Raw genomic sequence first — 57,671 nt, forward strand, 5'->3', positions numbered from 1 at the left:
CGGTTAGGCCCAGCTGGAGCCGACGGCGGAGTCGGTGCTGGCCATGTTGTTGCCGGCGGTTTGCACCTTTTGGCCGTGGGCGTTGGCCTGCTCGTAGATCACCTGGAAGTTGCGGCCCAACTGGGTGATGAACTCCTGGCAGGCCACCGAACCCGCGCCGCCCCAAAAGTCACCGGCAGCAAGCACATCGCGGATGATGGCCTGGTGCTCGGCTTCCAGGGAGGCGGCCTGGGCGCGGATCAGCGCGCCGTGGGCATCCACATCGCCGAACTGGTAATTGATCGTCATGACAAGTGTTCTCCTAACGTGTGAAAGCTTACGCAGCCGCGGCGGTCACCGCAGCGGGTCAACTGCTCAGAATCTGCTGCGACGCCTGCTCTTGCTGCTCGTAGTTGTTGGCGTCGCGGATCAGCCCGTCGCGCACGCCGTGGAGCATGTTGACGATGTTGCGAAACGCGGTGTTCATCTGGCCCATGGTGTCGTAGGAGGTGGCCTGGGCCGTTCCGGTCCAGCCGGCTCCGGCGATGTTTTGGCTCGAGGCCCACATCTTGCGGGCTTCGTCTTCGACGGTTTGGGCGTGCACGTCGAAACGGCCCGCCATGTCCCGCATCGCGTGCGGGTCGGTCATAAAGCGCGTGGTCACCTGAGGGTCTCCTTAGTACGTAGTGAACTGCGATGGACGTTGTGGTAGCCGGGCCGGCTGCGGTGTGGCGCAACCGCCGGCCTGAGACACACGGATCAGCCCCCCTTTCCCGCTAGCCGGCCGCCGGCGAGTGTGGCACTACGACTGGCCGCATATCGAACCGCGGGCTGGCACCCGTGGGGGTTCCGGCCCGCGCCGCATTGGCAAGCATCGGCATCCCACCGAGCATGCTCGGATTACCCGCTGCGGCCGAGGAGGCGCCGAGGCCCGCACCGGGCAACGCGGAGGTGCCCGCGCCGATGTTCGGAGCCGCGGCTGCCCAGGTTTGCGGTACCGACAATGGCCCGATCGTGCCGGCGCGGCCCAACCCGGCCGATACCGCCGAGCCGGCGTTGCCGAGACCGGACAGGCCGCTCAGACCGCTGGTGCCCGAACTGAGCGCCGGCGCCATGGCCGCAGCGGCACCGCTGGCGGCACTGGTCGACCCGGTGAAAGCCTTGGAGAGGCCATTCATCGAATTGCCTAGCGAGAGCAGGTAACTGCCGTTCTGCGGGACCATCGTGGCGTAGCCGAGGACGTCTTTGAGTGACAGCGACGACCCCGATGACGACAGCAGGTGCCCCAGGGTGTTGGTGGGCGTCGTAGCCATCGACGCAACCGTCTGCGCATTGGTGCCGGCCGAGACCGCGGAGGCATTCCCGACCGCCGCGGCTTGAGCAGCGGCCGCCCCCGGGCTGGTGTTCTGTGCCGGCGCGACGAACGGGGTGAACTTCCAGGTCGCCGCCGACGCGCCGGCGTAAACGTGCATGGCGGTGGCGTCCTGGGCCCACATTTCGGCGTAATGCGCTTCGGTCGCCGCGATCGCCGGGGTGTTCTGCCCCAAGATGTTCGTCGCGATCAGCGTCATCAACTGAGCGCGGTTGGCCGCAATGACCGGCGGCGGTACGGTCGCCGCGAAGGCAGCCTCGTAGGCGACCGCTGCCGCCCTGGCCTGGTTGGCGGTCTGCTCAGCCTGGGTGGCGGTGGCCGTCAGCCACGTGACATAGGGTGCGGCAGCCGCGGACATCGACGTCGCGGCCGGACCCGTCCAGGGCCCGGCCGTCAACCCGGAGATCACCGAGCCGTAGGACGCCGCCGTGGAATGCAGCTCGGCGGCCACCCCGTCCCACGCTGACGCAGCGGCCAGCAGCGGTGCAGGACCCGGGCCGGCGTACATCCGTCCGGAATTGATCTCCGGGGGCAGCACCCCGAAATCAAAGAACATTTCGAAACCTCGAAGCGCCTAACCCGCCGCGGCCGCGTTGGCCGCCTCGGTGGCCGCGTACGACCCTGCGCTTGTGCCCAGGGTGTTGACGAACATCTCGTGGATGGCCTGCGCCTGGGCGCTGACCGCCTGGTACATCTGGGCGTGTGCGGCGAACTGCGCAGCTGTCAGCGCCGACACCTCGTCGGCCGCCGCTGGAATCACACCCGTGGTCGGGGCCGCTGCGGCCGCGTTCTGCGCGCTCATGGCCGCGCCGATGCCGGTCAAGTTGCCGGCTGCCGCCGTCAGTGCTTCCGGCTGGGTCGTCACGAACGACATTTCGCTATCTCCTTCTCAGCAAGCGTCAGCAATCGCTTCCGTGCCTGAGCGTAGATGGCCTTAACCCCCGACGCCGCCCGCGACGGCCACTGTCGGCAAGTGTTTACCTGGCAGCACCAAATGTTCATCTTCAGTAACGGTCTAGTAACGGGCTGACCTCGGAAATAGCTGGGTCACCGGCTAAACGGTGGGCCGACCTGCGCGAACGTTTTGACCTCAGTTAGCCAGCAGTTCCGGCGGAGGAGGCGGCGCGTCGGCATGACGGGCCGGCGGGGAGGCGCAGCTGCTCTGCGCGCCAATAAAATCTGGCCGCGAAAAACGCGCCATCGCGAAATTCGTTGTACATGAGCCCAGCAACCAATGCGCTGCGGAAAGCGAGGGCCGGAGTGACGTCAGCAGGCGGCTCATCGGTAGCGTCGTCAGCGGCATGTGATGGGGCTCAGCGATGCCGCGCTCAACACTGGTTCGGTGTGCACCAACGGTGCGAAAAAGGTAGGCGAGAGTTACCCGGCGAACGGCGGACGCGCCATCACCGTGGGGCGAAAACCGTATCGCGGCCCGTTACCGGCCGCGCCGGCTCCTGCACCCGCTAACGGCATGCCGCCCAACAGGTTCCCGGCGCCCGCGGCGTCGGGAGCGGCACTGACGCTGCTTATCGGTAGCGGCGCGGCGGGGGTCACCGGCGCCGCCGGCCCGGCCCACGCGGAAGGCACCGACAACCGGCCGACCGTGGCCGCGTTGCCCAAACCCACTGACACCGGTGCGCCCCCACCCAGCAGGCCTCCCAGACCCGGCAGCCCTGCGGCGGCTTTGGCTCCATCGCTGGCCGCTTTGGCGGCAGCTGGCGTCAGATTCTTGATGACACCTTGCAGACCGTTCCACGCACCGAAGGTGTAATGCGCCAGCGACTCAGTGTTGGCGATAGGGCCGATGTAGGTGGTCCACGGCGCGAGCAGGTTGGCGATAGGCGACCCGGGCGTGTACTTGAGTCCCAGTAACCCGTACAGGGAGCTCAGGGCTTGATCGAGCCCCGACGTCGACGCAGTCGACGATGACGATGCGCCCGCGGTGGGTGTGGCGAGCTGTTGCAACGCATTCTGCGCGGCAGCGATGGCCTTGGATGTCTGGGCGTGGCCGGCGGTGCCCGTGGCCTGCGCAACGGCGGCACCCTGCGCGGCCTGCCCGGCCGGGTTCGTGGTTTGTTGCGGAGGGGCAAACGATGTCACTCTTGCGGCGGCGGCCGAGCGGCCGGCGTAACCGTACATAGCGGCCGCATTTTGCGCCCACATCTCACCGTATTGCGCCTCGGTCACAGCGATTGCCGGCGTGTTTTGGCCTATGAGGTTGGTCGACACCAGCGCCTGCAGCTGAGTCCGGTTGGCGGCGACTTGGGGCGGTGGCACAGTGGCCGCGAGTGCGGCCTCATAGGCGGTGGCAGCCGCCCGGGCGTGGGTCGCTGCCTGCTCTGCCTGTGCGGCGGTGGTATTCATCCATGCCACGTAAGGTGCGGCCGCCTGCGCCATGGACGACGAAGCCGACCCGAGCCATTCTTCGCTGGTCAGTCTTGTGACGACCGAGTCGTAGTCGGCGGCCGCCGAGTGCAGCTCGGCGGCCAGCCCATTCCAGGCGGACGCGGCGGCCACCAACGGTGCTGAACCCGCTCCCGCGTACATGCGCGCCGAGTTGACCTCTGGTGGTAGGGCACCGAAATCCATTGCCGGTAACCGCCTTAGCCGGTTGCGACGGCGTTGGCGGCCTCAGTGGCCGCGTAGGATCCGGCGCTGGTGCCCAAGGTGTGCACGAACATCTCATGGATCGCCGTGGCCTGGGTGCTGACGGCCTGATATGTCTGTGCGTGCGAGACGAACAGTGCTGCGGTCAGCGCCGACACCTCATCGGCGGCCGCCGGGACGATCCCCGTCGTCGGTGCCGCGGCGGCGGCATTCTGGGCCGCTACGGCCGAACCGATGCCTTGTAGGTCGGCGGCCGCGGCGGTCAATGCTTCTGGCTGTGTGTTCACAAACGACACGGTGCTTCCTCCTCAATTGCCCGGCGGGCCAATGACCGTCAAACAAGTCATTCGCTAGCGACGGTAAATCGCTTCGGGGCGAGGGCGTGTCGTTAACGGCCGGTGTCGGGCGGGCGAACTGACGTTCATCTGCAGCTAGGAGCTGTTCACCCGGCTCGGGTCGGCTACCCCGTTTACCGCTGTGACCTGTTGAAACCCGCTGTTGCCCAGGGGTCGTCGGCGCAGACGTGCCAGCGACGCGCAACGCCGGCGGCGGAAAAAATCTGGCTGCGGATAAAGCACTCGCCGCGCAGCGCGTGGTTGCGCGTGCAGCGCATGGCCGGTAGACCCGTCGAGCGGTGCTCGATCGGGCGGTGCCCATTATTCGGTCCCTATCCGGCGGCGGGTGGTCGCGGCATCACGGTGTGGCGCAACCCATATCGGTTGACGAAGCCCTCAGCGCGCCGGCCGGCGCCGCTTAGCGGCATGCCGCGCAGTAGTCCGCCGGGCTGTTCGGGGACCGCACTGATGTCGCTGATGGGCAGCGGTGCGGCGCGCGCAGTAGGCGCCGGACCGGCGGCCCAGCTTGGTGGCACGGACAGCTTGCCGATGGTGCCTGCCTGTCCCACAGCCGCCGATACCGACGTGCCGCCCCGCAGACCGCCCAACCCGGCAAGGCCGGGGAACGCGCCAGCCAGGCCCGGGATCGCTGACGCTGTCGCGCTGCCGCCCGAACCGGTGAGGCTGTTCAGCGCGCCGATAGCGAATTGGAAGGTCGATATCGGGCGGTAGGCGATTTGCAAAGCGCTATTGAGGTTTTTGGAGATGCTCTGCAGATCCGCCTTCAGCTGATCCCATGACGACGACGCCGACGAGGACGATGCCGCGCCTTGCTGCGCGGTAGCTTTGGCGACAGCCGCCCGCTGCCGCCCCTGCCCCGCCGGATCGGTGGCCTGCCGCGGCTCGCTGAACCGGGGCGCGGTCGCGGCGACCAGCGCAGCCTCGGCGTAGCCATACATCGCGGTGGCATCCTGTGCCCACATCCGGTCGTAGTCGGCTTCGGTTGCCGCGATGGCGGGACTGTTTTGGCCGAGAATGTTCGTGACGGCCAGGACCTTCAGCAGGCTGCGATTCGCCGCGACCTGCGGCGGCGGAACCGTTGCCGCGTATGCCGTCTCGTAGGCGTTCGCCGCCGCTCGGGCATTGGCGGCGGTGTGCTCAGCCTGCGCCGCAGTGGTTCTCGTCCACGTCACGTAGGGAGCGGCGGCAACGGCCATCGAGGTGGACGCCGGCCCTAGCCACGGTCCGCACGTCAGCCGCGAAATCACCGACTGGTAGGAAGCCGCGGCGGCATACAGTTCGGCGGCCAGCCCGTCCCATGCTGACGCCGCACTCCACATCGGCACTGAACCGGGTCCGGCATACATCCGTGCCGAGTTGATCTCCGGCGGCAGCACCCCGAAGTCCATGACCACGACTCCTCCTTATGCCGACGAGCACGCAGAGTTCCGTACTTCCTGCTGCCCGACTGCGGACACACTGCGCCTTCATGCTCGGTAGCCCCGAGCGTCACGCTGTGACGTTAATTGGCCGCTGCGGTGGGTGCGCTCGGGCCGAGGCACGCGCCGATCCTCCTGTGCATCGCGTCTTTCGCCACGACGTGGTTGATCGTTGCGTCGCCAACTGCCGCGTCGGACCTGGTCACCTGCAGGGACGTGCCGAAGCCTTGGATCACGGGCGACTGGTCAGCCGTGGCCGGCGGCCACCGCGTGACGCCGTCGGCAGGTAAGAATCTCGCCGCGGAAAACACCTACCGCGTCGCGGACAGGTGTCAGTCGGAGGACCGCTATCCGGCGAAGGGGGGACGCACCATCACCGTAGGGCGGAACCCGTACCGCGGCCCCGCTCCGGCTGCGCCGCCACCGGCGCCTGCTAATGGCATGCCGCCCAACAGGTTACCGGCGCCCGCCATGTCCGGTGCAGCACTGACGCTGCTGAGTGGCAGCGGCGCGGCAGCAGCGCCGTTGAGTGCTGGCGCCGCACCCGCCCACGACGAGGGCACGGACAGGCCGCCGACCGAGGCTGCGTTGCCCAATCCGGCAGATACCGGCGCTCCACCGCCGATGCCGCCCAGCAGGCCGCCCAGGCCCGGGAGCCCCGCCGCTGCCTTGGCACCATCGGTGGCGGCCTTGGCCGCCGATGCGGCCGGCGCAAGTGCCTTCCCCACCGAGAGCATCGAGTTGGCGATACCGGTGCCGAAGTACGGCAAACCCAGCGTGTTGTAGATGGGGCCAATGTATTTCGCCCACAAGTCCAAAATGCTTGTCGATCCGGATCCGCCGAGCAACCCGCCCAGGATTCCACCGGCCCCGGAGGTGGACGAACTCGATGACGCCGCGGACTGCAACGGCGATGCGAGTCCCTGCAGCGCCTTGGGCGTCGTGGAGATCATCTGGGACATCTGAGTTCCGGCCGCGGTGCCGGTGGCATGGGCGACCGCGGCGGCTTGTGTCGCTTGGCCGGCCGGGTTGGCGGTAGGCGGCGGCGCCATGAACGGTGTCACCTTCGCGGCGGCCGCCGAGTGGCCTGCATAGCCGTACATCGCGGCGGCGTCCTGGGCCCACATCTCCCCGTACTGAGCCTCGGTGGCCGCGATGGCGGGCGTGTTCTGGCCCAACAGGTTTGTCGAGACCAGCGACGCCAGCTGAGCGCGGTTGGCGGCGACGACCGGCGGCGGCACCGTCATCGCGTACGCGGTTTCATACGCAGCCGCCGCCGCGCTGGCCTGGGTGGCCGCCTGCTCGGCTTGGACGGCGGTCGCGCTCATCCACTGCACATAGGGAGCGGCCGCCGTTGCCATCGACGTCGATGCCAGACCCGTCCACTCTTCGGTGGACAGTCTGGTGATCACGCTCTCGTATCCGGTGGCGGCCGAGTTCAGTTCAGCGGCAAGTGCGTTCCATGCCGAGGCGGCCGCCACCATCGGCGTCGACCCGGCACCGGCATACATCCGCGCCGAGTTGATTTCTGGCGGTAAGGCCCCAAAATCCATGTCTGTACCCCTCAGCCCGCCGCGACGGCGTTGGCGGCCTCGGTCGCCGCATAGGACCCGGCGCTGACGCCCAGCGTGTTGACGAACATCTCGTGGATCGCCTGTGCCTGGGTGCTGACGGCCTGGTACATCTGAGCGTGCGTTGCGAACTGCGCCGCCGTCAGCGCTGACACCTCGTCGGCGGCGGCGGGAATCACTCCGGTCGTGGGCGTCGCCGCGGCGGCATTCTGGGCGGCCAACGCCGAGCCGATGCCCTGCAAGTTGCCGGCCGCCGCCGACAGCATTTCGGGCTGAGTCGTCACGAACGACATGGTGGCGTCCTCCTCAAATAGCCTTCTGCATCAACGGGCTTCATCGCTCGCTACTCGAGATTATGTGGTTGACACCAGCGGCGTCCGCGCCGACGCGAAGTATTCATTCCTCGACAGCCACTGTTCATCGGCGGGCACTACGAGTTCACCCACCGGTCGAATTCGCGACGCATAACAGCCATCTGACCCATCGCCGTGCTATCCGGCCGCCGGTGGTCGCGGCACGACGGGGTAGCGGAAGCCGTATCGGTGAATGAAACCTTCGGTCCGCCGGCCGGTACCGCTCAGCGGCAACCCGCGCAGGAGACCGGCCGGTGTGGTGTCCGGCCTCGCGGCGAGGCTGCTGATCGGCGTTGCCGCGCCGGCCGGGCTGGTACCGGGCGCCGCCGCGGCCCACGCCGGTGGCACCGACAACTTTCCGATCGAGCCGGCCTGACCGACGCTGGCCGACACCCGAGCGCCACCACCCAGGCCGGCGAAGCCCCCGAAGCTCGAGAACCCCGGAGATCCCAACGACGTCGCCGCGGCGCTGGCAGCTTGAGCGACGGGTGTCATCCCCTTCGCCAGGCCGCTGAGCTTTTCTCCCAGCCCGCCAAAGAAATACGGGGTGCTGATGGTGCGGAGAAACGCGTCTTGATACTTGCTCCCCTGGCCGGCCAGCACTGGCGCGGTCGAGGAGGATGACGAGGTCGTCGCGGTCATGCTCTGCAGCGTCTGCGGCACCGACGCCGTCGCCTGCGCTGTCGGTTCGCCGCTGGCAGACGTGCTGGTGGCCTTCGCGACCGCGGCAGCTTGACCCGCGACCCCGGCCGGCTTGGTCGTCGACGGCGGCTGGGTGAACGGGTTCACCTTCGCTGCGGCGGCCGATGAACCGGCGTAGCCATACATCGCCGTCGCATCCTGGGCCCACATTTCGGCGTAGTGCGCCTCGTTGGCGGCGATCGCGGGGGTGTTCTGACCGAGAAAGTTGGTGGCGATCAGGACCAGCAACTCAGCGCGGTTGGCCGCGATCACCGGCGGCGGCACCGTCATCGCAAACGCTGTTTCGTAGGCGGCCACGGCCGCCTTCGCCTGCGCCGCAGCCTGTTCGGCTTGGATGGCCGTCGCACTGAGCCATGCCACGTAGGGGGCGGCCGCCGCCGACATCGAGATCGACGTCGGGCCGCGCCACACCTGGCTGGCCAGCTCAGAGACCACTGACCCGTAGCCGCTGGCTGCCGAACCCAACCCGGCGGCCAGTTCGTCCCAGGCCACCGCGGCGGCCAGCAACGGACCCGCTCCGGGCCCGGCGTACATTCGGCCCGAGTTGATTTCGGGTGGTAAGGCCCCGAAGTCAATCACTAAACCGATCGCTTCCTCGTCGATAGTGCTCGGCGTCAACGACTTTGAGCGTTCGTTCACGATCGAACAGCCGCTCGGAAGCGAGATTAGGCGGCTATGGCGAGGTTCGCCGTCTGGGACGCGAAATATTCACGACCCGACAGCTGATGTTCACTCTCGACCGACAGCTGTTAATTCGCAGTTGGGTTAGACGCCAGTTATCCGCCGGCCGGCGAGCGCGGAATCACGCTGGCGCGCAGCTCGAAGCAGCGGGCGCAACCGCGCCAGGTTGAAAGGTGCTAGCGGGTCAAGTCGGTGGCGGCGACTTGAACGAAGACACCGGTGTCTTCGGCCATCAGCAGCCCGCGACCGCGCGGCAGCGGACCGCCCTTCATCTTGCCGCGGATGAAGCCCTCGTCAGGGTCGGCGTCCATCACCAGCAACGGCGCATTGGCCTGGTGTAGCGCCCGCAGCATCGGGTCGCTGCCCGCCGAGGACCAGCCGCCGAAGGTGCGGGTGACGATGACGTGCAAGCCGACGTCGGCTGCCCGGGTCACCCACGGCGCGGCTTTGTGCAGCGGCGAATCGAACCCGGGTGGCAGCTGCTGCACGTCGTCGATGATCAAGAAGATCTCCGGACCGCTCCACCACGAGTGCGACAGCAGTTCTTCGGCCGACAGGCCCGGCGGCGGTTCCCGGCGGGCCAGTGCGGCGGCCAGTTGGTCCATCATCGCCGCGACGCCGTCGAGGTTGTAGGCGAAGTTCTCCACATAGTCGGAACCCAGCGTGGTCAGCAGCTGACGGCGCGGGTCCACCAGCCACACCTGGGCGGAAGGCTCTGTCGTCGGCGGCGCGGTGCTGGCGCCCGGCGCGTAGACCCGTCCGATCTCGCGCATGATGGTGGCCAATGTCGTGGTGCGGCCACATTCGCGTCGGCCGGTCACCATCAGATGGGCGTTCTCGGCAAAGTTGAGGTAAACCGGCTGCAAGTCCATTTCCGAGATGGCCCAAGCGATTCCACCCGCGCCGACCCCACCGCGGCGGTCGGCTGCCGCCAGGGCCTGTACCTGCTCCAGCCCGAACTTGGCCGGCAGCCTGCGTACCGGACGGGCCCGGCCGACGGCCACCTGACTGACCGCCGCGGCCACCGTGTCGGACTCGAATACCGTGGCCGGCGTGGTCTCCATCGCAGGTCGGGCCACCAGGGTATGCAGTCCCGACTGGGGGTCGCTGTCGAGGCGCACGTAGTTGACTGCCAGCATGCCGCGGCCCGGCTTCACCGGAACATCCTTGGCAAAGCGGGAACGCACCAGTTTGGCGTCCTCCACCGCAGCCAGTCGCAGCTCCACCCGAGACCCGAAGCCACTGCGCACCGGTGGCCGCAGCTCCGACTCGCGGTCGGCGGTCACCACTACGTGCACGCCGAACGAGGGGCCCTGGTTGATGATTTGGTTGACCTGCTCGATGAGGACCTCGTTCTCCTCGCCCAGCGCGCGGTAGTTGTCGATCACCAGATAGACATCGCCGAAACCATCGTCGGGCACACCGCCGGGCTCGCCGCCGAACTTGCGCCGCCGGAACATCTCCATCGACGCGATCTCGTACTCCAGGAAACTGCGCTTCCGATCACGCACCAATGCCAACAACTCGGCCACCGTCCGACGCACGCCGTAGGGATCGGTGGGGCCGGCGACCTCGCCAACGTGCGGCAGGTGGGCCACCGTCGTCAACGCGGTGCTGCTGTAGGCCAGGCAGTAGAACTGAACCTGCTCGGGGGTGTGCGTCAACGCCGCCGAGCAGATCAACGTCTGCAGCGCAGTCGTCTTGCCCGACCCACCCGCACCGAGAATCAGCACGTTGGAGCCTGCCCCGGACGTATCCACCGTCCACGGTGGCTGGTCGTGCTTGTACGGACGGTCGATGATCCCGATCGGGAACACCAGATTCCTGGCGGTGCCGTAGTCCTGCTGCCAGGGCCGGCCCAGGAAGCGGTTCACCAACTCGTCGATCGCCACGGGTTCGCCCAGCGGCGGTTGCCACAGCCGGTAGGGCTCGAAGGGGATCTGCCGCAGCTGATCGATGATTACCGTGCCGACTTTCGGCGTCCGGATCGCTTCCTCTTCTTCTTCCTCGTCCTCGACGAGCTCGACGTCGTCGCTGTCGCTGATCACCTCACCGTTGGCGATCTCGGGCAGCGCGTCGATGTCCGTGCCGCCGATACTGACCTCGACCGGCGTGAAGGACGTGGAAAACAGTTGCGGGCGAATGAAATCGACGGAGTGCACCAGCGGCGTCTGCCCATCCTCGTCGAGTGAGACGCCGCGGCGGTAGTCGCGCCACAAGAACTCCGCCTGGAAGCGGATGATCTCCTCGAGGCTCTTGCGGAAATACCCCAGCCCGGCTTGCGCCGGCAGGTTCACCGCGTTGGGCACCCCGGCGGCCTGTGCCGCACCGGCAGTTCGGGCTTTCAGCACCAAGCGGTAACCCATGTTCTCCATGAGCTTTTCGGCTCGGCTCTCGATGGTCTGCGACGCCATCATCAAGTGGATCCAGTAGGCGCGGCCCTGCCGGCCGATCGAGTCGAGAACGTCGACCGCGGTGGGCATGATGCGGAACCATTCGTAGAACTCGTCGATGACGACCACCAGCATGGGCAGTGGCGGCATGTCCTGGCCGCGGGCGCGCATCCGAGAGCGCATCTCGTTGTATTCCTTGGCGTCGTCCACACCGGCGTTGTCGCAGAACGCCTTTCGGCGGGCGATCTCGCCCCACAGCGCATCCAGGAAGCGCTCCATCAGCGCTTGGTCTTCTTCGAGGTCGGTGATGATGCGGGACACGTGCGGTACCCCGGCGAACGGTTTGACCGCCGAACCACCTTTGAGGTCTGCCAGCACGAACTGCAGCTCATCGGGCGGATGTCCGAGCATCAGCGACTCCAGCACGGTCCGCACCAGCGTCGACTTACCCGAACCGGTCGTTCCCGACATCACGCCGTGCGGGCCGTCGCCGCCCTCGTCGAGCGACTTCATGTCCAAGAACAGCAACTCGCCGTTGTCGGAGCGGTTACCGAACGGCACCCGCAACCGCGACCGGCGCTGCGAGTCACCGCGCCCGTTCCACAACGCTTGAAAGTCGATCGCGGCCGGATTCTCGATCCCGTAGTAGGACAGGATGTCTCGGGCACCGATGTGCGCCACCCGCTGCCCGATTTCCTCGTAGGCCTCGGCGAGACGCCACTGCGCCATGCGCTGCGCGAACTGTTCGGCCTCGAGCTCGGTCAGCTGATCGGCCAGCGCGAAGAACCACTTGTTGTCGTCGATCACCATCCAGGTGTCGCGGTCGCGGGGCAGCGCCTCGATCACGCCTGCGCTGTCGAACTGCAGCATCCGCTCGGGAGACGCGGTCCACAGCGGCGACCCGGTCAAATCGAAGAATGTGACCCCGTCGACGCCTTCGGTGCTGATCACGTATTCCCATTGCGGGTCATCGATGTCGACGATGATCACGCGATGCGGCGTCGGCGTCTCCGCCGAGGAACTGGCATGCCGAGGCGTGAATGAGCCACGGCCGGCGAACAAGTCGGCCTGATCAGCGGCGAAGTCACGCACCGACGAATAGACCATCCGTGCATTGCCTGCGGCGTCGCGGCGGCGTGGATCGCCGAAGTGTGGCAACCATTTGACCCAATCCCACTGCGCCGCATCGGAAGTCACGACGACCATCTGGACGTGGTCCGGACCGTGTGAGAACGCCAGCTGGCAGATGATCGCCCGCATCAGGCCCAGTACCTGTTCGCGGTCCCCCACCAGCGCGTACCACGGCTCGACCAGTAGCGACACCATCTTGGGCAGGTTGTAGACGACGCTTTGATAGCGCCCGAATTCCTGAAGTGCCTTACCGGTGACCGGCTCCAGCTCGATATCGGTCGGCATGTTCTGCGGCTCGCCCCATGTCACCTCGGGCCGCGTCATGCCTACCCCGACTCTGGCCACGCCGAAGTTGAAGTCCTTGCCGTCGGGCTTGCGCTCCCACATCCGGGCCGATCCCACCGCGGCCGACAGCGTGCCGGGATCCGGGTGGAACCACCGGTAATTGGCGTCCATGCTGTCGGCGGACTCCTGCGCGGTTTCGCGCAGCATGTCCAGCATCAACATGAACTGGGCGCGCATCGCGTCCAACTTCGGCCGGCTCATTTGTTGCTGGCCGCCGAAGCGGCCGCCGAACATCATCATCGCGACGCCGCCGATCATGAAGATCGGGAAGATCGCGCCGGCGCCAAGGAACATGCGTGAACCGTTGGCAACGGTCATCCCGACCATGCCGACCAACAGGCCGACCACCAGCACGCCGACCACCACCAGCCACCACGGCTTGCCTTCGGGCGGCGGGACGCTCAACGGCGTCGGTAGGACGATGTTTTCCGGCTTGACTACCGGCGCGCGCTGCGGCGTGGGCCGCGCAAAGCCACGTTTCACTTCGGTACCACCAACTCTGCAGGGTTCATATCGGTCGGGAGCGTGTCGTGACGCACCAGCGCATCGGCTCGCGACAGCGTCGGGCCGGACGCCAACAGCCGCAACGCCACCCACGGTGCTGGACTGGGCGACGACGTCAACCCGAGCGCGGTGCGCGCGTCGCGGGTGTTGTCGACGCCGAACCGCACGCCGGATTTGGTCAGCCACCACAAGGATTCGGCGGTGGCAGAGCCGGGATGGTTGCCCGTGACGACGATGAAGTTCGCGTAGTCGGGACCGAAGTAGACCTTGTCGGCTTCCAGCCCGGAGTTGTCGGCCTTCACCAGCGACACCACCCGGTTGGTATCGGAGGCGGCCACCGGAATCGTCGGCCCGGACACCACCTGGACGCGGGCGCGCTCCTCGCCGACGGTCTTCTCCCACCACCAGCAGGTGGCCGGGTTCTCGCGGATGTCTACGACCTGCAGTGGACCCTCGGGATAAGCCGACAGATCCAGCCCCTTGACGACCGGCATTTTCGCCAGCGCTGCGGGCGCCACCGTCACGAGCTGAGCGCCCGGCGTGCTGCCGGCGTTTTGCAGGATTTGGGCAACCACCGCCGTTACGGTCTGCACACCGTCGGGCAGCACCACCGAATACTGTTGCGGGCCACTGATTTGCGGCGTGACGAACACCGTGCCCACCGGACCCGGCGCGCCCGGGAACCGTGCCGGGCTACCCGATTCGGGCACCGTGGGCACCGACAGTTCGGGGCCGACGGGCAGTGCGTCATACAGTGCCCGGCTCATCGGCCGCGCTTGGGTGACTTCTTCGGGGGTAAGGCCCAGCGGCAGCAGCACCGAGCGATTGGCAGCGTCGATGCGTGACCGCCGGCCCTGCCGGATCACCCAGGTGTCGTTTTCGTAGCGCAGCACCACCGCGTCCGGTCCGCTCAGCACCCGGCGGCGACCTGACAGGTCGGGGGTGCCGTCGATCACCGTCACCGTCACCGACGACGGCGCCCCCACACCGGCCGTCGACGTGACCGCATCACAGACCAGCCACGACGACGTCGCCGGCGACGTCGGCGAGAACTCCGACGGCGCGCCGGGGATTCCGACCAGCGGGCCGTGCGGTTGCTCGGCGATCTGACTCCCCCGCACCTTGTGCGGGTTGTCGGCCCGGCCGGTGATCAGCCGAGCCGACGCGAGATTCAGGGCCGGATACAGCGTGTCGCCGACCCGGACGTACAGCGCGCCGGAATCACGGTCGGCGATGATCGGTGACTCGTTCATCTGACCGGACGGGTTGATGAACGACCACAGCAGCGCGCCCAGGCAAATCACCATCGCCGCCGACACCGATGCCACCACCGCGAGGGTTTGGCGCCGACCGGGCTCGATCTCCATCCGGACCCGCCAACGGGTCAGCGCCATCGCCGTCCGGCGCGCCAGAAACTGGTAGCCGGTTACCTGAGTTCGTGTCGACAGCCCGAGGCCGTATCCGGAACCTCGCTGGCCGCCGCCCTGGTCAGCCGGCATGGTGGACCACGCCCCGAGTCGACGGAACGCGCAAATACTGCCGGTCGCCGCTATTCACACCGATAACCGTAGGGCACCCCGACCGGCCTCGCCACGCGAGAAGCGCTGTCGTGACCTGCCCGGATAGTGGTGCGCACCACAGTGTCATCACTTGCCATCTGTCCTGCTGGAATCGTGAAGTCTTCACTGGCATCGTAGCGAGGCAGAGCAAAGTCGGCTCGTCAACAAGACGCCAGGTCGCAGCCGCGCCGGGCTACCAAGCAAGATTGGCCGCATGACACAGACCGCGCCCTCGTTGGTTGAGCTCGCCCGACGGTTAGGGGTTGCGACCGAATACGAGGACTGGACCGGCCGGCAGGTGCCGGTGCCGGAGTCCACCGTGGTGGCCGTGCTGGCCGCCTGCGGCCTGGCCGCCGGTACCGAGGCCGAGCGTGCGGCGGCGCTGGACGCCCAGGACCGCGCGTATTGGTCCCGTCCGCTGCCGCCGACGATCGTCGAACGCGCCGGTGCCCAGACGTCGTTCTGGGTGCATGTTCCCCATGGCCATCCGGCCGAGGTGTGGCTGCAGTTGGAAGACGGCACCATCCGCGACGGTCTGCGGCAGGTCGACAATTTCACCCCACCGTTTGAGCTCGACGGCGGCCTGGTCGGTGAAGCCAGCTTCGAGTTGCCGTCCGACCTGCCGTTGGGCTATCACCGGGTGCACCTGCGGTCGGGTGCTGACGAGGCCACCGCTGCGCTGATCGTCACCCCGGATTGGCTGGGCCTACCCGAGCGGCTCGGCGCTCGCCGTGCCTGGGGGTTGGCCGTCCAGTTGTACAGCGTGCGGTCCCGGCGGTCGTGGGGCATCGGCGACCTGACCGATCTCACCGACCTCGCGGTGTGGTCGGCTTCGATCCACGGCGCCGATTACCTACTGGTCAACCCCCTGCATGCGGCTGCCCCGACCGCACCAATGGAGCCCTCGCCCTACCTGCCGACGTCGCGACGCTTCGCCAATCCGGTCTACCTTCGGGTCGAGGCCATCCCGGAATTCGCCTACCTGCGCAAGCGGGGCCGGGTGCGGCGGTTGCACGATCATGTCCAAGACCGTTGCGCCCGAGCCGATTCCATCGACCGCGACGCCGCGTGGGCGGCCAAGCGGGCAGCGCTGCACTTGGTTTACCGCGTTCGGCGTTCGGCGGGCCGGGAACTGGCCTATGCGGCGTTTCGCGCCCGGGAAGGGTCCGCGCTCGACGACTTCGCCACCTGGTGCGCGCTGGCCGAGGAGTACGGCGCCGACTGGCATGACTGGCCCGAATCGCTGCAGCACCCCGCCGCCGACGGCGTGGCCGATTTCGTCGCCCGGAATGCGGCGGCGGTGGACTTCCACCGCTGGCTGCAATGGCAACTCGACGAGCAATTGGCTGCGGCTCAGTCGCAGGCGCTGGGCGCCGGGATGTCGCTGGGTGTCATGGCGGACCTGGCGGTCGGCGTGCATCCCACCGGCGCGGACGCGTGGGCGCTGCAGGATGTGCTGGCGCTTGGCGTGACGGCGGGCGCACCACCGGACGAGTTCAACCAGCTCGGCCAGGACTGGTCGCAGCCGCCGTGGCGCCCGGATCGACTCGAAGAGCAGGAGTACCAGCCGTTCCGGGCGCTGATCCGCACCGTGCTGCGGCATGCCGGCGGCGTCCGCATCGACCACATCATCGGCTTGTTTCGGTTGTGGTGGATTCCCGACGGTGCTCCGCCCACCGACGGCACCTACGTGCGCTATGACCACGAGGCGATGATCGGCATCGTGGCGTTGGAGGCGCACCGCGCCGGCGCGGTGGTGGTCGGCGAGGACCTGGGCACCGTGCAGCCGTGGGTACGTGACTATCTGCGGGCCCGCGGTGTGCTGGGCACCTCGATTTTGTGGTTCGAACTCGACCGCGACGGTGATGGCGGTCCGCTGCCGGCGGAGCGCTGGCGGGAATACTGCCTGTCGTCGGTCACCACGCACGATTTGCCGCCGACGGCCGGGTATCTGGCCGGTGAGCATGTGCGGTTGCGGGATTCGTTGGGGCTGTTGACACGTCCGGTTGAGGAGGAACTCGCCGCCGCCAAAACCGAACGCGCAGCGTGGATGGACGAACTGCGCCGGGCCGGGCTCTTGGGCAAGCATGCCGACCTCGACGCGACGGTGCTGGCGCTCCACCAGTACCTGGGCCGGACCCCCTCGCGGCTGTTGGGTCTTGCGCTGACCGACGCCGTCGGCGACCGGCGCACCCAGAACCAGCCCGGCACCACCGATGAATACCCCAACTGGCGTGTTCCGCTGTCCGGCCCCGACGGTCACCCGATCCTGTTGGAGGACGTGTTCAGCGATGTTCGGGCACACCGATTGGCCGAGGCGATGCATGAACACACCAGCCAGCCGCTGTCATGACACTCTCACCGACCGACCGGGCAGCTCTTGCCGACTTGGTACACCGATACGCAGCCGGTGTCGATGATCGCCAATTCGATTCGGTGACAGCGCTTTTCACTGATGATGCCGAGCTCGCGGTGCCCGACCCGCCCGCCGAGATGACACCGGTCCGCCGGCATCGGGGCCGGGTGGCCATCGGCGCGGCCCTGGCAACCGTCGCCACTGCCGCACGCACCGAGCACGCCATCGTCGGCGAGGTCTACCAGCAGGGCCCCGGAGAGGGCAGCGCGCACGGTCGTATTGCCTGCGTCGCGCATCACTGGCTGCAGCGCGACGAGAAGATCACCGACCTGGTTTGGCATCTGCGGTATGACGACGACTATCAACGCACCGACGCAGGATGGCGGATCAGCCGGCGGCAGCTGACCATCAACGCGATCGAACACCGCTCCATGCGCAGCGTCCGGCCCGCCGATCCGGCCATTTGATCGAACCGGCCAACCGGCCCGCCTTTTCCGTAGACTTCCTCCCAATCCCCCGGGCCACGATGGGGTCAGCGCGAACGGGAGGGGTTCCCATGCTGCGACCGCGCCGGTTCGACCACGAATGTGACCCGGGCCCAGTGCAGATACAGGCGCGCAAAGTCCACTTCGACGTCACCGAGGTTCCGCTGCACTGGATCCCGGGGCATCCGGTGGCCTCGAATTTCGCGAGCCTGCTCAACGTCGTGCTGCCTCCGGTCGAACGTTGGTTCGTCGCGGTGTTCAACGAGGCGCTGCCGCTGGTCAAAGACGCGAAACTGGCCGACGATATGCGGGGATTCATCGGCCAGGAGGCCACTCACGCCGACATCCACGACCAGGTCCTGCGCGACTTGATGGTGTCCCACGGTATCGATCCTCAGCCGCTACTCGATCAGGTCGACTTCGTCTTCTCCCGCACCCTGGCGCCCTCGACGTCATCGGACCCCAAGCGCCGGCTCAACCACCTTTGTGACCGGCTGTGGCTCATCGCCGCGATCGAGCACTACACCGCGGTGCTCGGCGACTTCGCCCTCAACTGCAACTGGGACGACTACGACGCCGACCCCACGATCGTCGATCTGTTCCGCTGGCATGGCAGCGAGGAAGTCGAGCACCGCAACGTCGCCCACGACGTCGCGGTGTACTTCCATGACAGCTACCTCGACCGAATCCGTTCGATGGTGATGGCGGTGGCGATGGTCTTCGTCTTCTTTCAGCGGGGTACGTGGTACCTGACCAAGACCGACCCGAAACTCGACATGGGCTGGTGGAAGATGCAGTGGCTTCGGGCCCGCGACTCCAGTAAGGGATTGTTGCCGACCTACCGAAAGTTGTTTGGCTCCAACACGTTAACCTACTTCCGGCCCGGCTTTTCGCCTGAGGAGATGGGCTCGACGGCGCAGGCCGTGGCCTATCTGGCGAGTTCGGCGGCCGCCCGCGCGGCGCACTTGTGAAGGCGGTGCTCGAGCGGATCCGGCAGACGCCGCCAAGCGCGTCGGGCCGGTCCCGCCATGACCTGCTGATCGGACTCGCCGATGCGGCGATCTCCGGGCTGTGGGCGCTGTCGGGGTCGATCCGCCGTATCGCTGCACCCGTGGAAAACGACCAGCGCATCGCGTTGACCGTGGTGGAGCGCCGGGTGGTCGCGCGCGACCAGGATGTGGTCGCGCTGACGTTGGCGGCTGCCGACGGCGCACACCTGCCGCCGTGGCGTCCGGGTGCGCACCTCGACATTCAGCTGCCCAGCGGACGGCTGCGGCAGTATTCGCTGTGCGGCGACCCCGACCGTCGCGACGTCTACCGCATCGCGGTGCGGCGCATCCCCGACGGCGGCGGCGGTTCGCTCGAGGTGCACGACACCCTGCAGCTCGGCGCTGCTGCCCACACGCATGGGCCGCGGAACGCCTTCCCGCTGACCGTGCCCGGCTATGGCTCTCCTACCCGGCGCGTCCGCTTCATCGCCGGCGGTATCGGCATCACTCCGATCCTGCCGATGCTTGGCTACGCCGAACGGCTCGGCGTCGACTGGTCGATGGTCTATGCCGGTCGCAGCCGCGACAGCCTGCCGTTTCTCGACGAATTGGCGGTGTTCGGTGATCGGGTCGAGGTCCATACTGACGATGTCCACGGCGTGCCGACGGCGGCCCGGCTGCTTGGGGACTGCGCCGACGGGACAGCGGTCTATGCGTGCGGTCCGGCACCGATGCTGACCATGATCCGAGCCCGGCTGGCCGGTCGCGACAACGTGGAGTTGCACTTCGAGCGGTTCGCCGCACCGCCGGTGGTCGACGGAGACGAGTTCACCGCCCGCATCGCCTCGACGGGCGCCACGGTGTGCGTCGGCGCCGAGGAGACGCTGTTGACGGCGTTGCGGCGAAGTGGGATCGCAGCGCCGTATTCCTGCCAGCAGGGTTTCTGCGGAACCTGCCGCACCCGCGTCCTCGAAGGGCGTGTCGAGCATCGCGACATGCTGCTGACCGATCCGGAACGCGCCGACGGCATGATGCTGGTGTGCATCTCGCGGGCGCCGAAAAGCGAACAGCTTCTGCTCGACTTGTAACGCGGCTGCCGCCGTGTGACCAATCTCACGTCGTGACTTTGATGCTCCAAGGGAACTCACAGGCCGACGCCGGCGTTCGTGGCTGCGATGCGCAAACCCGCAGCGCCTGAAGGGTTTTGGGCGGCGGGCGAGTGTATTTGGACCGGTTGGCAAGCGGGTACGCCACAGCCCGTACTGACTGCCGCAGACGCGTCTTAATATCGCGGCGGCTAACCGCAGGTGCGGAATCGCGTCTGCGCTTGCTCAGACGTATCCAGGCGCGGTCGTGTCGCCGGCCGACAAGCCGGCCGCGAGGGCGCACGTGCAGTGGACGGCCGAGAGGCACTACCGGGCCCGTCATCCCCGCGGTGAGCTGCACAATTCGTGTATCTTCAGGGCCGTGACGACCACCGACAGGAACAAGCCTGACAGGGACGTCGATTCGGCCGGGACCGGCGGCGCCGCGACAGATACCACACACCAGGTCGGCTACCCCGCTGACGTGGTGGACGTCGAGATGGAGCTCGAACAGGGTTACCGCACCGAGGTGCACGAGGCCCATGACGTCGTCGACGTGGAAACCTACGGCGGCGGGTTCGACCTCACCCGGCGGGCGACGGCTCCGCGGTTGCGGGTAGGCCGCGACAAGTGGTTCAACCTGCTGTGGTTGATCCCGATCGGCTTCGCCGGGCTGGTCGCCGCGGTGGCGATCGGCAAAGGCCTGCGCAATATGCCGGGTATCGAGGAGTTCATCACCCGCTACCCCGGCGCTGAAGAGGCGACCGGCAACGCCGTCGGCATCCCGTGGTGGGCGAACTGGACCCACTTTTTCAACCTGTTCTTGATGATGTTCATCATCCGGTCGGGCATCCAGATCTTGTGTGACCACCCGCGGTTGTACTTCAGTCGCAACTCCACGCCCGGGAAGGACGAGTGGTTGCGGGTTGGTCCGCCGGTTCCCGACGACGAGCTGTGGACCGCCAACTCCGATACCGTCGCGCTGCCCCCGCAGTTCGGGCTGCCGGGCTTCCGGCACTCCATCGGCCTGGCCCGCTGGTGGCATCTGGGCGTCGACGTCTTGTGGCTGCTGAATGGCGCGGTGTTCTACGTGCTGCTGTTCACCACCGGGCACTGGAGGCACATCGTGCCGACCAGCTGGAGAGTCTTTCCCGACGCCGCGTCGGTGGCAATCCAGTACTTGTCGCTGGATTGGCCGAAGGACAACGGCTGGGTGGGCTACAACGGGATGCAGTTGATGGCCTACTTCACCACGGTCTTCATCGCCGCTCCGGCCGCGCTGATCACCGGGCTGGGGATGTCGCCGGCGCTGTCGCAGCGGATCACGGTGATCAGCAAGCGGTTGAACATCCAGGTCGCGCGGTCCTTGCACTTCCTGGTGCTGGTCTACTTCCTGTTCTTCATCCTGGTGCACGTCACGCTGGTCTTTGCCACCGACGCGCTGCGAAACCTCAACCACATGTTCGCCGCCCGCGACGACAACAGCTGGCTGGGTTTCTGGTTCTTCGCCGCGGCGATGGTGGTGACCGCCGTCGCGTGGGTGTGGGCCACCCCGTTCACCATCCGGCACCCGCGGGTGGTGCAGCGGGTCGGTTACGCGCTGATCGGCCCCTTCCAACGGGCGCTGGAGAACTTCGACCCCAAGCCGGGCGCCTTTACCGAGAAGGACATCTCACCGCACCACTGGCGCAATGGTCGTCTGCCCGAGACCGTCGAATACAAAGAGCTGGAAAAAAACGACTTCGTCGACTGGCGGCTGAAGGTTTACGGCCTGGTCGAAAACCCGACCGAATTCTCGCTCGACGACTTGAAGGCGCTGCCGTACCACGACCAGATCACGCAGCACTTCTGTATCCAGGCCTGGTCGGGCGTCGCGAAATGGGGCGGCGTGCAGCTGAAGACGATCATGGACATCGTCAAACCGCTGCCCGAGGCCAAATGGGTGGTGTTCTATTCGATGGGCTTGGGCGCCACCGGCGGGATCTACTACAACGCGCATCCCATCGAGCAGATGCGCCACCACATGAGCATGCTGGCCTACAACATGAACGACCAGCCGCTGCCGTACATGCACGGCAAGCCGCTGCGGCTGCGTAACGAACTGCAGCACGGCTTCAAGCAGGTGAAGTGGATCAAAGGTATCGAGTTCGTCGCCCACTACTCCGAGATCGGTAGTGGTTACGGCGGATACAGCGAAGACCACAAGTACTTCGGGCGCCACCAGACGCTGTAGGCAGCATCAGCCACTCTTCGGCAGCGGAATGCCTTCGCTGGTGGAGAATTCGGCGTCGCGTTGTGTGGCCAGCCCCATCGACACCAGTGTGCGCGGGAACAGCGCATCGGTCAGGTAAGCCAGCGACACCGCCCACCGGTTGACGAACCGCGGTATCGCGTAGAGGTGATAGCCGCGGGTGACGAACTTCGCCGGATACCCCGACAGCGGCACGTTCAGCGGATTGGCGACTGCTGCGCGGGGCCCCAGATCGACGACCAGGCCCATGTTTCGGTGCTTGTACTGTTTGGTCTTACCGTGGCCGAGGCTCGCGGCGACATTCTTGGCCAGCACCTTGCCCTGCCGGATCGCGTGCTGAGCCGTCGGCGGGGTGATTTTGCCCGGCTGGGTCACGTCCGGCACCGCAGCCGCGTCACCGGCGGCGAACACATCCGGATGATCGGGAACCTGGAAATCGGTCTGCACTTTCAACCGGCCCTTTTCGGTTGGCAGCCCGAGCTTGTCGATCAGCGGCGCAGCAGTCACGCCGGTCACCCAGGCGACTGTGCGGGTGTTGACTCGCGAGCCGTCGGTCAGCACCACATGGTCGGGATGTACTTCCCGCAGTGTCAGGCCGAGACGGACATCGACCCCACGGCGTCGCAGCACCCGCATCGCTTTGTCGCCCAACCTTTTTCCGACTTCGGGCATCACCTGCTCGGCGAGGTCGAGTAGCAAGAACTTCACATCGCCCTTGCCGAAGTCCATGTGTTTCGCAGCAGCGTCGGTGAGCGCGCGCAGCTGAGCGGTGAGTTCGGTGCCCGAGTAGGAGGCCCCCACGACGACGATCGTGCGCCGCGCCTGGGCGCTTTCGGGGTCGGGATCCAAACATGACAGCTCAAGCTGCTCGAGCACATGATCGCGCAAATAGAGCGCTTCGGCCACCGACTTCAAACCCCTTGCGTGGGTGGCTAATCCGGGGATATCGAAGAGTCGGGTCACCGATCCGGGCGTCAGCACCAGCCGATCCCAGGACAGACTGCAGGAGCGCTGTTCGAGGTCGGTGAACGTCAGGGTGTGCTCGTGCAGGTCGACGGTGTCCACGCGTCCCCGCACCTTGCGCACCCCGTGCAACATTCCCGCCAGCGGGATCGTGACGAACCGTCCGTCGACCACCCCGCCCGCTACGTCCGGAAGCAGCGGTGTGTAGAGCATGTAGTCGACCGGCGAGATGATCGTGACGTCGAAATTGCGTTTGCGAAGTCGGCGCGCGCACTCGAAGCCGGTAAATCCGCTGCCCACGATCACGACCGACGTCACCGTTCCCACTGTAGCGACGGCCGGAGCGTGCGCGGCGCCGCTACGGGCTGGCCAGCAATGTCCCGAATTTGGCCGCCAGCCACGGCTTGCGTCCCCCGGCCCTAAGCCTGCCGCGGAGGATCTGCGGCCACTGTGCGACGCGCCCATAGCCCAGGAGCAGGAACGTCACCGGGTCGGCGGTGATCACACAGTCCGCTCGTCCGCCGGCCGGCTGGTCGGCTGAGGTGACGACGGCGGTGCCGTGGTCCACCGTCAGCCGGTAGCGGCCACCACCGCGGATCCGCAGTTCGAACGTGATGTGCAAGTCGTTGGCGCGCGATGCCCGCAGATAGTTCGGCGCCAACGCCAGTGCGGCGGGTACGACGAGCAGCGCGTCGTCGCGGTCGATGGTCCACGGCCGGCCGGCGGCGCGCGCAACGTCTAACCCGTGGAGCAACTGCTCCCCCAGCAGCAAGCAAGTCATCACCGCCGGTTCGAGGACCAGGCTGTCGGCGGTGGGGATCGTCACGTGTTCGGTGGAGTCGACCGCCGCGGCAGCGGCGAGATAGTGGCTGGCGGTCTCCTCCAGCATGTTCGCCAGCCGATGCGGGTCACGCTCACAGACGTCGGTGAGGTGGCGGTCATTGACCGCCGTCCGCAGCCGGGCCGGTGATCCGTCCGGCATCTTCGGGGCGGCACGGTCGCCGTTCAGGTGGCGGGTCAGCGCCTCGGTGTATTCGCGCAAGTCGGCAACCACATGAGCCGCGGTTTGGCCGATTGACCAGGACAGCCCGGGCACGGGTGCACCGGGATCGTCGACAGCCCGCCACAATGCAGCGCTGCGAGTGACTGCGTTGGCCAGCGCTGTCCGGGTTTCAGGGTCAGCGCGCCGGAGTTGGTCGAGGGGGCCGGCGGCCACTGGTGGGACGGTGTGCATGGGCGACAACCTCCATCGCTGAGGGCGGATCTTGGATAGCATCACTATTTCACATAACGCTACTATGTCAATAGGCTGGTGCGGTTCGTCCGCACGGGAGTGAAACCATGGCCGAGTCCACGCCGCAGCCGTCGTCGCTGCGCGCCCAGCAGGTGGCGCAGACGCGCGACTCTCTGGTGCAGGCGGGTCGGGAGTTGTTCGGCCAGAACGGCTTTCGCGGCACGTCCGTCGACGATTTGGCCCGTGCTGCCAGGGTCACAACCGGTGCCCTCTATCACCACTTCCCCACCAAGACGGCGCTTTTCGAGGCCGTTTTCGAACAGGCGCACACCGAGTTGATGGCGGCATCCATGGCGGCCGCGCAAGGCGCTACTGACGACATTGACGAGTTTGCGCGGGGCTTCGACGCGTTCCTCGACGCCGTTCTGGAGCCGCACTTGCAGCGCATTTTGATCCTGGACGGGCCGGCCGTGCTGGGCCTGGCGCGCTACACCGAGCTCGACGAACGGTATGCCTTCGCGGTCATCGTCGAGGCGCTTCGGGCTGCTGTCGAGTCCGGCACGCTACAGGTCGACGATCCCGAGACGGTCACTCGACTGCTGCTGGGTGCGCTCACGCGCGGCGCGATGTTGATCGCGAATTCATCGGACCCGGTGCAGACCAGGCATGCGGTGGCGCGATCCATGCGTGCGCTGCTCAACGGCTTTCGGCCGCTCGCCTGACCGCCGCACACGTTTTTTCCGGCCCTAGTTCGGGTAGCCGTCGGCATGCGTCGAAACGCAAGCCACACCAGAGGAGTGACCCATGGGTGACACCGCCCACGACCCGGTTGATCACCACCGGACCACCCGAACCCATGCCGGTGAAACGATGAAAAACACCGCTAAAGCGCCCGGGGTGCTGCTGCTCGCGGTCGGCGTTGTGGCGTTCGTGGTCTGTCTGGCCGGATTTGCGCTCGGTCAGATCGGTGTCGGCGTCGCGAGTCTTGTCGTCGCACTGCTCGCTGCGGGTGCCGGGCTGGCCTGGCTGGCCATGGAAGGCCGGCGAGTGCGTGACGTCGAAAGGGAATGGCTCGCACAGCATCCCGAAGCGCGATAACGCGGGTGGCGTTGGTCGATTACTCGACTACGCGGATGTGCTCCAACTGAGGATCGGCGGCATCAGGCAACGGCATGCCCGCCGCCAGGCCTGATCGCAGGAATTCGATGACCGCGTCGTTGAGTTTTTCACCTGGCACCACGGCCGGTGTGCCGGGCGGGTACGGTGTGATCTGCTCTGCTGCGATGCGGCCGGCGGCCTTGTCGGCGGGGACCAGTTCGGTGGCGCCGAAAAACGCGTCCCGCGGCAGCATCACCGTCTCCAACTGAAGTTCATCAGGCGACGGCAACCGGATTGCCGGCGGCCGATCCAGCGAGTCGGCAATGTTGCGCCACGCCGTTAATCCTTCAACGAGGCGCTCGGTGGTGTGCTCGTCGTCGGCAAATGACAGCGTCACGAGGATGCGAGCGTGATCCGCGAGCCCGATATCGAGCCGGCGGTTTTCGCGCAGCCAGTCCCGGGCCTGGTATCCCGTTGCGCCGGTGCCCGACACGTCCACCAGCACCTGCAGGCGGTCCAGATCATGGGACGCCTCGACGCCGAGCAGTTGATCCTCGAGCACGACGACGTCGGGGATCTGATTGATCCGCTCGCGCACCGTGCGCGCGAGAGTGAGTGCAGCGCCGAGCAATTCGTGGCCGTGCTGCACCATTTGGCGCCGCCACCCATCCATCGCGGCGTAGATCAGCACATTCGGGCTGGTCGTCATCAACAGATCCGCGTTGGCTTCCAGTCGATCCTGGTCCACCAGGTCACCCTGTACGTGGTACACCGAACCCTGCTCGAAGCCGGCGCCCATCTTGTGCACGCTGACCACGCACACGTCGGCGCCGGCGTCCATCGCCCATGCGGGAAGGTCGGAGTGGAACGGCAGATGCGCACCCCAGGCCTCGTCGACGATCAATGGCTTGTCGCGTTCGTGGCAGATGTCGGCGATCTGCGCAAGGTCCGCGCAGGTGCCGTAGGGCGTCGGGCTGACGATCAATGCTCCGGCGGCATCGGGGTTCGCGTCCCATGCGTCGCGTACCTGTTGCGGGGATGGCGGATGCGATAGGTGACGATCGGCGTCCCAGCGTGGGGTGATCCAGTGCGGCTGGATGCCGGAAAAGATCAACCCGCCCACTATCGACTTGTGGCTGTCGCGTGGCACCAAAAGGCCACCCGACGCCGCTCCGGCAACCACCATCATCGCTGCCCGCACCGACAAGGAGCTGCCGCACGTCGAGAAGAACGCCGAGGACGCCCCGACTGCGTCGGCCATCAGCTCCTGGGCATCTGAGAGGTACTGGCCCGTCGAGCGCCAGTCGTCCAGACCTCCGCTGGCCAGGATGTCGTCGTGAAACGGCTCGCGCCCCAGCACCGCCAAGACCCGCTCGTCGGCGCCGCGCCCCTGCCGATGTCCGGGCGGGCTGAACCCGTACCGCTCCAACCGGTGGTAGTCGGCCAGTGCGTCTAACAGCGGCGCTCGGCGATGGTCCATATCGTGTGTGGTTACTGCAACGCAGCCAAGTTGTCCACCGACTTGCGCACGTCGGACTTCAGCACGCGGGCGACCAGTCCGCCGATCGGGCCGTTGAGTAGGCCGCCCTTGAGCTCGGCGGTCATCCGGAAAGTCGACCCTGGGTCGTCATCGGTGACGTTCATGGTGACTGCGATCCGGATTCCGCCGCGGCCACGGCCCTCCAGCTCAATGGTGTGCGGCTCGTCGTACCGGGTGACCGTCCAGTGGATGACGTTGCGGAAGCCTTTCACCTTGACGCACGACGACACGCGCGTGCCCTTCTCGAGGTGCGATGGGACCTCGCTTCGCCAGCCGGCGAAGATGGTCATCCACTCCTGGAACCGGCTCAGGTCAGAGGCCAGTTTCCATGCCGCCGCTGGTTCGAGCTCGGATGACGTCGAAACATCTACTCGTGCCACATCTCTGTCCATACCCGGGCGCGACGGCCCGATAAACAAAGGGTCAGATACCCGTCCAGGCCTCGCCGACTTGGGCCGCCACATCGATGACTTGCGCGGCTTGCGATTTCGGCGAATCGATTTCGTCGCCGACGTACTGCGCTATGAATCGCCGGATCTCACCGTCAACGCCGGCCACGATGCGTAGCACCTCACCGCGGATGGATTTCGAGGACACGTGGACGGTGATATCCGACGCCCGCGGTTTGGCGACGTCGATGATCAACAGCAGCGGTTCGGCAGCGCGCGCGGTCGCGCGCAGCGCGATGTCGCCGTCGACCAGGAACCGTTGCTTATCCAGGCGCAGGTCCACAAGCAAGTCGATGGCCAGCGGGATGTGGATGTTGAAGGTGATCGCGTCGTCGACGTTTCGGTGGACCTGCGGCTCCTGGATGCGGACCTTGGCGCTGATCTTGGCGATTTTGCCTGGTCCCTGAGCAATCGGCGCCATCTCGAACTCCTCGCCGGCAATCTCGGCGAAGGCGGCGCCTACGCGGTCCTCGGTGACGGCTATCTCGAAGAACCGCCGGCCGAAGTCCTCGTAGGTCATGTAGTCGAAGGTCTGCATAAGTTGATACCGTCTCACGTCCTGTTTGGGCCCGACGGTTGATCCGACTGTGTCGGCTCAATCCGAATGTGGTGGTGGTGTCACCCGATACCGCCGCGGGTAAACCAATGCGGTGATCACGCGCATCATTCCTATCCTCGGGCTGGCCGCGGCATGAGGTTGCGCCGAAGCACCGTCGGTGGCCCCGGAATTCGTCGCATCGGTCGGGGCCGGGGATTTTCGTACCTCGACAGCCGGCGCGACTGCGTCGACGACCCCGAGGTCTTGGCGCGGATCGAGGCGCTGGTGATACCGCCGGCGTGGAAGAACGTCTGGATCTGTCCGCATCCGAACGGCCACATCCAGGCCGTTGGCACCGACGCCGCCGGGCGGCGCCAGTACCTCTATCACGAGCGATGGCAAGCCGAGCGGGCTGAGGAGAAGTACGACCGTGCGCTCAGCCTGGCCAAGCGGTTGCCCGACTGGCGTGAGCGGGTGCTGACCGATCTGCGGGGACGCGGTCTGGGGCGTGATCGGGTGCTGGCCATCGGCCAGCAGTTGATTGATCGCGGCTACTTTCGGGCCGGCGGAGAGGAGTACGCGCAGGAGAACGGAAGTTTCGGGCTGGCGACTCTGCTGCGCGACCACGTCCGGTTGTGCCGCGACAGCGTCGAGTTCGACTACCCGGCCAAAAGCGGAGTGCGCCGGACCGTTTCGTTGGAGGACCCGTTGGTGATCCGGGCAGTGCGCTCATTGATGCGCGCCGATACCAAGATCCCCCGCCTGTTGGCCTACCGGACGTCCGACGGTTGGTGCGAGGTGCATGCTGACGACCTCAACTCCCGGTTCCGCGAGCTTGTCGGCGAGGAATTCAGTGTCAAAGACCTGCGAACCTGGCACGGTACGGTGCTGGCCGCCGAGGCGTTCGCGACCGCGCGGGAGCCGACATCAAAAACCGCACGCCGTCGCGAAGAAGCCGCCGTGATGCGGGCAGTTGCCGATGAATTGGGCAACACGCCCGCGGTCGCGCGTGGCTCCTACGTGGATCCGCGCGTCGTGACGGCGTATGAACAGGGCATCACGATCGGCCCGGCGCTGCGCCGCGCCAAGCGGGAGCGCACACCGCTCGGCCGACAGCATGTGCTGGAGCGGGCAACTGCGCGCATCATCAAACGCATCGAACGCAGTTGATCGCCGAAACACGCACTGTCCGAACCGGTGTGGCGTCAGACATTCGGTGATCTGCCACCGCGCACGAACAGCGCTGCGATCACAGCGATCGCGCCGATCACCGCCACCGGGACGGCCCAGGACCGCCGGCTGGACAGCGCCGACTGGCATTCGGCCACGAAGTCGGTGTGCGGCACGATCTGATTGAGAATCGGAATGCTGGCCACCGACTTGTTGTTGGCGGACTCGGCGCTCTTGGTGTCACTGATCACGGCGTTTCCGCAGCCGATCTTGCCGCCGTTCTCGTCCGATATCGACACCGGCACCAGTAGCCCGATGATCCCGACAAGCAGAATCACTGCCCCGATCGCCAGAGCCATCCGCCGCACCGTCATGTCGCCGCCCCCTTGCTCAGCTGTGTTGTCGGGATGCTACCGACACCGGAAGCGCGCATGTGAGAGAATTCGTGCCATCGCACTGCAGCGATTTAGGGCCTGCGCGATTCCGGATGCGTTGTGAACCGCACCACATGTCAACTCTGCTGGAGGTGTTCTCAGTCCATGTGCGCCCATAAAGCAGCCGAACCGCGCCGGGCCGGTTCGCGGATTAACACCGTATTGTCCTGGCTCGGCGGTGGAGAGTGGCAGGAACTCAGTGAGCGCCACGAGCGGTCGGCTCACGCGATCACCGGCGTAGTCGTGGTGCTTACTGCTGCGTTGGCCGGACTGGTTACGGCGCTAACCATGTCGGAATCGGTGCGCTGGCCGGTTTCGGCCATTGCCGTGCTGGCCCTGACGTTCGGCGCGCTGGTCGGCGCGGTCGCCCGCGCCATCGTCAGCGGACCCGTGAGCGGCTGGCGCGGCATTGCCGGACGAGCAGCGGTTGCCGTTGTTCTCGGCGTCGTGGTCGGTGAACTTGCTGCGATGACCGTCTTCGCCGGCTCGATCGACCACCGGCTCGACGCCGTTGCGTCGCGCACCGCCGACTCGTCGGCCGCCGTCGCGCAGGCCACCTCCGATCTGGAGCAGACGCGCAACGAGCGCAACGCGCTTGACGCCGCTGTCGACAAGGCCCGCGCAAACCGCGACCAAGCGCTGGTCGTGGCCCGCTGCGAATATCACCCCACGCCGGCGTGCCCGCAGACCAATATCACCGGCGTTCCCGGCACCGGGCCCGAGACACTAACGGCCAACGAACGTCTCGCCGCCACGCAGCAGGAACTGGATAACGCCATCGGCGTCCGTGATCGGCATGCCGACGAGTTGCGTGCCGAACTTGACGCCGGCACCGCCCAACTCGCACAGGCGCGGCACACGGTGGTCGCCGAGGCTGACCGCGGGCTGGCCGCACGGTGGACGGCCATGCACGACATCACGACGGCTAACGCAGGTGCGCTGCTGCTGCGGCTCGTCACCGTCGGCTTCTTCATCCTGCTGAGCCTGCTGCCGTTGATCCTGAAACTGTTGCGCGGTACGACGACTCACGACCGACGCGCAGTGGCCCACGCCGAACGCGATCACGCCGAGGTTGCGGCCGACACTGCGATCGCGGTCAAGCGAGCTGAAGTCCGCGCGGCGGCCGAAATACTCTGGGCAGAACAGCAACTCGCACAGGCACGGCTTGCGGTCGAGGCGCAGCTGGAAATCGACCGGGCCAATCATCAGCGTCGAGTGATCGAGGCGCTCGAGGACCCGCCGGCCTCAGATCCTGTCGAAGAAGACATGTACTTGCCCATCGCCGCCGAAGCCGAGGCCGCAAGCTTGGCCGCAGCCGAACAGCCTGTCCCCGAACAGACCGTCGCCGAGCCGGAGAACCTGCCGGCAGCAACGCGGGCTACCCCGCTGTTGCCGACTATTCCTGAGGTCACCAAGACCGCGGCGCGCTGGATTCGGCCGTTGGTTCCGACGTTCGTCGCCCGCGCCATCGACACCACCACCCAGCCGTTGCGCACCGCGCGCCAGGTGTTCGAAGAGGTCGAAGAGATCACGTTCTCGTTCAAACGCACCCGCAAGGTCACCGTCGACACCGAAGAAGTCGTTCGTCCAGCACGACACGGGTCGGCGCCAGAACACTGGGCCGGTGACGATGCCGATCCGCGAGGCCCACGGGTGCCGTTAGGCGCTGTACAACGCCACGGCGGGCCGTCACTGGCGCCGAGTACGCATCAGGGCGAGCTCACCGAGCGGGTCGGGCCGCGGGAGTTGCCGCCGGCTGAATAAGTCGGGATTGCATTGCATCGCAATTGCTTTCCCGGGTAATTCGACGCGAATGGGTCTTGCGTTATCGAAACGTTAGAACTAGCGTGGATTTTCACCAGAATTCGTGAAAAAGACCGTGGTGCAGCGTCTTTTCGTGTCATATGTAATGCACGTCATCTTTTGGCGCCAAACGTGAGGGCCACCACAAATTTTGGTTGTCTATCGATCTTGTTGTTAATGTCCCGGCGCATGTTTGTTTTAGCAACGGTAATGGCGTTGATCCAACAGGTTTCGGGGACGCCGTACGTCACAGGTGGGGATTCCCCTGCGGGAACGGATTGTTCGGGCCTGGCATCCTGGGTGGCCAATGCTGCAACCGACCGACCGGTTTTCGGCGACAGATTCCATACCGCCAATGAAGAATCAGCACTTCTGGCCCGCGGTTTCCAGTATGGAACTGCGCCTGGCGCTTTGGTGATCGGCTGGAACGGCAGCCACACCGCGGTGACACTGCCCGACGGGACCGCGGTATCCAGCGGTGAAGGCGGCGGCGTGAGAATCGGTGGCGGCGGCGCGTATCAGCCCCAGTTCACCCACCACATGTTCCTGCCGGTGGACCCGGAGGCAATCGACGATGCGCCGCCGCCACCGGACGGCGTCGTTCTCGTCGATGCCGTCGAACCGGAAGCACCCGCGCCGGATCCGGCTCCGGCCGAAGAGGTGGACGCGGAAATGCCTGAGCCCGAACCAATCCCGGCTGGTGATGAAGTCGGCGCAGGCGTCTAAGCAACGTCATTGCAAGAAGCGCTGAACATACGGTGTGAAACGGGCGGTCAGGTCGTCCTCGTCGAGTCCGAACATCTCGGCCGATGTGGCGACCTGACCGAGCCGGCCACGCTGGTGACCCGCCAAATACTCGGCCATCCCAGCGCGCGCATTGTCGGTCAGCGGCTCGCCGGCTAGCGCGAAGAGTTGTTCGGTGAGGCCGAGCTCGTCGGCCAAAAAGTCGTCGAAGCGGACGTCGATCGAACGCTCGGGTCCGATGACGTCCCGATCACGTATGAGCGCGGCCAGCATCAGTTCCAGCCGGTCGATCCACGACGCCGCGATATCGGTGACCGGCACCGGTGAACGGTGCATCCGCGCCGTGTACGTGATCATCGCGATCATCGACAGCGCCACCGGCACCGGATCGCGGTGGGTACACACGACAACCACGCCGGGAAAGACCTTGTCGAGCACGGGCAGTTGCTCGAGGTGTTGGGGCGACTTGAGCAACCAGCGACGGCCGCCGCGGAGAAACTGCAGCGCCTTCAATTGCAGGGCCAGGTACTCGTAGGCCGACGTCTGATCATGGGCCAGGTAGTAGTCGCGCCATCGCGGTACGTGGGCCAAGGTTTCGAACAGCATCGAGGAGAAGTCGTTGGCCAGCAGCTGAATCTCCTCGTGGACATGGTCGGTCGTCATCTCGTGCATGAGGCGAAAGTGCGGCATCACCGCGTTCATGAACTCGACGGCCGCGTCCATCCGCATACGGCGCGGATCCGGTTCCAGGCCGATCTCGGCGGGCAGCGGAAACGGCTCGACACTCTCCCAATACGGCAGGGTGCGAAACGTCGACGCGGCCGCGAGGAGATTGTGCAGATGCGTGGTACCGGTTCGCGGCAGACCGGCGATGACGATCGGCGGCTGCAACTCGATGTCCTGAATCTCGCGGTGCTGCTTCAGCAGTGCGGTCAGCAGTAGCCGGTTTTTCAGCCAGCCCGCCAGTTGGGCGTGAAAGTTGACGATGCCCGGTCCGTGCATGCCGCTGACCTCGTGCAGCGCGGCGAGGTACACGTCGAGGCGTTCGCGGTAGTCGTCGGGCCCGAAGTCGCTCAGGCCGGTGTCGGCGGTGGCCCTGGCATGGAGCGCATCGGCGTCCAGGGGGCACTCGGGAGCCATCGCCGCCATCAGTTCGCGGATCTGCTGGACCTCGGGGCTGAAGTGCGGTTCGACGAGGTCGTCAAGGTGAGTGATGTCGGTCACGCCGACTTAAGTTACTATGAGTTTCGTAATGACGACGGAGATTGGCCGCCCCCGCGACAAACGCATCGACAGCGCGGTGCTGCGCGCGGCTGTCGAGCTGCTCGCCGAGACCGGCTACGCCGAGCTGTCGGTCGACACCATCGCCCGGCGGGCCGGCACCAGCAAGCCGGCGATCTACCGGCGCTGGCCCAGCAAGGCACACCTCGTCCACGAGGCGGTGTTCCCGATCAGCGACGCGACCGCACTACCCGACACCGGGTCGCTGGCCGCCGACGTGCGGGAAATGGTGCGTCGCACCGCGGCGGTCCTGACCACGCCGGCCGCCCGGGCGGCACTGCCCGGCCTGGTCGGCGAGATGGCTGCGGATCTCACCTTGCATTCGGCGCTGCTGGAACGTTTCGGCGGCATCCTCTCGCGCGGTCTGTCCGAGCGCCTGGATGCCGCCGTCGAACGCGGCGAGGCGCGGCCCGACGTGACCGCCGCCGAGGTGGTCGAGGCCGTCGCCGGCACCACTTTTTTGGCGCTGCTCACCCGAGGGGACGCGCTCGACGACACCTGGGTGGACCGCACTGCCGCCCTGATCACGAGAGGAATCAGCGTATGACCCACCAGTCGACGGCCGCGTGGCACGAGTTGCTGGAGACCTTGGGCAGTCTTGACCGCGCATTTCTCGAAGGCGAGCGCGCGGTCACCGATGACCGGCACATCGCCGACGGCTACCGCATGCTGGCGACGACGCTGGGGGTGGCGTTCGACACCTATCTTTTCGCCGAGCCCAGCAGGCCGGCGTTCGTGGAAGTCAACACACCGTTTCGGCGCGACCGGCGTTGGGGCGGTGACAACACTGACGCCTACTACTACATCTGCCCGGTGGATCCCGCACGGCGCTACCGCATCAGCGGCAATCGCGGTGACAGCGTTTACTTTTCGCTGACTGCCTACAACGAGCCGGCGCCGGGCGCCTGGTCGGACCGGATCGTGGCGATCGTGCGCGACGACGACCTCGACATCGACGCGGACGGCGACTTCTCGTTCGAGCTCGGGCCCACACCGGATGCGGCGGTGCTGATGACCCGGGACTACCAGGCTGACCCGCTCACCGGCCGGCCCGTCACCTGGCAGATCGAGGCGTTGGATGAGCCGGAGCCGGTGCGGCACGGTGACGCCGAAACCGCTGCGGCGCTGCGGGCCAGCGCCGCCTGGCTGCGCACGATGTTCGCCATTGTGCCGGTTGCCGTCGGCGTGCGATCCGACGACGCGCATACCCTTGGACACGAAATCTCCCAGACCGCAAACCAATTCGCGGACCCCTATCAGGTGCCCGACGCCAACTTCGGCTGGTCGGCCCGCGACGCCTGCTATGCCTATGGCAGTTTTGTGCTCGGCGACGACGAGGCGCTGGTGATCACTCACCGCCCACCGACGTGCCGGTTCTGGAATTTGGTGGTGTGGAATCAGTTCATGGCCACCCACAGCGTCACGGACGCGCGTAGTTCCATCAACGGTCACAGCGCGGTGCTCAACGCGGACGGCACGGTGACGATCGTCATCTCCCGGGGCATGACGGCGCACCCGAATTCGCTCACGACACTGGACTACCCGCGCGGCAACCTCGCCTTCCGGTGGTTTCTCGCCGACGCGGTCCCGGCTCGCCCGGAGGTGCGGTTGGTCAAGGCCGCTGATGCTCCGACGGCTACTCAGTGAACGTGCGTTTTACCTAGCAACCGCTTCAAGAACACTGCTGAGCTGCGTAGTTCTTGCCACAGCTTGAACTCGGTGGACAGCTGTGTACCATCGCGATCATGGCGGAACGCGGCGCCCAGCCCCCGGTTCCACGCGGTCGGCGGTTGTTTCTGAGAGCAGTGCGGCAACTGTTCAGTCCGTTACGCCCAGACGATTACCTCGAGATGATCAACCCGCTGTGGACGACGAAGGAACTGCGCGGAAAAGTCGAGCGCGTCGAGCCGCAGGGCTCAGACGCGGCGAGTGTGCTGATTCGGCCGGGCTACGAATGGCGAGGCCACCAACCGGGCCAATACGTACGGCTCGGCGTGATCATCGACGGCCGCTACCACTGGCGGGCCTATTCGCTGACCTCGGATCCGCAGCCGGAGGACGGCCTGATCAGCGTCACTCCCAAAAAGGTGGACAGCGGTGTGGTGTCGCCGTATCTCGTCGAACGGGTCAAGCCCGGCGACATCATTCGGCTCGGTGAGATCGAGGGAGTCTTCACACTGCCCGAGCCGGCGCCGTCGAAAATGCTCTTCATCAGCGCCGGTAGCGGCATCACACCGATTATGAGCATGCTGCGTAGCCTCGATCGCCGCGGCGAGCTAGGCGATGTCGTGGTCATTCACTCCGCGCGCAACCGCGAACAAGTCATGTTTTTGCCCTTTCTAGAAGACCTCGACCGCCGCTGCGACGGGATGCGGCTCGATGTACGGCTCACTTCCGAACGGGGCCGCATGTCACCGGGCGACCTGGACGAGTTGGTTCCCGACTGGCGTGAACGCGAGGCCTTCTGTTCCGGACCCAGCGAGCTGCTCGATGCGCTGATCGAGCACTGGGAGCAAAACGGCGATGCAGATCGCCTCCACTTCGAGCGGTTCCAGCCGAAGATCGGCGGCGATGCAGGGGAAGGGCAAGGCGGTTGCGTCCGCTTCCTGGACAGCGACACCACCGTCGAATGCGACGGCGGCACACCGATTCTGGAAGCCGGCGAGCAGGCCGGCCTCAATCTCGCGTACGGCTGTCGGATCGGTATTTGCCATACCTGTGTCGGGACGCTGAAGTCGGGCAAGCTGCGCGATCTGCGCTCCGGCGACGTCACGGAACCCATCGGAGCGGACGTGCGCATCTGCATCAACACCGCCGAAGGTGACGTCGAACTCGAACTGTGATCGGAAGGAGCCATAGTGACGACTGCTGTGGAGAGCCCGCTTGCCCGTCTGAGCGAACAAGAGCTGGAAAAGCTTGCTAAGGAATTCGACGCGATTCACGACGAGGTGTTTGCCGATCTCGGTGAGCGCGACCGGCGCTACATCAAGACGGTGATCTCGGTACAGCGCCAGATCGTGGTCGTCGGACGGGTGCTGCTGCTGGCGTCGCGGTCCAAAACCGCCTGGGTGCTCGGCACCGCGTGTCTGGGCATGGCCAAGATCTTGGAGAACATGGAGATCGGCCACAATGTGATGCACGGTCAATGGGATTGGATGAACGATCCCGATATTCATTCCTCGGTGTGGGATTGGGATACCGCGTCAACCGCCGAGGCGTGGAAGCACTCGCACAATTACATCCATCACACCTTCACCAATATCCGGGGCAAGGACAAGGATCTCGGCTACGAGATCATGCGCATCGATCCTGCTCAGAAATGGCACCCGGTCTATCTGGCGCAACCGTTCTACAACATACTGCTTACCTTGCTCTTTGAGTGGGGCGTTGCCGTGCACGACACCGACCTCAGAGCCTTGTGGGCGGGCGAGAAGTCGATGTCCGACCTGCGCAACGACTTCAAAGGCATTGCCGGCAAGGCACGCTCGCAAATTCAGAAGGATTACATCGGCTGGCCGGTTATCAGTGCGGGTGCTTTCGGGCTTGCGCAGCTAGCCCTGCGTGGCCGCATCGATCAGCCAGCGGAATCCCGCGTCAGCAGGCTGCTTCGGAGGACGTCGCGCAAAGGCAGAATCGCTACGACCGCGACTTTTCTGGACCGGGTATTTGCGGGCGTGGAAAGCACATACCTGCGCACCCTGGCCGCCGATGCGCTGGCCAACGTCATCCGCAATGTATGGGCGCACGCCATCATCTTCTGCGGACATTTCCCGGACCAGACCTATACGTTCAGCCAGAGCGAAGTGGAAGATGAAACGCGCGGCGGCTGGTACGTCCGCCAGCTGATCGGAGCGGCCAACATCGACGGCAGCCCACTGTTTCATGTCATCAGCGGCAATTTGGGGTATCAAGTGGAGCATCACCTGTATCCCGACATGCCCAGCAGTCGATACTCGGAGATCGCACCGAAGGTCAAGGATATCTGCGAGCGCTACCAGTTGCCATACAACTCCGGACGGTTTTCGAAGCAGTGGTACACAGTGCACCGCAGCATCTTCCGGTTGGCTTTCCCCGGCGGGAAGCCCCGGCCGAAGCCTGGCCCGTACCACAGTGCGGAACGGCGTGCGGGGACGCAGAATTCGAGCGAGGCGACCCGATTCCGCGATCGTGTTCCAGCCGAACACCCGGACGCAGGCCCGGAGCACGAGTCGAGCGGGGTCGAGGTGCAGCCGCCGCCGCGCGGTAGCGATTGAGTGGACTAGCTCAGGGCGACGGAGTCACCGGTGCGGATGGTTCCGCCAGTGACCACCGCCAGGTACACGCCCGCACAGGGAACCGATCCGGAACCCGCTGATTCTACGCGGTTTTCGGCCACCAGTGTCCGCAACGCGTGCAGCGCTCGTGGGAGTGTGCCGTGCTCGAGGGTGGGAACCGCACACCGCGACGTCGGCTTGAGGACACTGAGCCGCGTCTCCGCCACGCTCAACTCTCTGCCCACCCAGGTGTTTTCCGCGTACGGCGGATAATCGGACGGCACCGAGATCACCAGGTTGGGCCGGTAGCGCAGCGCTTCGGTCCCGACACGTTCCAGGGTTGCCGTGGTGATCGCGTGCAGCGGAGCAAGGTCAGTGAACGAATCTCCCGGTGTTGCCGCTGCGATCTCGACGATGCGGGTGTCGACCTCGGCGTCCATCCCCTGTTCGAGCACCTGCTCCGGGTCGGGCCGTTCGAGCGTGGCGCCCTGCGGCCGCTTGCGCACCAGGTGGACCGGGCGTTCCAGCAGCTTCGACAGCAATTGGTCGATATCCGGATCGTCGGCAGCCACCCTCGTCCCGTCCGGTATCCGGATGTGGACGCGGCCGTTATCGCGAGTGGCGCTGAACTGCAACAGCTCACGCCACAACCGCGGCTGCTTGGCGCTGGCCACCCGCCCGGTCACCGCGTCAACCAGCGCCAGCCGTCGGTCTCCGTCGGCGCCCCCTTGGTCGACAACCATGCTGGTCACGACCTCGCCCAGCATGGACTTGACCGGGTAGCGGTACAGGCTTTCGACGCGCATCTGCACTGAACCGGTCATGACTTTCAGTATGCGCCTAGAGGGCAGGTTCAGGTCGAGTCGTTTAGCGTCTCGCCAGCAGCCACGCTTCGCCGTCGCCCTCGCCGGCTGCAATCAGCTCCAACTCGACAAACGCGGCGGCCAGTTCGCCACGGGCGGCGCGGAATGGGCCCGGGGCGGCGCCGACTTCGCTGAGCGCGCTGATCGCCACTAACCCGCCTGGTGCCAGTCGCCGGATGATCGCCTGATCGAGGCGACGGTCCCGGAATCGGTGACATACGACGACGTCCGCTGGCGGGCGTGGCGGTAGGCCCTCGTCGAGATCGACGACGTCAAACCGGCACCGGTCGCCGACGCCCATGTGCCGGGCCAGTTCCTCCGCTTGCCTGATCGCCACCGAAGAGATGTCGAGTCCCCGAACGTCCATGCCGCGGCAGGCAAGCCACACTGCGGCGAGACCCTGCCCGCAGGCCACATCGAGTGCGTGCCCCGTCGCCGGGAACAGATCGGCATAAGGCTCGAACGCTGGCGGCGCCCCCACCGCGCTGACGGGCGCCGGTCCGCGACTGGCATACGTCTCGTCCCAGCGAACGCGATCCTGGTCGGTCAGAATGCCTCCGGGTTTTGCTGGATCTCGTCAGGTACGGGATGGCGATACAAGCGTGACGCGTTTTCCCAACTGATCTTGCGAATCACGTCGTGCGGCAGATCACCGATCTGCTCGTGGACCGCTTGCTGGGTGCGCGGCCAGGTCGAATCGCAATGCGGATAGTCGGCTTCCAGCATGATGTTGTCGGCGCCGATCCGCTCATGCTGGATAAACGACGACTGATCCTCGACGGCGCAGAACCAGAAGTTACGGGTGAAAACCTCTGCCGGCGTGAGGCTTTCCCCCAGCGCCTGCCACGTGCCATACATGGCGTGATAGCTGAGCATGTGATCGAGGCGATCCAGCAGCCCGGCCACCCAGCCGATTCCGCCTTCGGACAAACAAATCTTGAGCTCAGGAAACCTGCTGGGCAGACCGGAATACAGCCAGTCGACGGCCGCGGAAATCGCGTAGGCGAAGAACAGCACACCCTGCACGTCCGGCGGTGCATCCTCGGTGGTCGACGGCGACGATCCCGACGACCCGATGTGTAGATTCACGACCGTTCCGGTCTCCGCACACGCTGCCATCATCGGGTCCCAGTGACCGGAATGGATGCTGGGCAATCCGAGCATCGCCGGATTCTCGCTGAAGGTGATGGCGTGAAATCCACGCTCGGCGTTTTCGTAAATCATTGTGGCGCCTAACTGCGGGTCCAGCAGCCACGGCAGCTGGCAGGGGATGATCCGGCCCGGGTAGCAGGCCGCCCAGACCTCGAAATGCCAATCGTTCCAGGCGCGCACCGAGGCCAACGCCAGGTCGCGATCGTTGGTCACCAGTTGCAGCCGCTGGCCGGCGAATCCCGGCAGGAACGAGGGAAAGTTGAGCGAGGCGTAGACCCCGTTGAGGTCCATGTCCTTGATCCGCTCGTGGATATCCCACGCGCCCTTGCGCATTTCGTCGAATCGGACCGGCTCGAAGCCGTACTCGGACACCGGCCGGCCGACGACCGCGTTGAATCCGACGTTGGGCAGTTCCCGATCGTCGTAAATCCAGGTCTGGCCGCCGCTTTCGGTGTCCACAACTCGGGGAGCGCGGTCGGCGAATCTGGCCGGGAGGCGTCCGGTGAAGGTGTCGGGAGGCTCGACGATGTGATCGTCAACCGAGATCAACGTATAGCGGCGTGGGGCGCGCGGCGGATCCGGCAGGAATGTGACCTCCCTGGCGGCGCCGGTCTTGGCTGTGGTGAAGTTCGGGTCGGCGGCCAGTTCGTCGATCGATTTCATGCTCGGCAATCTCCTCAGTTGAGCACGTCGGGATCGGCCTTGATCGTCATCCGCGCGGCGCCCGCCCAGTACACGTCGGCGGCCCTTTCGATCAGCGATGCCTGCATGCCCGCCATGTCCGACCAGTTCATCTTCTCGGGTTGTTCGCCGGTCAGCATGACGTCGTAGGCCAGCTTGCAGACTCGTTCAATCGATGCCGCCCGGTAGACGGCTTCAGCCAGGGTGCGACCGGTTGCGATGACGCCGTGGTTGGCCAGAATCGTCAGATTGGCGCCACCGATACGGGCCGCGAGATCCGCTGCGCGGGAAGGATTGTCGATTTCGCCGTCATAGGTGTCGACCAGGCACAGATCGTCGAGGAACAGTGAACCGGTCTGATGCACGAGGTCCGGCAACCGGCCCAGTGCGGCGAACACGCAGGCGTAGTAAGGGTGGTTGTGGATGACCACGCGCGCGTCGTCGCGGACGCGGTGCAGTTCGGTGTGGATGTGGATGGCCGGGGTGACGTCCCACCGACCGCGGACTACCTGTGCATCGCTGTTGACCACGCAGATGTCCGATGCGGTCAGTTCCTGCCACCATAGTCCCCACGGATTGACCAGCATGTCGGTGTGGCCGTCGAGCTGCCAGGTGATGTGTCCGGCCATATTCTCAGCGAACCCGATCGCGGCCAGGTGGCGGAAGGCGAGGGCAAGCGCCTGCTCGTCAGACAGGTCGACGCCGATCGGGGGCACCACCGACGGCGCCCACACCTCCAGACCGCCGGGCCGCGCATTAGGAGCAGTCATGATCGGCCTCCATCCTGGCTCGAATATCCTCGCGCAGCTCCCCTTTTGCAATCTTTCCCCCGGATGAGCGCGGTAGCTCGCTGACCACGATGAGGCGTTCGGGCAGCAGCTCCTTGGACACTCCTTGTGCGAGCAGATGCTCGACGAGTTCGGCCAGCTCGATGGCGTGAGAATCAGCGAGTTCGGCGTAGAGGCAGACCTTTTCACCGAACACCGGATCGGGCATCGCGACCGCCGCTGCTAGCGCGATTGCCGGATGAGTCATGGCGGCGTCCTCGACCTGGGCGGCGCTGATGTTCTTGCCGCCGCGGAGGATGAAATCGGAGGTTCGGCCGGTGACGGTCAGATAGCCGTCGGGATCGATTTCGCAGAGGTCGCCCATGCGCATCCAGCCGTCGCGCGTGAACAACGTGTCGTGGTCGGCGCCGTCGAGGTAGCCCAGGCTGGTCGCCGGGCCTCGGCAGGCGGGCTGGCCGCGGCCGGTCGAGGTAACGTCCTGATCGCCGTCGAAGAGTCGCACGGCCATTTCCGGAACGATGCGGCCGCCGGTGCGCAGCCGTCGTTGGCGGGAGTCGTCAAGCGTGGTGCCGCTGAGCAGTCCGGTTTCGTTCGAACCGTAGAACTGCAGAATCGTCGCGCCGGTGAGTTCCTCGAATTCGTCGGCCGGCCGATACGGCAGCGCCTCGCCGCCGGTGAAAACCACCCGCAGCGAACTCAAGTCGTGGTCGCGGCGCTCAGGATCAGCCATCAACATCGTCAACTGCGTACTGACGCAACACAACACAGTGACCTGATGCCGAGCTATCGCGTCGAGTACCGCCTTGGTGGTAAAGCGCTCCAGGATCACCGCAGTGGCACCCAGGTAGATCGGCGTCGAATGGCTGGTCCAGATTCCGAAGCCGAACGGGGTGGGGATGATCGGCAAGAAGATGTCGTCGGAGGTCAGTTGCCCGTTGGCGACGGCCTTTTGATGGAAGTAGTGCCACCGGTTCTGGGTGTGCATGACACATTTGGGCAACCCGGTGGTCCCGGAGGTGGAGTTGATCAGGAAGAGGTCATCGGGCCCGAGTCGAGACTCGGGCGGTGGCGGGTTGGGCTTGGTTTCGGTGTTGAGCGACAGTGTGTCGTCGCGGTTGAGGACGAGTGTTTCTGCGGTTACGGATGCCGCGGCGCTGCTGCGCTGCTGATCGCTGACCAAGAGCTTCGGCTGCGCGCTGCGCAATGTCGCGGCAACCTCACGGGTGCCGGCGCGGGCGCCGATGCCGACGACGACAGCGCCACAACGCTCGATCGCGACGAGCAGCGCGTGGATGGCGGCGGAATCGCCGTGCCATACCCCGACCCGATCGCCCGGCTCGACGCCGATGCCGGCTAGTTGTTCTGCCAGAGCAGTTGCCGCGACATCGAATTCACGCCAACTGTGCGATCTGCCGGGCTGGTCGATATAGGCGGCGCGGTCGGGTGATCGTTTTGCGTTGCGACGGACGGCATCGGAGAGCGTCGAGTCGGACCACCACCCGGCGGCACGATACCGGGCGACGTCTTCGACGGTGAAGGCCGGCGATCGCATCGCTTCCAGGCCGCCGGCGCTCATCCATCAAATGATAGGAACACGGCGTGCGCCGCTGCCGGTTACGCTCCTTGGATGGTGCGAAGGAGGGCCGTTATTGCCGCCGTGGCGATAGGGCTTGCTGGGTGCGGGGGGTCTGGCCACCCCGCGCCCACTGTGACCTCGACGGTGCTCGTCAAAGAAACCGTCACGGTGACCAATGCGGCGCCATCCACACCCGCCCCGAGAACGACGATGGACACCGATGGCACCTACCGGATCGGTACTGATATCGAGCCCGGTACCTATCGTTCCGGCGGACGTAGCGATCAAGGAGAATCCGACTGCTACTGGGCGAAGCTGCACAGCCTCAACCCGACAGACATCGTCAACAACAACCTCAGCAATGACCCGCAGGTAGTCGCCCTGGACCCCGGTGACGTGGCGTTTTTGACGCACAGCTGCCAGCCGTGGCGGAAAGACTGACCCGGGGTAGCTGGCCCAGTCGCTGACGAATAACGGCACGCTGCTTTACGCTCAGAGCATGCGCGATCGGGACACGATCGACTCCGAGTTGCGGCGCCTTGCAGCGGTGCGCCGGGAGATGCGCGAGCGCGGCGACGAGCTGTCGAGTCGTCAGTTCGACGCGCTCCTCGATGAGCGCCTGGGACACCCGCCGGAGGTGTACCAAACCGAAGCGGTCCACGCGAGTAAGACCCAGGTTCTCGTCGACACCTCGCGCGACAAGCCCCGCGGCATCAAGTCCTACCGACCTAAGGCTGCGCTGCGCCGCTTCGGCTCGCTGGCGGCGTTGCCGCTGTCGTTGGTAGCCGTCGCCGCCGCGTTGATGGTGTGGTTCGCTGCCCACAACCCACGACCGTCGGCGCCGCCAGCAGAAACCCCGCCGTCGGCGACAGCTCCGCCGTCAAGTGCACAACCGAGGCCGGTGGCGCCGAACCCGCCGGCTTCGCAGGGTGACGTCGCCGACAGGGCGCTCATGGCCGCATTGAAAGAACAGGGCGTGCCAGTTCCCAGCCGCGAGTACGTGGTGAGCCACGGGCACGCTGTCTGCGACTTTCTGGCCAACCAACCCGACTTCGCCGCGGCCATCAACTTCGTGCAGCAATCAACGATCTGGGACGCGGATCAGAGCGCCCAATTCGCTGCCGGTGCCATCGTCTCGTATTGCCCTCAGTACCAATCAATCCCCGGCGAGATGCAGCAGGTCCCAACGACTCTCCCCGATCTGCCGAACATTCAGGGCGATCTGCAGAAAATCCTGGATGATCTGAAGGGCATTCGCGACAGTCTGCCCACCATCCCGGGCCAGTGATCACGAACCGTCGTTGACGAACGTCGCGACAAAAGCGGCAGCCGGTCAGCGTCAAAGGCATAGAACGGCGCCTAGCCCTGGCCGCAAACGATCCTAGCCGTGTACGGACAATCACCGTACAATGACATGATCGACAGTTGCGAGCAGGGATATCGAGAGACAGAAGGAGGTGTCGCTATGGCAGTCAAGACGAAGCGCATCGAGCTTCGCGCGGAGCAAGCGACTTTAGACCGCATCCAGCGCGCCGCCAACCTTGTCCATGAGCAGACGTCGGAATTTGTGCGGAAAGCGGCGATGCAACGGGCCGAAGACATCCTGCGTCAGGAGTTGGTAACAGCAATGGAGCCCGAACAGTTCGACAAACTGATGTCCTCGCTCGATGCCGCTGACCACGCGCCGCGGCTGGCGGCGGCCGCACGCAAACCAGCAGTCTTCACCAGGCGCTGACCAATGTTCGAGTCCGCGCGACTCGGTGACGACCACGCGCTGGAAGGATTCGACTGCGGCAAGGAATCGCTGAATACCTGGCTCATCGCCCATGCTCGTCGCGCGGATAGCAGCGGTGTCGCACATGTCTACGTATGGACCCCGCACGGCGAACACAAAGTCAGCGCCTATTTCGCCATCTGCCCCACCGAAGTAGTGCGCAACGACGACGGCGTCTCGGGATCGATGTCCGGCGGCTATTCCCGCATACCCGGATACTTGATCGCACGCCTCGCAATCGACACATCGCTGCGGGGTCAGGGATACGGCGAGCAGTTGCTCCTCGACGCGCTAGGCAAAGCCGTGGCCGCATCCGAGATCGGCGGCGGCCGGCTCATCGTTGTTGACGCCATCGACGACGAAGCACAATCCTTCTACGAGCACTACCACTTCGTTCCCGTCCATAACCGCGGGCGTCGCCCGGTCATGAAGGTGTCCACAGCGGCGAAGGCACTCGGCGAGCGCTGGCGGGAGTAAATGTCGCATCACGCAGGTCAAGCCACTTCGGCTGGTCGGGCTGACAGGATTTGAACCTGCGACCACTTGACCCCCAGTCAAGTGCGCTACCAAACTGCGCCACAGCCCGGCGCCGCCGGTACGACCCGGCAGCAGGTCGAAAGCCTACCGCAGCCGACCACGGCGGAAGAAACCACTGAGGCTGGCCGTGTCTTAAACGGTGAGCAGGCGGTAGAGCCCGATGGCGCCGACGATGACGATCGTGACGCGCAGCGCATTCGGGGACAGCCGGCGCCCGTAGTGCGCGCCGAGCCAACCCCCGACCAGCGAACCAAGGGCGATCAGCCCGGCCGCTGCCCAGCTGATCCGGTCGAACGCGACCAGGGTGTAGGCCAAGGCCGCCACCAGGTTCACGACCAATGCCAGTAGGTTTTTCGCGGCGTTCATCCGCTGCATCGACTCGGGAAGCAGCACGCCCATCACACCGATCAGCAGAATGCCCTGCGCAGCGGCGAAGTAGCCGCCATAGACGCCCACGGCGAAGGTGCCTGCCACCAGAGCCGCCATCCGCCCTGGGCTCAGGTGATCAGCGGAGCGGCCGGCGCTCACCGCGCGTCGCCCCGCCCAGGCTTGGATCCGCGGGCCGATGACGACCAGGATCAGCGCTGCGATCAGCAGCGCCGGCACTACTGCGTTGAACACTTTTTCGGGCAGGTGCAGCAGCAGCCACGCGCCCAGCATCGCGCCGGTGAGCGATCCCGGAATCTGCCAACGCAACCGATGCCACTGGCCGCGCAACTCGCGACGGTATCCCCAAGTCCCCGACACACCGCCGGCCACCAGGCCGACCGCATTCGACATGGTGGCCACCACCGGTGGATAGCCCAGCGTCACCAGCGTGGGAAACGTGATCAGGGTGCCGGATCCCACCAGGGAATTCACCGCGCCGGCCCCCAGGCCGGCCAACGTGATCAATACCAGGTGCGAAATGGGCACTGTGGCACCCTAATGCCACGCTGACGGGTCAGCGGGTCTTGGTGCTCCGCTTCTCGCGCACTCGCACGTTGATGCGGATCGGACTGCCTTCGAATCCGAACGTCTCACGCAGTCGTCTCTCCAGGAACCGCCGGTAGCCGGCCTCCAGAAACCCCGTGGTGAACAACACGAACGTCGGTGGCCGGGCCGTCGCCTGGGTGGCGAACAGGATGCGGGGCTGCCGTCCACCGCGCACCGGCGGCGGCGTCGCGGCCACCACCTCTTTGAAAAATGTGTTGAGCCGGCCCGTCCCAATCCGGGTATCCCACGACTCCAGCGCGCTTTCCAGTGCCGGCACCAGCTTCTGCACCGCCCGGCCCGTCTTGGCTGAGATGTTCACCCGCTGCGCCCAGCGCACCTGCACCAACTCGCGGTCGATTTCGCGCTCCAGCAGATAACGCCGGTCCTCGTCGACCAAATCCCATTTGTTGAACGCCAATACCAGCGCGCGGCCGGCTTCGATGACCATCGACAGCACCCGCTGATCCTGTTCGGTCAACGGCGCCGACGCATCGATCAGCACGATCACCACCTCGGCGGCATCGATCGCGCCATGGGTGCGCACCGAGGCGTAGTACTCGTGCCCACTGGCCTGACCCACCTTGCGGCGCAGACCCGCCGTGTCCACGAAACGCCAGACTTTACCGTCCATTTCGATCAGCGAGTCCACCGGATCGACCGTGGTGCCGGCCACCTCATGGACCACCGAGCGCTCGTCCCCCGCCAACCGGTTCAGCAACGAACTCTTCCCGACGTTGGGTTTGCCGACCAGCGCCACCCGCCGCGGCCCGCCGGTGACCGATGCCGATTCGGCCACTTGCGGCAGCGCGCCGACCACCTCGTCGAGCAGGTCGCCCACGCCGCGGCCGTGCATCGCGCTGATCGCATGCGGTTGCCCCAGACCCAACGACCACAGCGCCGCCGCGTCGGCTTCGCCCCTCTCCCCGTCAACCTTGTTGGCGGCCAAGAACACTGGCTTACCGGAGCGCCGCAAGATGCGCGCGGCCGCCTCGTCGCCGGCCGTCGCCCCCACCACCGCGTCGACCACCAGCACCACCGCGTCGGCGGTGCGCATCGCCACCGCCGCCTGCTCGGCAACCAACTGGCTGAGGCCCTTGGCGTCGGGTTCCCAGCCGCCGGTGTCCTGCACGACGAATCGCCGGCCGGTCCACAGCGCGTCATAGGACACCCGATCGCGGGTCACGCCGGGAACGTCCTGCACGACCGCTTCGCGCCGGCCCAGGATTCGGTTGACCAGCGTGGACTTGCCGACGTTGGGCCGGCCCACCACCGCCACGACAGGCGGCGGGCCCGACCGTTCGTCAACCGAATCGGATTCCCCGAGCTGCCAATCGCTTTCGTCGGCCCAGGTGCCGTCCTGGCTCATCGCAGTGCCTCGCTTCGCTGCTGCACTAATTCGAGCAGATGCGCGATCACCTCGGCCTCGGTCATTTCGCTGGTGTCGACGACGACCGCGTCCGACGCCGGCCGCAAGGGCGAGACCTCTCGATTCGAATCCAAGTGGTCTCGCCGACGCACATCAGCCAGCACGCCCTCGTAGTTGTCGGGTAACCCGGCCGCGATGTTCTGGTCGTTGCGCCGCCGCGCCCGCGTCTCGGCTGTTGCCGTCAAAAAGATCTTCAGGTCGGCGTCGGGCAGCACCACGGTTCCGATGTCGCGACCTTCCACGACGATGCTGGAGCTGCCGTCGGCGAACTCGCGCTGCAACTCCACCAGCCGGGAGCGTACCGCCGGTACCGACGACACCGCCGACACCGCGCGGGTGACTGCGTCACGGCGGATCTCGGTCGAAACATCTTCTCCGCCAAGGTAACAGCGGTCCACATCGGGGTCATAGCCAACCGACAGCTCAGCCGTCGTCGCCGTAGCACCCACGGCCGATTCGTCGTGCAGATCGATGCCGGCGCGCAACACCGCCAGCGTCACGATGCGATACATCGCACCGGTATCCAGATAGCGTGCCTGCAGAGCACGCGCCAATCCTCGTGATACCGACGACTTTCCGGTACCAGCCGGGCCGTCGACCGCAACGACAACGTTCACAGGCCGACCGCCCGGTAAAGCTCACCGATCTCCTTGCGGCCCAAAGCCCGGATGCTGCCCGGGCGCTGCTGCCCCAGCGACACCGCACCGATGTCGGTGCGTACCAGCGCCTGCACCGGGAAGTCGACCGCGGCCAGCAGCCGTCGCACAATGCGTTTGCGACCCTCGTGCAGGGTCACCCGCACCAACGTCTTGCCGGGAACCGTATCCACTACCGCGAAATCGTCGACAGCAGCGGGGCCGTCGTCCAATTCGATGCCACCGCGCAGCTTTCTGCCGAGACCACGGGGCACCGCTCCCGCGACGGTGGCGATGTATGTCTTGGGCACTTGATACGACGGGTGCATCAGCCGGTGTGCCAACTCGCCGTCGTTGGTCAACAGGATCAGCCCCTCGGTGTCGGCGTCGAGCCGTCCGACGTGAAAGAGCTTCTGGTTGCCCCGCACTCGATGTTCGATCAGGTCGCCGATGCAGGGCCGCCCGCGGTCGTCGGACATCGTCGAATGCATGCCGCGCGGCTTGTTCAATGCCAGATACACCAGTGACTCGTCGAGCACCACCCGTGCCCCGTCGACCCGGATCACCGACGCGCCTGGGTCGACGCGGGTGCCCAGTTCGGTAACGAGCTGCCCGTCAACCTCGACGCGGCCGTCCGTGATCATCCTTTCGGCGACCCGCCGCGAGGCAATTCCGGCCTGCGACAACACTTTCTGCAGACGTACACCCTCGGCCATCACTGGTCCACGTCGAACGACAACGGCTTATCGGCCTCGGGGGCATCACCGGAGAGCTTGATGAAACGCGGCTCGGCGTCCAGCGATTCGCTCAAGTCGTCGATCATGTCGACATCGGGCAGCAGCGGCGCAATGTCGGGCAGATCCGCCAGTGAGGAGAGCCCCAACCGCTCCAAGAACAGCTCGGTGGTGGCGAACGTGACCGCGCCGGTGTCGGGATCGGTGCCGGCCTCGGTGATCAGCCCGCGCGCCAGCAAGGTCCGCATGACCGCGTCGACGTTGACCCCGCGCACCGCGCTCACCCGCACCCGCGTCACGGGCTGGCGGTATGCCACCACCGCCAGCGTCTCCAGCGCCGCGCGGGTCAGCTTGGAGCGGGACCCGTCCAGCAGCAGCCGCTCCACATACGGCGCAAACCGGGCGCGGGTGTACATTCGCCATCCGCCGCCGGCCTCCCGCAGGTCGATCCCGCTGTCGCGTTCGGTGAGCACCTCGGCCATCTGCTGCAGCTTGGCGGCGATCCGATACACCGGTTGCTCGGTGGCGGCAGCCAGCGCCTCCACCGTCACCGGGGTGTCGACGACCAGCAGCAGCGCCTCGAGCACGGCGCCGAGCTCGTCGTCGGGCAATTCGGGTGCGGTCGCGACGTCGAATAAGCGCCGCTCCTCCGCATCGCTGCGCTCTGCATCGTCGCCGGCGCGGATGCCCAGGTCGGAATCGCGCGCTTCTTCGGTCATCAGTCTTCCAAGTCGTCGGTGGTCGGCCGTTCTCCGGTCCACGAAACCTGGAGCACACCAAGCGGTTCTGACTGGTCGAATGCTACCGCCCGGGCCCGATACAGTTCGAGCAGCGCCAGGAACCGGCCGACGATCTCGATCGGCGCCTGGCAGTCGGCGACCAGTTCGGAAAACGACGCCCACTGCCCCGTCCCCCGCGCTTCCAGCAGCGATAGCAGCCGTTCGGCCTGTTGCGGCACCGACACCATCAGCTCGTGCAGATGCTCGGTGGCCACAGTCGGCACCGGCCGCGGGGTGAAGGCGGTCGCGGCGATCTCGGCAAACCGCTCGGCGTCGACGCCGAGCATCACCTCGGGCAGCAGCCCTTCGAACCGGTCCTCCAGCGACACCGCCCGCGGATAGCTGCGCAGCGCCGCAGCCTCCAACTCGGCGAACATCTCTGCCACATGTTTGAACGCCCGATACTGCAGCAAGCGGGCGAACAGCAGGTCGCGGACCTCCAGCAGCGCCAGGTCTTCCTCGTCGTCGATCTGCCCCGACGGGAGCAGCCGCGCGGCTTTGAGGTCGAGCAGCGTGGCCGCGATGACCAAGAATGCCGTCGTCTCCTCGAGACCCAGTTGGGGGCCGATCTCGCGGGTATAGGCGATGAAGTCGTCGGTGACCTGGTGTAGCGCCACCTCGGTGACGTCGAGGCGGTGCGCGAAAATCAACTGCAGCAGCAGGTCGAACGGCCCCTCGAAATTGGTCAGCCTGACCTGGAAGCCGATCTGGGTAGCGGTGTCGGTGCTGGTCACGCGCCGAATCGGTCGATGACCTCGCGGGCCAACGCGCGGTAGGCCTGCGCGCCGCCCGATTTGGGCGCCCAGGACGTGATCGGTTCGCCGGCGACGCTGGTCTCCGGGAAGCGGACGGTGCGGGTGATCACGGTGTCGAACACTAGGTCACCGAAGCGCTCCAGCACCCGGGCCATCACCTCACGGGAGTTCACCGTGCGCGGGTCGTAGCGGGTGATCAGGATGCCGCTGATCTCCAGCTTCGGGTTGAGCCGGTCGCGGACCTTTTCGACGGTGTCGGTGAGCAGCGCCAGCCCGCGCAGCGAGAAGTATTCACACTCGGTCGGAATGATCACCCCGTCCGAGCAGGCCAGCCCGTTGACGGTGAGCAGCCCCAGCGACGGCTGGCAATCGACGAGGACGTAGTCGTAGCGGTCCAGCACCGGATGCAGCGCCCGGCCCAGCGACTGCTCGCGACCCACCTCGTTGACCAACTGGATCTCGGCGGCCGACAGATCGATGTTGGACGGCACCAGGTCCATGGTTTTCACGCGGGTATGGATCAGCACGTCGTCGATCGACACCCGCGGCTCGACCAGCAGGTTGTGGACGGTGCGCTCCAGCTCGTAGTGCGGCACACCCAGGCCGGCCGAGAGTGCACCTTGCGGGTCGAGATCCACCAGCAGCACCCGTCGGCCGTACTCGGCGAGCGCCGCGCCCAGGTTGATCGTCGACGTGGTCTTGCCCACGCCGCCCTTCTGGTTGCACATCGCGACCACTTTGGCGGGGCCGTGTGAGGTCCGCGGCCTGGGTTCGGGGATCGCCCGCGGCGGGCGACCGGTCAGTCCGACCTCCGGGGCGCTGTCGGTGTTGTCGGTCATCAGCGCCGCCTCAACGCGCACCGCCGAAGGTGCGCGACGTTCGGGTAATGGCGGACATCGGGGGAAAGTGTAGCGGTTTTACGCGGCTGCACCGGGAGACTTGCAGGCGATGTAACCAGCCAATACGCGACTATCGTGTCGGTCATGAATCTGAAGCAGCGCATGCCGTTCTTGAGGTGGTCGGTGTGGCGGATGGCAACCGGGGCTCGCAACATCACCACGACGGGTCAGATCGGCGACGGTCGGGAGGCTGCAGCCGTCGATTACGTGCTGCAGAACGCCCGTGCCGGCGACGTCGACGATGTGCTGGCCACCATCGATCGCTTCGCCTACGAGAAGTCGATGCTGATCAACGTTGGCGACGAGAAGGGCGAGCTGCTTGACGCCGCGGTCCGGCGGGCCGACCCGAAGCTGGCGCTGGAGTTGGGCACGTACTGCGGCTACGGAGCGCTGCGGATCGCCCGGGCCGCCCCCGCTGCCAAGGTCTACTCAGTCGAGCTGGCCGACGCCAACGCGGCCAATGCCCGGCAGATCTGGGCGCACGCCGGTGTCGCCGACCGCGTGACGTGTGTGGTCGGCACGATCGGCGACGGCGGGCGCACCTTGGGGGCGCTGGCTCGCGACCACGGCTTTGGCGCCGGCTCGCTGGACTTCGTCTTCCTCGATCACGACAAGGACGCCTACCTGACCGACTTGCAGAGCATTCTCGACTGCGGCTGGTTGCATACCGGCTCGATCGTGGTGGCCGACAACGTCAAGCTGCCCGGCGCGCCGAAGTACCGCGACTATATGCGCCGCCAGCAGGGCACGCTGTGGAACACCACCGAACACAAGACGCACGCCGAGTACCAGACCCTGATGTCGGATCTGGTGCTGGAGTCGGAATACCTGGGCTGACCTCTGCGCCGAGCGTGCGCAGAAACGGCTTTCGAGTCGGCGTGTCGACCGGGGACACGCACGCTCGCGGCAAAGCGGTTAGTGCGCGCGGGGGTGGGCGCCGGCCCACACTTCGCGCAGCGCGTGCACGGTGACCAGCGTGTAGATCTGCGTCGTCGTCACCGACGCGTGGCCCAACAACTCCTGCACCACCCGGACGTCGGCGCCGCCGTCCAGCAGGTGCGTGGCAAACGAGTGCCGCAGCGTGTGCGGCGACACCCCCGACGTAATGCCGGCGCGTTCGGCCGCGTCCTGAAGCACCTGCCAGGCGCTTTGCCGCGATAACCGGCCACCGCGCGCGTTGAGGAAAATCGCCGGCGTGCCGCGCCCGCGGCGCGCCAGATCCGGTCGGCCCCGCACAAGATAGGCATCCAGTGCCTGCACCGCGGGCCGCCCCACCGGCACCAGCCGCTGCTTACCGCCCTTGCCGTGCAGCAGCACCGAGCGGTCATGGACGTCGACGTCGTCGACGTCGAGCCCGACGGCTTCGGAGATCCGTGCGCCGGTCGAGTACAGCAGTTCCAGCAGAGCACGGTTGCGCAGCGCCAGCGGCCCGTCCGACGGGCTGTCGCCGCCGGCGCCGGCCAGCAGAGCCAGCACCTCGTCGAGGGACAGGCTCTTGGGCAGCCGGCGTCCCGGGGTGGGCGGCTTGACGGCGCGTGACACGTCGAGTTCGGCCAACCCCTCGGCGGCGGCGAACCGGTGCAGGCCGCGCACCGCGACCAACGTCCGGGCCGCCGACACCGCCGACAACGGCGCCACCCCCGTCTCGGGGTTTCCGCGGCGCAGCGCGACCAGGAACTCGGTGACATCGCTCTCGCTGACCCCGGCCAGATCGTCGATGCCGCGCAGCGCGAGGTACTCCGAATAGCGGCGCAGGTCGCGGCGATACGAACTCAGCGTGTTGGCCGCCACGCCCCGCTCAATGGTCAGATGATCCAGATAACCCTGCAACTGGGCCTGCAACGGCGGCGGCGCCAGCGTGGTCACCGGTTGGCCTGCCGTTTAGCGAAGGCCGTCGGCTTGTCGATCCACGGTGCGTCGACCGGCCGCGACTGCGCCAAGCCCTGGCGCACCGCGTGTGCTGCTAAAATCCCAGACACCGCAAGGGAATTCACGATCTCGCCGGCGAACACCCGGCTCACCGCATCGTCGATGGAATACCACTGCACGATCATGTCGGCTTCTTCGTCATGCGCGGCGGGTCGGCCCACCTGCGCCAAGCCCGTCGCCAGGTAGACGCGCACCGATTCGTCGCTGAAACCGGGGGTGGAATCCAAATCGACCAGCACCCGCCAGTTCTGCGCTTCCAGGCCGGCCTCCTCCCGCAGTTCTCGGGCGGCAGTGTGGTGCGGAGCCTCGCCGTTGACGTCGAGCAGCCCGGCCGGCAGCTCCCACAGCCGCCGTCCGAACGCGTGCCGGTACTGATACACCATCGGGAGGTTGCCGTCGTCGTCCATCGCGACGATGGCAACCGCACCGTAGTGCTCGACGACCTCGCGGGCAGCGATTTTGCCGCCGGGCATCCGGACGTGGTCGGTGCGGAGTGCGAAAATCTTTCCGGTATGCAGGGTTTCGGACGACGTGGTCTCGAAAACGTGCTCAGCCACGGGCGGCGGGCTCAGGTTCGGGGTGGGGGGTTGACGAACCGTCGCGATGGTCGTTGCCGTTGGCCCGATGCTCGGGGATCTCGACCGGCAGCCGCTCGGCGGCCTTATAGTCGATGGCGGCGCCGACGAACGCGGCGAACAACGGGTGCGGGCGGGTGGGCCGGCTCTTCAACTCGGGATGCGCTTGAGTCCCGACGATGAACGGGTGTATTTCCGGCGGATATTCGACGAACTCCACCAGGTGTCCGTCGGGAGAGGTTCCGGAGAACCGCAGGCCGCTTTTGGCGATCTGATCCCGGTAGGCGTTGTTTACCTCATAGCGATGCCGATGACGTTCGGACACCTGCGTCGATTGGTATGCCTGGGCCACAACGGAATTCGGTTCGAGTACCGCGGGATAGGATCCCAGCCGCATGGTGCCGCCAAGATCTGCTTCGCCGGCGACGATCTGCTCCTGGTCGGCCATGGTCGAGATGACCGGATCCGGGGTATCCGGGTCGAATTCGGCGGAGTTGGCTTGGGTCAGACCCGCGGAGCGGGCGGCCTCGATCACGATGCACTGCAGCCCGAGACATAGCCCTAACACCGGGAGCCCCCTGGCCCGCGCATAGTGAATGGCGCCGATTTTGCCTTCGATACCGCGGATACCGAACCCGCCCGGGATCAGCACACCGTCGACTTCGCTCAGCGCCGCTGCCGCGCCGGTCGCGGTTTGGCAATCGTCGGATGCCACCCACCGCATCTCGACCTTGGCGTGATGCTTGAAGCCACCGGCGCGCAGTGCCTCGGTGACCGACAGGTAGGCGTCGGAGAGGTCGACATACTTGCCCACCAAGGCGATCCGCACCGTCTCCTGCGGTTCATGCACCCGGCGAAGCAGGTCGTCCCACTCCGTCCAGTCGACATCGCGGAACGGCAGGTTGAGCCGACGGACCACGTATGCGTCGAGTTCCTCGCGGTGCAGAACTTTTGGGATGTCGTAGATGGACGGCGCGTCAGGAGTGGAGATGACGCCGTCGATGTCGACGTCACACATCAGCGCGATCTTGTTCTTCAGCGATTCGGGAACGTCGCGATCACACCGCAGGATCAGCGCGTCGGGGGTGATACCGATGCTGCGCAGCGCCGCGACCGAGTGCTGGGTCGGCTTGGTCTTCAATTCACCCGACGGCGCCAGGTAGGGCACCAGCGATACGTGCAGGAAGAAGACGTTCTCCCGGCCGAGATCGTGGCGCACCTGACGGGCTGCCTCCAGAAAGGGCTGCGACTCGATATCGCCTACGGTGCCGCCGATTTCGGTGATCACCACATCTGGACGCTTGCCGTCGGCGTCCGGCTCGGCCATCGCCACGATGCGGCTTTTGATCTCGTCGGTGATGTGCGGAATGACTTGCACGGTGTCGCCCAGGTATTCGCCGCGGCGTTCCTTGGCGATCACCGTCGAATACACCTGGCCGGTAGTGACATTCGCTGAGCCGGACAAATCGCGGTCGAGGAACCGCTCGTAGTGACCGACGTCGAGGTCGGTCTCGGCGCCGTCCTCGGTCACGAAGACCTCACCGTGCTGGAACGGGTTCATGGTGCCCGGGTCGACGTTGAGATAGGGATCGAGCTTCTGCATTGTCACCTGCAACCCGCGCGCGGTCAGCAATTGACCCAAGCTGCTGGCGGTCAAGCCCTTGCCGAGCGATGACGCGACGCCGCCGCTGACGAAGAGGTGCTTGGTGGCGGTTTGCGGATGCCTACGCAATAGAGCGACCTCCGTGAAGACGGCGCAGGGCCTCTGTTTTGAGGCTGGTTCCCAGCCTGCGTTGCGCCTGCCGACCCACGGAACCCCACCCTAACACCCACCCCGTCAAGCGGTTGCTAACACGCCCGGCGAGAGGGTTCGGACGAGGAACCTACTGCGCGACAGTTAGCGAGGTGGCGCCGTGGCCGATGCCGTATTGACCGGTACGGCCGCCGTTGAGCAGGTCATGCAGGCCCAGGATCGCGGTGATCCGGCCGGAGTCGGCGTCCACGTCGTCAACGGTACTGACCGCCGATGCCATGGCCGCATCGGCGCGAGCCACCGCGACGGCAGCCGTTCCCACCGAGCAGCCGTCGCGCCCGGCCAGCAGCACCCCCGAGCCGTGCGGTGCGAGCGCCGCGGCGAATCGTGCCACGCTCACGCCCTGATTGCCGGCGTCGTCGCCGAGGGCACCGCCGGAAACGACCAACGCAGCGTTGGCCGCACCGATGTGCTGGTCGCCGTAGGCGATGAATCCGGTGTCGCGCAGCGCCGCCAACACCGTGTCGCGCTGGACGTCATCGACCGTTGGAACGGCGGGGTCCCGGTTGACCAGCAACGCGATGCCCAGCAGATCGCCGGCCTGCGAGCCCTGGTCGACCAGTTTGGTGCTCAGCTGGGCACCCGCCGGCACGATCGACGAGTTGACCACCGACCGCAGTTTCTCCGCGGAGTTAGCGTCGACGAACTCCTGGGTGAGCGAGACCGTGCCGGTGACCGCTCCCCCGGCCTGGCCGACCATCTTCGACACCGCATCGACGTCGTCGTCGGTGGCGTCCGGGGTGCGGAACACGACGACCGACTTGCCCTCAAGCGCGTCGTGCACAATCCGTCCGGCCATCTGCGCATCGAAGTTGTTTGCCGCACTGAGCTTTTCGTTCAGTACGTTCTTCTGGTCGTTGAGTGCATTGATCTGCGAATGTAGGTCCCGCTTTTCGTCGCGCAGCCCCGACAGCAAGGTGTCGGACAGCAAGCCAGAACCCAAGATGACACCGACCGCTAGCGCAAGGAATACCGCGGCCAGCGAAATCGCGTGTTGGCGTAAGGAAATCACGGCTCTAGCTGATCCAGCTTTGCACCCATAGCGAGAAGCGGTTCCAGTAGTCCACGATCCACTGCATCACCAAGGCGTCGGTGCGCGAGACCCACAGCACGATGATGACCGCGATCAGCATCGACAGGATCAAGAACGCGATGGCCCCGGCCGAAACGCGGTTGCGGTACAAGGTGGAAACCGCCTTGGCATCGACCAGCTTCTCGCCGACCCGCAGCCGGGTGAGAAACGTCGAAGGGTTGCTGTGCTGGCGGGTCCGGTCGAAAAACGTCTCGATGTTGGCGGTATGCCCGGCGGTGACCAGCAGCGCGGCGCCATGATGGTCGGCCAGCAGCAGGGCCAGATCGGTCGGCGACCCGGCGGCCGGAAAGGTCATCGCACCGACGCCGAGATCCTGGATCCGCTCCAAGCCGGGGGCATGGCCGTCGGCGTCGGCGGGCAACACCACCTGCGCGCCGCACTTGAGCACTTCGGTGCTGAGCTCGCTGGGGTCACCGACGATGACCTGCGGGCGATATCCGCCTCTGCGCAGCACATCGGCGCCCGTGCCCACACCGATCAAAACCGGTTGGTACTCCTTGATGAACGGCTTGAGCCGCTTGAGGTCATCCTCGGCGTGCGCCTCGTCGGCGACCACCACGACGTGGCGGCGGCGCAGGTCGACGTCGATGTCGGGGATGCCGATTCCGTCGATCAGCAGCGGACTCTCGCTGCGGATGAATTCGATCGTGTTGCCGGCGAACGCTTCCAGATGCGCGACCAGCCCGCTCTTGGCCTCCTGCATCAAGTCGGCAATGTCGTGGTCGGTGCGCTCGGTGCCAAGGATGAGCCGGCGGTCACCCGAGTACACCCCGCCGTTGTGCAGTCGGACCTTGGCGCCGTCTTTGACTTTCTTGAAAACCTCCGGCCCGGTCTCGTCGATCAGTGTCACGCCGTTGGCCACCAACACCTCTGGGCCCAGATTAGGGTAGCGGCCCGAGACCGACGGGGATGCGTTGACGACGGCGGCGATCTCGGCGTCGACCAGCGCGTCGGCGGTGATCCGGTCCAGATCCAGCACGTCGAGGACGACGATGTCACCGGGACACACTCGTCGCAGCAACCGGTCGATATCACGGTCGACG

At 66.1% G+C, this 57,671-nt stretch carries 54 protein-coding genes, 1 tRNA gene and 1 pseudogene (1 of these 56 running past the window's edge); 19 read left to right on the top strand and 37 right to left on the bottom strand.

Annotation, left to right across the window (positions count from 1 at the left end; all coding sequences use genetic code 11):
• Positions 1 to 3: 3 nt before the first annotated feature.
• From A5707_RS03025 to eccB, 12 genes are all read right to left on the bottom strand, one after another.
• The gene (locus A5707_RS03025) at positions 4 to 288 is read right to left on the bottom strand and encodes a WXG100 family type VII secretion target (RefSeq protein WP_065013049.1); all 285 of its coding nucleotides are present in this window, start codon (positions 286 to 288) and stop codon (positions 4 to 6) included.
• Positions 289 to 346: 58 nt separating this feature from the next.
• On the bottom strand, positions 347 to 643 hold the full coding sequence (locus A5707_RS03030; protein WP_065013050.1) for a WXG100 family type VII secretion target: 297 nt from the start codon (positions 641 to 643) through the stop codon (positions 347 to 349).
• 112 nt (positions 644 to 755) lie between these two features.
• Complete coding sequence (locus A5707_RS03035; RefSeq protein ID WP_065013051.1) at positions 756 to 1,907, bottom strand: PPE family protein; 1,152 nt, start codon at positions 1,905 to 1,907, stop codon at positions 756 to 758.
• An 18-nt stretch (positions 1,908 to 1,925) separates the two neighbouring features.
• Positions 1,926 to 2,225 (bottom strand): PE family protein, encoded by a 300-nt coding sequence (locus A5707_RS03040; protein WP_065013052.1) that lies wholly within the window; start codon positions 2,223 to 2,225, stop codon positions 1,926 to 1,928.
• A 503-nt stretch (positions 2,226 to 2,728) separates the two neighbouring features.
• Complete coding sequence (locus tag A5707_RS03045; RefSeq protein ID WP_065013053.1) at positions 2,729 to 3,940, bottom strand: PPE family protein; 1,212 nt, start codon at positions 3,938 to 3,940, stop codon at positions 2,729 to 2,731.
• A gap of 14 nt (positions 3,941 to 3,954) precedes the next feature.
• Positions 3,955 to 4,254 carry a PE family protein gene (locus A5707_RS03050; protein ID WP_065013054.1) on the bottom strand — a complete coding sequence of 100 codons (300 nt, stop codon included), beginning with the start codon at positions 4,252 to 4,254 and terminating at the stop codon, positions 3,955 to 3,957.
• Positions 4,255 to 4,625: 371 nt separating this feature from the next.
• Positions 4,626 to 5,702, bottom strand: a complete 1,077-nt coding sequence (locus A5707_RS03055) for a PPE family protein (RefSeq protein ID WP_065013055.1) — start codon at positions 5,700 to 5,702, stop codon at positions 4,626 to 4,628.
• Positions 5,703 to 6,079: 377 nt separating this feature from the next.
• On the bottom strand, positions 6,080 to 7,285 hold the full coding sequence (locus A5707_RS03065; protein ID WP_065013057.1) for a PPE family protein: 1,206 nt from the start codon (positions 7,283 to 7,285) through the stop codon (positions 6,080 to 6,082).
• A gap of 11 nt (positions 7,286 to 7,296) precedes the next feature.
• On the bottom strand, positions 7,297 to 7,596 hold the full coding sequence (locus A5707_RS03070) for a PE family protein (protein WP_065013058.1): 300 nt from the start codon (positions 7,594 to 7,596) through the stop codon (positions 7,297 to 7,299).
• A 198-nt stretch (positions 7,597 to 7,794) separates the two neighbouring features.
• Complete coding sequence (locus tag A5707_RS03075) at positions 7,795 to 8,934, bottom strand: PPE family protein (RefSeq protein WP_065013102.1); 1,140 nt, start codon at positions 8,932 to 8,934, stop codon at positions 7,795 to 7,797.
• 281 nt (positions 8,935 to 9,215) lie between these two features.
• Entirely contained in the window at positions 9,216 to 13,391 is a 4,176-nt protein-coding gene (gene eccCa / locus A5707_RS03080; RefSeq protein ID WP_065013059.1) for a type VII secretion protein EccCa, read from the bottom strand.
• Positions 13,388 to 14,911, bottom strand: a complete 1,524-nt coding sequence (gene eccB, locus A5707_RS03085) for a type VII secretion protein EccB (RefSeq protein WP_065013060.1) — start codon at positions 14,909 to 14,911, stop codon at positions 13,388 to 13,390. The genes eccCa and eccB overlap by 4 nt, the downstream gene beginning before the upstream one ends.
• A 274-nt stretch (positions 14,912 to 15,185) precedes the next feature.
• Between eccB and malQ the strand changes: the two genes are divergently transcribed.
• The 5 genes from malQ (at position 15,186) to A5707_RS03110 (ending at position 22,119) form a co-directional block, all read left to right on the top strand.
• A complete protein-coding gene (gene malQ, locus A5707_RS03090; RefSeq protein WP_065013061.1) occupies positions 15,186 to 17,324 on the top strand; it encodes a 4-alpha-glucanotransferase in 2,139 nt (712 codons plus the stop codon).
• Positions 17,321 to 17,794, top strand: a complete 474-nt coding sequence (locus tag A5707_RS03095; RefSeq protein ID WP_065013062.1) for a nuclear transport factor 2 family protein — start codon at positions 17,321 to 17,323, stop codon at positions 17,792 to 17,794. The genes malQ and A5707_RS03095 overlap by 4 nt, the downstream gene beginning before the upstream one ends.
• 89 nt (positions 17,795 to 17,883) lie before the next feature.
• Positions 17,884 to 18,783: a metal-dependent hydrolase gene (locus A5707_RS03100; protein WP_065013063.1), complete on the top strand. Its 900-nt coding sequence runs from the start codon at positions 17,884 to 17,886 to the stop codon at positions 18,781 to 18,783.
• A 5-nt stretch (positions 18,784 to 18,788) separates the two neighbouring features.
• The gene (locus A5707_RS03105) at positions 18,789 to 19,889 is read left to right on the top strand and encodes a PDR/VanB family oxidoreductase (RefSeq protein WP_065013103.1); all 1,101 of its coding nucleotides are present in this window, start codon (positions 18,789 to 18,791) and stop codon (positions 19,887 to 19,889) included.
• Positions 19,890 to 20,385: 496 nt separating this feature from the next.
• Complete coding sequence (locus A5707_RS03110) at positions 20,386 to 22,119, top strand: molybdopterin-dependent oxidoreductase (RefSeq protein ID WP_065013104.1); 1,734 nt, start codon at positions 20,386 to 20,388, stop codon at positions 22,117 to 22,119.
• Between the two features lie 6 nt (positions 22,120 to 22,125).
• Here A5707_RS03110 and A5707_RS03115 read toward each other — a convergent pair whose 3' ends face one another.
• Together A5707_RS03115 and A5707_RS24320 are read right to left on the bottom strand one after the other, a co-directional pair.
• Positions 22,126 to 23,418, bottom strand: a complete 1,293-nt coding sequence (locus tag A5707_RS03115; RefSeq protein WP_065013105.1) for an NAD(P)/FAD-dependent oxidoreductase — start codon at positions 23,416 to 23,418, stop codon at positions 22,126 to 22,128.
• Positions 23,419 to 23,458: 40 nt separating this feature from the next.
• Positions 23,459 to 24,316, bottom strand: coding sequence for a maleylpyruvate isomerase N-terminal domain-containing protein (locus A5707_RS24320; RefSeq protein ID WP_232000610.1), 858 nt, complete (start codon positions 24,314 to 24,316; stop codon positions 23,459 to 23,461).
• Positions 24,317 to 24,441: 125 nt separating this feature from the next.
• On the opposite strand from A5707_RS24320, the gene A5707_RS03125 reads away from it, so the two are divergent.
• Together A5707_RS03125 and usfY are read left to right on the top strand one after the other, a co-directional pair.
• The gene (locus A5707_RS03125) at positions 24,442 to 25,056 is read left to right on the top strand and encodes a TetR/AcrR family transcriptional regulator (protein ID WP_065013064.1); all 615 of its coding nucleotides are present in this window, start codon (positions 24,442 to 24,444) and stop codon (positions 25,054 to 25,056) included.
• An 82-nt stretch (positions 25,057 to 25,138) separates the two neighbouring features.
• Positions 25,139 to 25,432 (top strand): protein UsfY, encoded by a 294-nt coding sequence (gene usfY, locus A5707_RS03130; protein WP_065013065.1) that lies wholly within the window; start codon positions 25,139 to 25,141, stop codon positions 25,430 to 25,432.
• 19 nt (positions 25,433 to 25,451) lie between these two features.
• Here the strand turns inward: usfY and A5707_RS03135 are convergent, their stop codons facing one another.
• Genes A5707_RS03135 through A5707_RS03145 form a run of 3 tightly spaced genes read right to left on the bottom strand, consistent with a single transcriptional unit; the run spans position 25,452 to position 27,959 of the window.
• The gene (locus tag A5707_RS03135; RefSeq protein WP_065013066.1) at positions 25,452 to 26,912 is read right to left on the bottom strand and encodes an aminotransferase class I/II-fold pyridoxal phosphate-dependent enzyme; all 1,461 of its coding nucleotides are present in this window, start codon (positions 26,910 to 26,912) and stop codon (positions 25,452 to 25,454) included.
• A gap of 11 nt (positions 26,913 to 26,923) precedes the next feature.
• Entirely contained in the window at positions 26,924 to 27,352 is a 429-nt protein-coding gene (locus tag A5707_RS03140; RefSeq protein WP_197495230.1) for an SRPBCC family protein, read from the bottom strand.
• 43 nt (positions 27,353 to 27,395) lie between these two features.
• A complete protein-coding gene (locus A5707_RS03145) occupies positions 27,396 to 27,959 on the bottom strand; it encodes a hypothetical protein (protein WP_065013068.1) in 564 nt (187 codons plus the stop codon).
• 153 nt (positions 27,960 to 28,112) lie between these two features.
• Between A5707_RS03145 and A5707_RS03150 the strand changes: the two genes are divergently transcribed.
• Positions 28,113 to 29,129 carry a DNA topoisomerase IB gene (locus A5707_RS03150; protein ID WP_065013069.1) on the top strand — a complete coding sequence of 339 codons (1,017 nt, stop codon included), beginning with the start codon at positions 28,113 to 28,115 and terminating at the stop codon, positions 29,127 to 29,129.
• Positions 29,130 to 29,164: 35 nt separating this feature from the next.
• On the opposite strand, the gene A5707_RS03155 is transcribed toward A5707_RS03150, so the two are convergent.
• Complete coding sequence (locus A5707_RS03155; protein ID WP_065013070.1) at positions 29,165 to 29,503, bottom strand: aminopeptidase; 339 nt, start codon at positions 29,501 to 29,503, stop codon at positions 29,165 to 29,167.
• Positions 29,504 to 29,668: 165 nt separating this feature from the next.
• On the opposite strand from A5707_RS03155, the gene A5707_RS03160 reads away from it, so the two are divergent.
• Complete coding sequence (locus A5707_RS03160) at positions 29,669 to 31,327, top strand: DUF4407 domain-containing protein (RefSeq protein WP_065013071.1); 1,659 nt, start codon at positions 29,669 to 29,671, stop codon at positions 31,325 to 31,327.
• Between the two features lie 216 nt (positions 31,328 to 31,543).
• Positions 31,544 to 32,011: pseudogene (locus tag A5707_RS03165) on the top strand (hypothetical protein); the annotation flags it as partial.
• An 87-nt stretch (positions 32,012 to 32,098) separates the two neighbouring features.
• Here the strand turns inward: A5707_RS03165 and A5707_RS03170 are convergent.
• Positions 32,099 to 33,334 carry a sulfotransferase family protein gene (locus A5707_RS03170; protein WP_065013073.1) on the bottom strand — a complete coding sequence of 412 codons (1,236 nt, stop codon included), beginning with the start codon at positions 33,332 to 33,334 and terminating at the stop codon, positions 32,099 to 32,101.
• A 28-nt stretch (positions 33,335 to 33,362) separates the two neighbouring features.
• Between A5707_RS03170 and A5707_RS03175 the strand changes: the two genes are divergently transcribed.
• From A5707_RS03175 to A5707_RS03190, 4 genes are all read left to right on the top strand, one after another.
• Positions 33,363 to 33,938, top strand: a complete 576-nt coding sequence (locus A5707_RS03175) for a TetR/AcrR family transcriptional regulator (protein WP_065013074.1) — start codon at positions 33,363 to 33,365, stop codon at positions 33,936 to 33,938.
• On the top strand, positions 33,935 to 35,038 hold the full coding sequence (locus A5707_RS03180; protein ID WP_065013075.1) for a DUF1214 domain-containing protein: 1,104 nt from the start codon (positions 33,935 to 33,937) through the stop codon (positions 35,036 to 35,038). The genes A5707_RS03175 and A5707_RS03180 overlap by 4 nt, the downstream gene beginning before the upstream one ends.
• 98 nt (positions 35,039 to 35,136) lie before the next feature.
• Positions 35,137 to 36,234 carry a ferredoxin reductase gene (locus A5707_RS03185; RefSeq protein WP_065013107.1) on the top strand — a complete coding sequence of 366 codons (1,098 nt, stop codon included), beginning with the start codon at positions 35,137 to 35,139 and terminating at the stop codon, positions 36,232 to 36,234.
• A gap of 15 nt (positions 36,235 to 36,249) precedes the next feature.
• Positions 36,250 to 37,644 carry a fatty acid desaturase family protein gene (locus tag A5707_RS03190; RefSeq protein ID WP_065013076.1) on the top strand — a complete coding sequence of 465 codons (1,395 nt, stop codon included), beginning with the start codon at positions 36,250 to 36,252 and terminating at the stop codon, positions 37,642 to 37,644.
• Between the two features lie 5 nt (positions 37,645 to 37,649).
• Here the strand turns inward: A5707_RS03190 and A5707_RS03195 are convergent, their stop codons facing one another.
• From A5707_RS03195 to A5707_RS03215, 5 genes are read right to left on the bottom strand one after another with little or no spacing between them, the layout of a single operon-like run.
• Complete coding sequence (locus A5707_RS03195; protein WP_065013077.1) at positions 37,650 to 38,468, bottom strand: MOSC domain-containing protein; 819 nt, start codon at positions 38,466 to 38,468, stop codon at positions 37,650 to 37,652.
• A gap of 43 nt (positions 38,469 to 38,511) precedes the next feature.
• Entirely contained in the window at positions 38,512 to 39,057 is a 546-nt protein-coding gene (locus A5707_RS03200; RefSeq protein ID WP_065013078.1) for a class I SAM-dependent methyltransferase, read from the bottom strand.
• Positions 39,054 to 40,322 carry an amidohydrolase family protein gene (locus A5707_RS03205; RefSeq protein ID WP_065013079.1) on the bottom strand — a complete coding sequence of 423 codons (1,269 nt, stop codon included), beginning with the start codon at positions 40,320 to 40,322 and terminating at the stop codon, positions 39,054 to 39,056. Before A5707_RS03205 ends, A5707_RS03200 begins: the two co-directional genes overlap by 4 nt.
• A 14-nt stretch (positions 40,323 to 40,336) precedes the next feature.
• Positions 40,337 to 41,110, bottom strand: coding sequence for a class II aldolase/adducin family protein (locus A5707_RS03210; protein ID WP_065013080.1), 774 nt, complete (start codon positions 41,108 to 41,110; stop codon positions 40,337 to 40,339).
• A complete protein-coding gene (locus tag A5707_RS03215; RefSeq protein ID WP_065013081.1) occupies positions 41,097 to 42,704 on the bottom strand; it encodes a class I adenylate-forming enzyme family protein in 1,608 nt (535 codons plus the stop codon). The genes A5707_RS03210 and A5707_RS03215 overlap by 14 nt, the downstream gene beginning before the upstream one ends.
• Before the next feature lie 132 nt (positions 42,705 to 42,836).
• Between A5707_RS03215 and A5707_RS03220 the strand changes: the two genes are divergently transcribed.
• From A5707_RS03220 to A5707_RS03235, 4 genes are all read left to right on the top strand, one after another.
• The gene (locus A5707_RS03220) at positions 42,837 to 43,145 is read left to right on the top strand and encodes a hypothetical protein (RefSeq protein ID WP_232000611.1); all 309 of its coding nucleotides are present in this window, start codon (positions 42,837 to 42,839) and stop codon (positions 43,143 to 43,145) included.
• A 58-nt stretch (positions 43,146 to 43,203) separates the two neighbouring features.
• A complete protein-coding gene (locus tag A5707_RS03225; protein ID WP_065013083.1) occupies positions 43,204 to 43,992 on the top strand; it encodes a DUF732 domain-containing protein in 789 nt (262 codons plus the stop codon).
• Between the two features lie 126 nt (positions 43,993 to 44,118).
• Positions 44,119 to 44,439 carry a DUF1778 domain-containing protein gene (locus A5707_RS03230; protein ID WP_232000612.1) on the top strand — a complete coding sequence of 107 codons (321 nt, stop codon included), beginning with the start codon at positions 44,119 to 44,121 and terminating at the stop codon, positions 44,437 to 44,439.
• A gap of 3 nt (positions 44,440 to 44,442) precedes the next feature.
• Positions 44,443 to 44,955, top strand: coding sequence for a GNAT family N-acetyltransferase (locus tag A5707_RS03235; protein WP_065013085.1), 513 nt, complete (start codon positions 44,443 to 44,445; stop codon positions 44,953 to 44,955).
• A 32-nt stretch (positions 44,956 to 44,987) separates the two neighbouring features.
• Here A5707_RS03235 and A5707_RS03240 read toward each other — a convergent pair.
• The 8 genes from A5707_RS03240 to A5707_RS03275 all read right to left on the bottom strand — a co-directional run bounded on the left by A5707_RS03240 (position 44,988) and on the right by A5707_RS03275 (position 51,158).
• Positions 44,988 to 45,064: transfer RNA gene (locus A5707_RS03240), tRNA-Pro, on the bottom strand.
• Positions 45,065 to 45,147: 83 nt separating this feature from the next.
• Positions 45,148 to 45,930, bottom strand: a complete 783-nt coding sequence (locus A5707_RS03245; RefSeq protein WP_065013086.1) for a sulfite exporter TauE/SafE family protein — start codon at positions 45,928 to 45,930, stop codon at positions 45,148 to 45,150.
• A 28-nt stretch (positions 45,931 to 45,958) separates the two neighbouring features.
• The gene (gene der, locus A5707_RS03250) at positions 45,959 to 47,356 is read right to left on the bottom strand and encodes a ribosome biogenesis GTPase Der (RefSeq protein ID WP_065013087.1); all 1,398 of its coding nucleotides are present in this window, start codon (positions 47,354 to 47,356) and stop codon (positions 45,959 to 45,961) included.
• Positions 47,353 to 48,033: a (d)CMP kinase gene (gene cmk / locus A5707_RS03255; protein WP_065013088.1), complete on the bottom strand. Its 681-nt coding sequence runs from the start codon at positions 48,031 to 48,033 to the stop codon at positions 47,353 to 47,355. Before cmk ends, der begins: the two co-directional genes overlap by 4 nt.
• Complete coding sequence (locus tag A5707_RS03260; RefSeq protein WP_065013089.1) at positions 48,030 to 48,767, bottom strand: pseudouridine synthase; 738 nt, start codon at positions 48,765 to 48,767, stop codon at positions 48,030 to 48,032. The genes cmk and A5707_RS03260 overlap by 4 nt, the downstream gene beginning before the upstream one ends.
• Positions 48,767 to 49,504, bottom strand: a complete 738-nt coding sequence (gene scpB / locus A5707_RS03265; protein ID WP_082969220.1) for an SMC-Scp complex subunit ScpB — start codon at positions 49,502 to 49,504, stop codon at positions 48,767 to 48,769. The genes A5707_RS03260 and scpB overlap by 1 nt, the downstream gene beginning before the upstream one ends.
• Positions 49,504 to 50,298, bottom strand: coding sequence for a segregation/condensation protein A (locus A5707_RS03270; RefSeq protein WP_082969221.1), 795 nt, complete (start codon positions 50,296 to 50,298; stop codon positions 49,504 to 49,506). Before A5707_RS03270 ends, scpB begins: the two co-directional genes overlap by 1 nt.
• Positions 50,295 to 51,158 carry a ParA family protein gene (locus tag A5707_RS03275; protein ID WP_065013109.1) on the bottom strand — a complete coding sequence of 288 codons (864 nt, stop codon included), beginning with the start codon at positions 51,156 to 51,158 and terminating at the stop codon, positions 50,295 to 50,297. Before A5707_RS03275 ends, A5707_RS03270 begins: the two co-directional genes overlap by 4 nt.
• A 144-nt stretch (positions 51,159 to 51,302) precedes the next feature.
• Between A5707_RS03275 and A5707_RS03280 the strand changes: the two genes are divergently transcribed.
• Entirely contained in the window at positions 51,303 to 52,055 is a 753-nt protein-coding gene (locus A5707_RS03280; RefSeq protein WP_065013091.1) for an O-methyltransferase, read from the top strand.
• A gap of 78 nt (positions 52,056 to 52,133) precedes the next feature.
• On the opposite strand, the gene xerD is transcribed toward A5707_RS03280, so the two are convergent.
• The 5 genes from xerD to steA all read right to left on the bottom strand — a co-directional run.
• On the bottom strand, positions 52,134 to 53,060 hold the full coding sequence (gene xerD / locus A5707_RS03285) for a site-specific tyrosine recombinase XerD (protein ID WP_082969224.1): 927 nt from the start codon (positions 53,058 to 53,060) through the stop codon (positions 52,134 to 52,136).
• Between the two features lie 20 nt (positions 53,061 to 53,080).
• Positions 53,081 to 53,704, bottom strand: a complete 624-nt coding sequence (locus tag A5707_RS03290) for an NUDIX domain-containing protein (protein ID WP_065013093.1) — start codon at positions 53,702 to 53,704, stop codon at positions 53,081 to 53,083.
• A complete protein-coding gene (locus A5707_RS03295; RefSeq protein WP_065013094.1) occupies positions 53,697 to 55,454 on the bottom strand; it encodes a CTP synthase in 1,758 nt (585 codons plus the stop codon). Before A5707_RS03295 ends, A5707_RS03290 begins: the two co-directional genes overlap by 8 nt.
• A 151-nt stretch (positions 55,455 to 55,605) precedes the next feature.
• Entirely contained in the window at positions 55,606 to 56,547 is a 942-nt protein-coding gene (locus A5707_RS03300) for a copper transporter (protein ID WP_065013095.1), read from the bottom strand.
• A gap of 4 nt (positions 56,548 to 56,551) precedes the next feature.
• Positions 56,552 to 57,671, bottom strand: partial view of a putative cytokinetic ring protein SteA gene (gene steA / locus A5707_RS03305; protein WP_065013096.1) — the 3' portion only. Its footprint extends 65 nt past the window's final position; only the last 1,120 of its 1,185 coding nucleotides appear in the window; the start codon falls outside the window, past its right edge; the stop codon is at positions 56,552 to 56,554.

Origin of the sequence: Mycobacterium kyorinense, assembly GCF_001672775.1 — a bacterium.
In the GTDB taxonomy this organism is placed as follows: Bacteria; Actinomycetota; Actinomycetes; order Mycobacteriales; family Mycobacteriaceae; genus Mycobacterium; species Mycobacterium kyorinense_A.

Bases quoted from the DNA above. Each gene is read 5' to 3' on its own strand.
- A5707_RS03230 (WP_232000612.1), top strand. From the start codon at position 44,119: ATGATCGACAGTTGCGAGCAGGGATATCGAGAGACAGAAGGAGGTGTC.
- A5707_RS03125 (WP_065013064.1), top strand. From the start codon at position 24,442: ATGGCCGAGTCCACGCCGCAGCCGTCGTCGCTGCGCGCCCAGCAGGTG.
- A5707_RS03195 (WP_065013077.1), bottom strand. From the start codon at position 38,468: ATGACCGGTTCAGTGCAGATGCGCGTCGAAAGCCTGTACCGCTACCCG.
- A5707_RS03155 (WP_065013070.1), bottom strand. From the start codon at position 29,503: ATGACGGTGCGGCGGATGGCTCTGGCGATCGGGGCAGTGATTCTGCTT.
- A5707_RS03095 (WP_065013062.1), top strand. From the start codon at position 17,321: ATGACACTCTCACCGACCGACCGGGCAGCTCTTGCCGACTTGGTACAC.
- A5707_RS03185 (WP_065013107.1), top strand. From the start codon at position 35,137: ATGGCGGAACGCGGCGCCCAGCCCCCGGTTCCACGCGGTCGGCGGTTG.
- A5707_RS03145 (WP_065013068.1), bottom strand. From the start codon at position 27,959: ATGCAGACCTTCGACTACATGACCTACGAGGACTTCGGCCGGCGGTTC.
- A5707_RS03055 (WP_065013055.1), bottom strand. From the start codon at position 5,702: ATGGACTTCGGGGTGCTGCCGCCGGAGATCAACTCGGCACGGATGTAT.
- A5707_RS03160 (WP_065013071.1), top strand. From the start codon at position 29,669: ATGTGCGCCCATAAAGCAGCCGAACCGCGCCGGGCCGGTTCGCGGATT.
- scpB (WP_082969220.1), bottom strand. From the start codon at position 49,504: ATGACCGAAGAAGCGCGCGATTCCGACCTGGGCATCCGCGCCGGCGAC.
- A5707_RS03035 (WP_065013051.1), bottom strand. From the start codon at position 1,907: ATGTTCTTTGATTTCGGGGTGCTGCCCCCGGAGATCAATTCCGGACGG.
- A5707_RS03110 (WP_065013104.1), top strand. From the start codon at position 20,386: ATGGAGCTCGAACAGGGTTACCGCACCGAGGTGCACGAGGCCCATGAC.
- malQ (WP_065013061.1), top strand. From the start codon at position 15,186: ATGACACAGACCGCGCCCTCGTTGGTTGAGCTCGCCCGACGGTTAGGG.
- A5707_RS03070 (WP_065013058.1), bottom strand. From the start codon at position 7,596: ATGTCGTTCGTGACGACTCAGCCCGAAATGCTGTCGGCGGCGGCCGGC.
- A5707_RS03180 (WP_065013075.1), top strand. From the start codon at position 33,935: ATGACCCACCAGTCGACGGCCGCGTGGCACGAGTTGCTGGAGACCTTG.
- A5707_RS03205 (WP_065013079.1), bottom strand. From the start codon at position 40,322: ATGAAATCGATCGACGAACTGGCCGCCGACCCGAACTTCACCACAGCC.
- A5707_RS03100 (WP_065013063.1), top strand. From the start codon at position 17,884: ATGCTGCGACCGCGCCGGTTCGACCACGAATGTGACCCGGGCCCAGTG.
- usfY (WP_065013065.1), top strand. From the start codon at position 25,139: ATGGGTGACACCGCCCACGACCCGGTTGATCACCACCGGACCACCCGA.
- A5707_RS03045 (WP_065013053.1), bottom strand. From the start codon at position 3,940: ATGGATTTCGGTGCCCTACCACCAGAGGTCAACTCGGCGCGCATGTAC.
- A5707_RS03150 (WP_065013069.1), top strand. From the start codon at position 28,113: ATGAGGTTGCGCCGAAGCACCGTCGGTGGCCCCGGAATTCGTCGCATC.
- A5707_RS03040 (WP_065013052.1), bottom strand. From the start codon at position 2,225: ATGTCGTTCGTGACGACCCAGCCGGAAGCACTGACGGCGGCAGCCGGC.
- der (WP_065013087.1), bottom strand. From the start codon at position 47,356: ATGAGCCAGGACGGCACCTGGGCCGACGAAAGCGATTGGCAGCTCGGG.
- A5707_RS03275 (WP_065013109.1), bottom strand. From the start codon at position 51,158: ATGACCGACAACACCGACAGCGCCCCGGAGGTCGGACTGACCGGTCGC.
- A5707_RS03025 (WP_065013049.1), bottom strand. From the start codon at position 288: ATGACGATCAATTACCAGTTCGGCGATGTGGATGCCCACGGCGCGCTG.
- A5707_RS03175 (WP_065013074.1), top strand. From the start codon at position 33,363: ATGACGACGGAGATTGGCCGCCCCCGCGACAAACGCATCGACAGCGCG.
- A5707_RS03225 (WP_065013083.1), top strand. From the start codon at position 43,204: ATGCGCGATCGGGACACGATCGACTCCGAGTTGCGGCGCCTTGCAGCG.
- eccB (WP_065013060.1), bottom strand. From the start codon at position 14,911: ATGCCGGCTGACCAGGGCGGCGGCCAGCGAGGTTCCGGATACGGCCTC.
- A5707_RS03215 (WP_065013081.1), bottom strand. From the start codon at position 42,704: ATGAGCGCCGGCGGCCTGGAAGCGATGCGATCGCCGGCCTTCACCGTC.
- A5707_RS03135 (WP_065013066.1), bottom strand. From the start codon at position 26,912: ATGGACCATCGCCGAGCGCCGCTGTTAGACGCACTGGCCGACTACCAC.
- A5707_RS03260 (WP_065013089.1), bottom strand. From the start codon at position 48,767: ATGGCCGAGGGTGTACGTCTGCAGAAAGTGTTGTCGCAGGCCGGAATT.
- A5707_RS03235 (WP_065013085.1), top strand. From the start codon at position 44,443: ATGTTCGAGTCCGCGCGACTCGGTGACGACCACGCGCTGGAAGGATTC.
- A5707_RS03280 (WP_065013091.1), top strand. From the start codon at position 51,303: ATGAATCTGAAGCAGCGCATGCCGTTCTTGAGGTGGTCGGTGTGGCGG.
- A5707_RS03065 (WP_065013057.1), bottom strand. From the start codon at position 7,285: ATGGATTTTGGGGCCTTACCGCCAGAAATCAACTCGGCGCGGATGTAT.
- A5707_RS03210 (WP_065013080.1), bottom strand. From the start codon at position 41,110: ATGACTGCTCCTAATGCGCGGCCCGGCGGTCTGGAGGTGTGGGCGCCG.